This window comes from Blastochloris viridis, from assembly GCF_001402875.1.
Taxonomy (GTDB): Bacteria; Pseudomonadota; Alphaproteobacteria; order Rhizobiales; family Xanthobacteraceae; genus Blastochloris; species Blastochloris viridis.
Genome location: NZ_CP012946.1, coordinates 2571311 through 2627821, shown reverse-complemented (window position 1 = coordinate 2627821; position 56511 = coordinate 2571311). Strand labels below are relative to the sequence as shown.

52 protein-coding genes (1 of these 52 running past the window's edge) are annotated in these 56511 nt (G+C 69.6%); 42 read left to right on the top strand and 10 right to left on the bottom strand.

The window, feature by feature from the left end; translation table 11 throughout:
- A protein-coding gene (locus BVIR_RS11500) for a DNA-packaging protein (protein WP_082417057.1) crosses the window boundary here: on the top strand, nucleotides 1-684 show its 3' portion. It extends 663 nt beyond the left edge of the window; only the last 684 of its 1347 coding nucleotides appear in the window; its start codon lies beyond the left edge, outside the window; its stop codon occupies nucleotides 682-684.
- Between the two features lie 144 nt (nucleotides 685-828).
- The gene (locus BVIR_RS11495; protein ID WP_055037790.1) at nucleotides 829-1974 is read left to right on the top strand and encodes a phage portal protein; all 1146 of its coding nucleotides are present in this window, start codon (nucleotides 829-831) and stop codon (nucleotides 1972-1974) included.
- Nucleotides 1975-2172: 198 nt separating this feature from the next.
- Here the strand turns inward: BVIR_RS11495 and BVIR_RS11490 are convergent, their stop codons facing one another.
- Nucleotides 2173-2478, bottom strand: coding sequence for a hypothetical protein (locus BVIR_RS11490; RefSeq protein WP_055037789.1), 306 nt, complete (start codon nucleotides 2476-2478; stop codon nucleotides 2173-2175).
- A complete protein-coding gene (locus BVIR_RS11485) occupies nucleotides 2453-3580 on the bottom strand; it encodes a radical SAM/SPASM domain-containing protein (RefSeq protein ID WP_169788605.1) in 1128 nt (375 codons plus the stop codon). The genes BVIR_RS11490 and BVIR_RS11485 overlap by 26 nt, the downstream gene beginning before the upstream one ends.
- Nucleotides 3581-3809: 229 nt before the next feature.
- On the opposite strand from BVIR_RS11485, the gene BVIR_RS11480 reads away from it, so the two are divergent.
- The 4 genes from BVIR_RS11480 (at nucleotide 3810) to BVIR_RS11470 (ending at nucleotide 6015) form a co-directional block, all read left to right on the top strand.
- Entirely contained in the window at nucleotides 3810-3992 is a 183-nt protein-coding gene (locus BVIR_RS11480; protein WP_055037787.1) for a hypothetical protein, read from the top strand.
- Nucleotides 3993-4001: 9 nt separating this feature from the next.
- Nucleotides 4002-4124, top strand: a complete 123-nt coding sequence (locus BVIR_RS17330) for a hypothetical protein (RefSeq protein WP_257720201.1) — start codon at nucleotides 4002-4004, stop codon at nucleotides 4122-4124.
- A complete protein-coding gene (locus BVIR_RS11475) occupies nucleotides 4121-4546 on the top strand; it encodes an HK97 family phage prohead protease (protein WP_055037786.1) in 426 nt (141 codons plus the stop codon). Before BVIR_RS17330 ends, BVIR_RS11475 begins: the two co-directional genes overlap by 4 nt.
- Nucleotides 4547-4809: 263 nt before the next feature.
- Nucleotides 4810-6015, top strand: a complete 1206-nt coding sequence (locus tag BVIR_RS11470) for a phage major capsid protein (RefSeq protein ID WP_236823763.1) — start codon at nucleotides 4810-4812, stop codon at nucleotides 6013-6015.
- Nucleotides 6016-6192: 177 nt separating this feature from the next.
- Here BVIR_RS11470 and BVIR_RS11465 read toward each other — a convergent pair whose 3' ends face one another.
- Nucleotides 6193-6930, bottom strand: a complete 738-nt coding sequence (locus tag BVIR_RS11465; protein WP_169788604.1) for a S1 family peptidase — start codon at nucleotides 6928-6930, stop codon at nucleotides 6193-6195.
- Nucleotides 6931-7025: 95 nt separating this feature from the next.
- Here BVIR_RS11465 and BVIR_RS11460 point away from each other — a divergent pair, with 95 nt between their 5' ends.
- From BVIR_RS11460 to BVIR_RS11435, 7 genes are all read left to right on the top strand, one after another.
- Nucleotides 7026-7577: a head-tail connector protein gene (locus BVIR_RS11460; RefSeq protein ID WP_055037783.1), complete on the top strand. Its 552-nt coding sequence runs from the start codon at nucleotides 7026-7028 to the stop codon at nucleotides 7575-7577.
- Entirely contained in the window at nucleotides 7574-7888 is a 315-nt protein-coding gene (locus tag BVIR_RS11455; RefSeq protein ID WP_055037782.1) for a phage head closure protein, read from the top strand. The genes BVIR_RS11460 and BVIR_RS11455 overlap by 4 nt, the downstream gene beginning before the upstream one ends.
- 55 nt (nucleotides 7889-7943) lie before the next feature.
- Nucleotides 7944-8348, top strand: coding sequence for a DUF3168 domain-containing protein (locus BVIR_RS11450; RefSeq protein WP_055037781.1), 405 nt, complete (start codon nucleotides 7944-7946; stop codon nucleotides 8346-8348).
- Nucleotides 8349-8470: 122 nt separating this feature from the next.
- Nucleotides 8471-8878, top strand: coding sequence for a phage major tail protein, TP901-1 family (locus BVIR_RS11445; RefSeq protein WP_055037780.1), 408 nt, complete (start codon nucleotides 8471-8473; stop codon nucleotides 8876-8878).
- Nucleotides 8879-9014: 136 nt separating this feature from the next.
- Nucleotides 9015-9398 carry a gene transfer agent family protein gene (locus tag BVIR_RS11440; RefSeq protein WP_055037779.1) on the top strand — a complete coding sequence of 128 codons (384 nt, stop codon included), beginning with the start codon at nucleotides 9015-9017 and terminating at the stop codon, nucleotides 9396-9398.
- On the top strand, nucleotides 9398-9574 hold the full coding sequence (locus BVIR_RS16475) for a phage tail assembly chaperone (RefSeq protein WP_082417053.1): 177 nt from the start codon (nucleotides 9398-9400) through the stop codon (nucleotides 9572-9574). Before BVIR_RS11440 ends, BVIR_RS16475 begins: the two co-directional genes overlap by 1 nt.
- 5 nt (nucleotides 9575-9579) lie before the next feature.
- Nucleotides 9580-10146 (top strand): phage tail tape measure protein, encoded by a 567-nt coding sequence (locus BVIR_RS11435; protein WP_082417051.1) that lies wholly within the window; start codon nucleotides 9580-9582, stop codon nucleotides 10144-10146.
- A 73-nt stretch (nucleotides 10147-10219) separates the two neighbouring features.
- Here BVIR_RS11435 and BVIR_RS11430 read toward each other — a convergent pair whose 3' ends face one another.
- On the bottom strand, nucleotides 10220-11359 hold the full coding sequence (locus BVIR_RS11430) for a hypothetical protein (RefSeq protein WP_145911988.1): 1140 nt from the start codon (nucleotides 11357-11359) through the stop codon (nucleotides 10220-10222).
- A gap of 99 nt (nucleotides 11360-11458) precedes the next feature.
- Nucleotides 11459-11707 carry an HP1242/YdcH family protein gene (locus tag BVIR_RS11425; protein WP_055037777.1) on the bottom strand — a complete coding sequence of 83 codons (249 nt, stop codon included), beginning with the start codon at nucleotides 11705-11707 and terminating at the stop codon, nucleotides 11459-11461.
- Nucleotides 11708-11804: 97 nt separating this feature from the next.
- Between BVIR_RS11425 and BVIR_RS11420 the strand changes: the two genes are divergently transcribed.
- The 16 genes from BVIR_RS11420 (at nucleotide 11805) to BVIR_RS11345 (ending at nucleotide 31390) form a co-directional block, all read left to right on the top strand.
- The gene (locus BVIR_RS11420; protein WP_055037776.1) at nucleotides 11805-12434 is read left to right on the top strand and encodes a DUF2460 domain-containing protein; all 630 of its coding nucleotides are present in this window, start codon (nucleotides 11805-11807) and stop codon (nucleotides 12432-12434) included.
- A complete protein-coding gene (locus BVIR_RS11415) occupies nucleotides 12431-13321 on the top strand; it encodes a DUF2163 domain-containing protein (RefSeq protein ID WP_055037775.1) in 891 nt (296 codons plus the stop codon). The genes BVIR_RS11420 and BVIR_RS11415 overlap by 4 nt, the downstream gene beginning before the upstream one ends.
- A 69-nt stretch (nucleotides 13322-13390) precedes the next feature.
- Complete coding sequence (locus BVIR_RS11410) at nucleotides 13391-13822, top strand: NlpC/P60 family protein (RefSeq protein ID WP_055037774.1); 432 nt, start codon at nucleotides 13391-13393, stop codon at nucleotides 13820-13822.
- Between the two features lie 3 nt (nucleotides 13823-13825).
- Nucleotides 13826-17725 (top strand): baseplate multidomain protein megatron, encoded by a 3900-nt coding sequence (locus BVIR_RS11405; protein WP_055037773.1) that lies wholly within the window; start codon nucleotides 13826-13828, stop codon nucleotides 17723-17725.
- Nucleotides 17715-19217, top strand: coding sequence for a DUF2793 domain-containing protein (locus tag BVIR_RS11400; RefSeq protein WP_082417049.1), 1503 nt, complete (start codon nucleotides 17715-17717; stop codon nucleotides 19215-19217). The genes BVIR_RS11405 and BVIR_RS11400 overlap by 11 nt, the downstream gene beginning before the upstream one ends.
- A gap of 72 nt (nucleotides 19218-19289) precedes the next feature.
- Nucleotides 19290-20066, top strand: a complete 777-nt coding sequence (locus BVIR_RS11395) for a lysozyme (protein ID WP_055037771.1) — start codon at nucleotides 19290-19292, stop codon at nucleotides 20064-20066.
- Between the two features lie 24 nt (nucleotides 20067-20090).
- Nucleotides 20091-20591 carry a hypothetical protein gene (locus BVIR_RS11390; RefSeq protein WP_055037770.1) on the top strand — a complete coding sequence of 167 codons (501 nt, stop codon included), beginning with the start codon at nucleotides 20091-20093 and terminating at the stop codon, nucleotides 20589-20591.
- 216 nt (nucleotides 20592-20807) lie between these two features.
- Nucleotides 20808-21974: a linear amide C-N hydrolase gene (locus BVIR_RS11385; RefSeq protein ID WP_145911989.1), complete on the top strand. Its 1167-nt coding sequence runs from the start codon at nucleotides 20808-20810 to the stop codon at nucleotides 21972-21974.
- 267 nt (nucleotides 21975-22241) lie between these two features.
- Nucleotides 22242-22913, top strand: coding sequence for a response regulator transcription factor (locus tag BVIR_RS11380; protein ID WP_055037769.1), 672 nt, complete (start codon nucleotides 22242-22244; stop codon nucleotides 22911-22913).
- Nucleotides 22914-23013: 100 nt separating this feature from the next.
- Nucleotides 23014-24432: an ATP-binding protein gene (locus tag BVIR_RS11375; protein WP_236823597.1), complete on the top strand. Its 1419-nt coding sequence runs from the start codon at nucleotides 23014-23016 to the stop codon at nucleotides 24430-24432.
- A 134-nt stretch (nucleotides 24433-24566) separates the two neighbouring features.
- Complete coding sequence (locus tag BVIR_RS11370; RefSeq protein WP_055037768.1) at nucleotides 24567-25040, top strand: RT0821/Lpp0805 family surface protein; 474 nt, start codon at nucleotides 24567-24569, stop codon at nucleotides 25038-25040.
- A 121-nt stretch (nucleotides 25041-25161) separates the two neighbouring features.
- Complete coding sequence (locus BVIR_RS11365) at nucleotides 25162-26577, top strand: hypothetical protein (protein WP_055037767.1); 1416 nt, start codon at nucleotides 25162-25164, stop codon at nucleotides 26575-26577.
- A 134-nt stretch (nucleotides 26578-26711) separates the two neighbouring features.
- Entirely contained in the window at nucleotides 26712-27899 is a 1188-nt protein-coding gene (gene ccmI, locus BVIR_RS11360; protein WP_055037766.1) for a c-type cytochrome biogenesis protein CcmI, read from the top strand.
- Between the two features lie 131 nt (nucleotides 27900-28030).
- On the top strand, nucleotides 28031-28510 hold the full coding sequence (gene ccmE, locus BVIR_RS11355) for a cytochrome c maturation protein CcmE (protein ID WP_055037765.1): 480 nt from the start codon (nucleotides 28031-28033) through the stop codon (nucleotides 28508-28510).
- Between the two features lie 166 nt (nucleotides 28511-28676).
- A complete protein-coding gene (locus tag BVIR_RS11350; RefSeq protein ID WP_055037764.1) occupies nucleotides 28677-30662 on the top strand; it encodes a heme lyase CcmF/NrfE family subunit in 1986 nt (661 codons plus the stop codon).
- 233 nt (nucleotides 30663-30895) lie between these two features.
- Nucleotides 30896-31390 carry a cytochrome c-type biogenesis protein gene (locus BVIR_RS11345; protein ID WP_055037763.1) on the top strand — a complete coding sequence of 165 codons (495 nt, stop codon included), beginning with the start codon at nucleotides 30896-30898 and terminating at the stop codon, nucleotides 31388-31390.
- A 90-nt stretch (nucleotides 31391-31480) separates the two neighbouring features.
- On the opposite strand, the gene BVIR_RS16900 is transcribed toward BVIR_RS11345, so the two are convergent.
- Nucleotides 31481-32083 (bottom strand): hypothetical protein, encoded by a 603-nt coding sequence (locus BVIR_RS16900; protein WP_145911990.1) that lies wholly within the window; start codon nucleotides 32081-32083, stop codon nucleotides 31481-31483.
- A 459-nt stretch (nucleotides 32084-32542) separates the two neighbouring features.
- Here BVIR_RS16900 and BVIR_RS11340 point away from each other — a divergent pair, with 459 nt between their 5' ends.
- The 4 genes from BVIR_RS11340 (at nucleotide 32543) to BVIR_RS11325 (ending at nucleotide 39366) form a co-directional block, all read left to right on the top strand.
- A complete protein-coding gene (locus BVIR_RS11340; RefSeq protein WP_082417045.1) occupies nucleotides 32543-34099 on the top strand; it encodes a Do family serine endopeptidase in 1557 nt (518 codons plus the stop codon).
- A gap of 227 nt (nucleotides 34100-34326) precedes the next feature.
- A complete protein-coding gene (locus tag BVIR_RS11335) occupies nucleotides 34327-35007 on the top strand; it encodes a response regulator transcription factor (protein WP_145911991.1) in 681 nt (226 codons plus the stop codon).
- Entirely contained in the window at nucleotides 34991-36397 is a 1407-nt protein-coding gene (locus BVIR_RS11330) for a sensor histidine kinase (RefSeq protein WP_055037761.1), read from the top strand. The genes BVIR_RS11335 and BVIR_RS11330 overlap by 17 nt, the downstream gene beginning before the upstream one ends.
- On the top strand, nucleotides 36394-39366 hold the full coding sequence (locus BVIR_RS11325) for a bifunctional [glutamine synthetase] adenylyltransferase/[glutamine synthetase]-adenylyl-L-tyrosine phosphorylase (protein WP_055037760.1): 2973 nt from the start codon (nucleotides 36394-36396) through the stop codon (nucleotides 39364-39366). Before BVIR_RS11330 ends, BVIR_RS11325 begins: the two co-directional genes overlap by 4 nt.
- A 128-nt stretch (nucleotides 39367-39494) precedes the next feature.
- On the opposite strand, the gene BVIR_RS11320 is transcribed toward BVIR_RS11325, so the two are convergent.
- Nucleotides 39495-41633: a PAS domain-containing sensor histidine kinase gene (locus tag BVIR_RS11320; protein ID WP_335338120.1), complete on the bottom strand. Its 2139-nt coding sequence runs from the start codon at nucleotides 41631-41633 to the stop codon at nucleotides 39495-39497.
- Nucleotides 41634-42009: 376 nt separating this feature from the next.
- Nucleotides 42010-44649 carry an aminopeptidase N gene (gene pepN, locus BVIR_RS11315; protein ID WP_055037759.1) on the bottom strand — a complete coding sequence of 880 codons (2640 nt, stop codon included), beginning with the start codon at nucleotides 44647-44649 and terminating at the stop codon, nucleotides 42010-42012.
- 138 nt (nucleotides 44650-44787) lie between these two features.
- On the opposite strand from pepN, the gene BVIR_RS11310 reads away from it, so the two are divergent.
- Nucleotides 44788-45798, top strand: coding sequence for a zinc-dependent alcohol dehydrogenase family protein (locus tag BVIR_RS11310; RefSeq protein WP_055037758.1), 1011 nt, complete (start codon nucleotides 44788-44790; stop codon nucleotides 45796-45798).
- Here the strand turns inward: BVIR_RS11310 and BVIR_RS11305 are convergent.
- On the bottom strand, nucleotides 45788-47179 hold the full coding sequence (locus tag BVIR_RS11305) for a cation diffusion facilitator family transporter (RefSeq protein WP_055037757.1): 1392 nt from the start codon (nucleotides 47177-47179) through the stop codon (nucleotides 45788-45790). The genes BVIR_RS11310 and BVIR_RS11305 overlap by 11 nt on opposite strands.
- A gap of 153 nt (nucleotides 47180-47332) precedes the next feature.
- Nucleotides 47333-49465 carry an AMP-binding protein gene (locus tag BVIR_RS11300; protein ID WP_055037756.1) on the bottom strand — a complete coding sequence of 711 codons (2133 nt, stop codon included), beginning with the start codon at nucleotides 49463-49465 and terminating at the stop codon, nucleotides 47333-47335.
- A gap of 385 nt (nucleotides 49466-49850) precedes the next feature.
- On the opposite strand from BVIR_RS11300, the gene BVIR_RS11295 reads away from it, so the two are divergent.
- From BVIR_RS11295 to BVIR_RS11265, 8 genes are all read left to right on the top strand, one after another.
- Nucleotides 49851-50705, top strand: coding sequence for an IclR family transcriptional regulator (locus BVIR_RS11295; protein WP_060832983.1), 855 nt, complete (start codon nucleotides 49851-49853; stop codon nucleotides 50703-50705).
- 362 nt (nucleotides 50706-51067) lie between these two features.
- Nucleotides 51068-52630: an acyl-CoA carboxylase subunit beta gene (locus BVIR_RS11290; RefSeq protein ID WP_055037754.1), complete on the top strand. Its 1563-nt coding sequence runs from the start codon at nucleotides 51068-51070 to the stop codon at nucleotides 52628-52630.
- 19 nt (nucleotides 52631-52649) lie between these two features.
- Complete coding sequence (locus BVIR_RS11285) at nucleotides 52650-52997, top strand: hypothetical protein (RefSeq protein ID WP_055037753.1); 348 nt, start codon at nucleotides 52650-52652, stop codon at nucleotides 52995-52997.
- Nucleotides 52998-53030: 33 nt separating this feature from the next.
- Nucleotides 53031-53417, top strand: a complete 387-nt coding sequence (locus BVIR_RS11280) for a biotin/lipoyl-containing protein (RefSeq protein ID WP_055037752.1) — start codon at nucleotides 53031-53033, stop codon at nucleotides 53415-53417.
- A gap of 24 nt (nucleotides 53418-53441) precedes the next feature.
- Nucleotides 53442-53579, top strand: coding sequence for an OadG-related small transporter subunit (locus BVIR_RS16895; RefSeq protein ID WP_156331042.1), 138 nt, complete (start codon nucleotides 53442-53444; stop codon nucleotides 53577-53579).
- Between the two features lie 13 nt (nucleotides 53580-53592).
- Nucleotides 53593-54825: a sodium ion-translocating decarboxylase subunit beta gene (locus BVIR_RS11275; protein WP_082417041.1), complete on the top strand. Its 1233-nt coding sequence runs from the start codon at nucleotides 53593-53595 to the stop codon at nucleotides 54823-54825.
- A gap of 73 nt (nucleotides 54826-54898) precedes the next feature.
- The gene (locus tag BVIR_RS11270; RefSeq protein WP_058124837.1) at nucleotides 54899-55234 is read left to right on the top strand and encodes a hypothetical protein; all 336 of its coding nucleotides are present in this window, start codon (nucleotides 54899-54901) and stop codon (nucleotides 55232-55234) included.
- 32 nt (nucleotides 55235-55266) lie between these two features.
- Complete coding sequence (locus tag BVIR_RS11265; protein WP_055037750.1) at nucleotides 55267-56478, top strand: sodium ion-translocating decarboxylase subunit beta; 1212 nt, start codon at nucleotides 55267-55269, stop codon at nucleotides 56476-56478.
- Nucleotides 56479-56511: the final 33 nt, after the last annotated feature.

Here is a 56511-nt window from a genome sequence, read left to right as displayed (position 1 = left end):
ATGACCACCGCCGAAAACGCGCTGAACCTGGCGCCGCGCTTCCTCGACACCGTGGTGGCGCGCTATCGCGGCACCCGGCTCGGCCGCCAGGAGCTGCTGGGCGAACTGATCGAGGACCGCCCCGGTACGCTGTTCCCGCGCGATGTCATCGAGCGCGGCCGGGTGGCCGCGGCGCCGCCGCTGCCGCGCGTGGTGGTGGCGGTCGATCCGCCGGCCTCCGCACACCGCGCCTCCGACGCCTGCGGCATCGTCGCCGCCGGCAGGGCCGAGGACGGCCGGCTCTACGTCCTGGCCGACCGCACCGCCCGCGGCCTTCGCCCGGCGCAATGGGCGGCGCGGGCGCTGGCGCTCTATCGCCAGCTTGAGGCCGACGCGCTGGTGGCGGAGGCCAACCAGGGCGGCGAGATGGTGCGCGCCGTGCTCGCCGAAGCCGACCCCGCGGTGCCGGTGCGCCTCGTCCACGCCCGGCGCGGCAAATGGCTGCGCGCCGAGCCGGTCGCCCAGCTCTACGAGCAGGGCAAGGTCGCCCACGTCGGTGCCTTCCCGGAACTGGAGGACGAAATGGCCGACTTCGCCCACGACGGCCTGTCGGACGGCCGATCGCCCGACCGCCTCGATGCCTTGGTGTGGGCGCTCGCCACCCTCACCGAACCCGCCACCCGCCCGCGGGTGCGGCGGATGTGAACGTGGCGTAGGCCGCCATTGGCCTCATCCTTCGAGACGGCGGCTGCGCACCCTGCTCAGGATGAGGCTGTCCGCGCCGCCTTGGCACAATGGATGGCCGCCACGCCGCGTCCCAACGACGAGGATGCCGCGAGAGGATCTAGCATGTCCCTGATCGCCCGCCTGTTTCGCGCGCCCGAGGCCAAGGCCAGCCGGGTGGCGAGCCTGATCGCACTCGACCCTGGCCGGCCGCGCTGGTCGCCGCGCGACTACGCCGCGCTGGCCCGCGAGGGCTACGCCGCAAACCCGGTGGTGCACCGCTGCGTGCGGCTGATCGCCGAAGCCGCCGCGTCGGTGACGTGGCGGATCTATGTCGACGGCCGCGAGGCGCCCGACCACGCCTTGGCGCAGCTGCTCCAGCGGCCCAACCCGCGCCAGAGCGGGCAGGGCTTCCGCGAGGCGCTGCACGCCTTCCAGTTCGTCGCCGGCAACGCCTTCATCGAGGCGGTGGCGGCCATGAGCGCGGTGCGCGAACTGCACCTGCTGCGGCCGGACCGCGTCAAGGTGGTGCCCGGGCCGGACGGCTGGCCGCAAGCGTTCGACTACACCGTCGCCGGCACCACCGTTCGGCTGTCGCAAGGCGATGGCGCCATTCCTCCGGTGCTGCACCTTGCGCTGTTCCACCCGCTCGACGACCATTACGGCCTATCGCCGTCGGAAGCCGCGGCGAAAGCCATCGACCTTCACAACGCGGCGGCGGGCTGGAACAAGGCGCTGCTCGACAACGCCGCGCGCCCCTCCGGCGCGCTGGTGTGCTCGGGCGGCGCCACGCTGTCGGAGAGCCAGTTCGAGCGGCTGAAAGTCGAGCTGGAGAGCGGCTTTTCCGGCGCCGCCAATGCCGGCCGGCCGCTGCTGCTGGAGGGCGGGCTCGCCTGGCAGCCGCTGTCGCTGTCGCCGAAAGACATGGATTTCATGGAAGCCAAGAACGCCGCCGCGCGCGACATCGCGCTCGCCTTCGGCGTGCCGCCGATGCTGCTCGGCATTCCCGGCGACAACACCTATTCCAATTTCGCCGAGGCCAACCGCGCGTTCTGGCGCCAGAGCGTGGTGCCGTTGGTGACGCGCACCGCCGATGCGCTCGCCGCGTGGCTGTCGCCGGGCTTCGCCGACGCGCCGCGCATCACCGTCGATCTCGACGAGGTGCCGGCGCTGGCCGAGGATCGCGAGGCGCTGTGGCGGCGCGTCGGCACGGCCTCGTTCCTCACCGACGACGAAAAGCGCGAGGCGCTGGGCTGGGAGCCGCGCGGCTAGGGCAGCATCCGACCTGACGGCATCAGGTCAGATGCTCCAGGTTTTGTAATTTCGCATTTTTCCTTCGCACGTTCGGCACCCACGTGTGCGAAAATGCTCAAAAGCGGCCGCCGTTGTGATGTCATCAGGCGGCCGCACCAAGCCTTCGAGTATCGCCATCTCTTTCGCGAAAACCGGAATCCGGGGGCCGGCCGCCAGCTATTTCTTGCGCACCGCCTCGAAGCGCTCGGTGAGGCCGCTGCGCTCGGTTGCCGGCAGCACGTCGACGTCTTCCGGCGCCTGGAAGCCGAAGAAGGCGTAACGGTAGATGTTGTAGTAGTCCGGCTTGGCGTGGTCCGGCTTGAGCGTGAGGTTCAGCGTCGCGCCCTGCAGGCGACGGCTCTCCGCCACCGTCCGCAGGTTCGCCCGCAGCCCATCGAGCGACACGTGCTCCTTGAACGCCTTCACCAGGTCTTCGATCTCGCGGATGTCGATGCCTTCATCCGGCCGGTCTTGGTCTGCCATCGCACTGTCCTCCTGTTCGTGGTGCCGGCAGCGGGGTTGCCGCCTGTCGCGCCACATCCTCCTCGATCCGGCGCCGGATGTGGTCGAACAGCCGGTGCCGGCCCTCGCAGAAATAGTCCCGGCCGAGCATGTCGCCGCGCATATAGGCCGCGACCGGACAGCCGCCGTTGCAGATCCGCCGGTGGTGGCAGCCCTCGCACGCTGCGATCCCGAGGTGGCGCCGGTCGAGCAGCCGGGCGTACATCGGCGCGGCGAAGATCGCCGGTGCGTCGTCCTTCAGCACGTTTCCAAGCCGGAACTCGGGGCGGCCGGCCAGTTGGCCGCACGGATAGACCCCGCCGTCGGGGTCGACGCAGATGACGTCGCGCAGGCAGCCGCCGTGATAGTCGCAGCCCCACACCGTGTCGGAAATCATGTTGCCGACGATGAGGTTGAACGGGTCGACGTGGAGAGGCACATCGTCCTCGAACCACAAATCGAACAGCGCGATCATCGCCTGGGCGTAGTCGTCCGGCGTGACGGCGTAGCGCGGCGAGGCGCTGCGATCGCCCGCGATCTGGATGACCGGGTTGATGCGGAAGTTGATGCGCAGCTCGCGCATGGTGCGATAGACCCGCTCGATGTTCGCGGCGATGTCCGGCGTCATCACCACCACGGCGCCGACCGCCTGATTTCGTTCGCGCAGCAGCGACACCGCCTCGAGCACGCGGCGGTAGGAGCCGCGGCCGTTGGCGAACGTACGGTTTTTGTCGTGCAGGTCCGCCGGCCCGTCGATGCTGAGGCTCACGGAGAAACCGCGGTCGGCGAAGAACGCGACGTGCTCCGGCGTCAACAGGGTGCCGTTGGTCTGCACGCAATTGTCGATGAACCAGCCGGGGAACAGCTCGCGCTGCAGCGCGACGGCCTCCTCGAAGAAGCTGAGCGGCATCGCCAGCGGCTCGCCGCCATGCCAGATGAAATGGAGCTGGCGGCGCCAGCCGAGCATGGCGCTGAGCATCGACATCGACGCCTTCAGCACGTCGCGTGTCATGCGAAGGTGGTGGCCGCGGTGCGGAACGTAGCAGTAGCCGCACCGCAGGTTGCATTTATCGGTCGGCTTCATGATGACCGCGAACGGATGATCGGAACACGCGATGCGGTTCGCGATCGCCGCCACATCATTTGGCGATGCTTGGAACGGGGCCGTTCGAGCAACTTCGGCCTGTCGCGCCGCGTCCGCGTTCATGGGAGTTGCTCCATGCTGACACGCAACCAGAAGTTAACATCGATTTTCGGCCTTGGCAACGTTCCCCCCGGGCAGCGGTACTTCCGGGAGACAAACGGAGACATCCATGGACGAGGTCACCCGCAGCGTGATCGCGCGGGGCGATCTCGCGCATCTTGCGTTGTTTCTGTGGGCGAGCGGCGCCTCGGCGCTCGCCGCGTTCGCGCTGCGCGAGCTTGCCGCCGCCAATCGTCGGTTCGACGCCTTCGTGCGCGAGCTGACGCGCTTCAACAACCGGTTCGAGCTGTAGGAATTCGCCATGACCGCGATGTTCGAAGGTCTCGCCGTGCTGCTGCACCGCCGCACGCGTCACGCCGAGGCCGAGGCGGTGTTCCGCCGCTTCGTCATGACGCTGGCGCGGCTGCGCCGGGTGCGCGCATGAGCGACATCATCGAAGGCTACGCCAGCCTGTTCGGCCGCGCCGACCTTGCGCGCGACGTGGTCGAGGCCGGCGCATTCGGCACCGCGCTGCGGCGGCGCGGCGCCGGCAATATCCGCATGCTGTGGCAGCATGATCCGATGCAGCCGATCGGGGTGTGGCTGTCGATCGCCGAGGACGGCTGCGGCCTTTATTGCCGCGGCCGGCTGGTGCCGGACGCCGCCAAATCGGCCGAGGTGGCGGCGCTGCTCAAGGCCGGCGCGCTCGACGGGCTGTCGATCGGCTACCGCACGGTACGCGCCCGGCTCGACCCGGTGACGCGGCTGCGCCGGTTGATCGAGATCGACCTGTGGGAGATCTCGATCGTCACCTTTCCGCTGCTGCCGGAGGCGCGCCTCCGCGCCAAGCATCTCCTGTTTCGGTAGGGCGCAAGAGCGCAGCGTATTGCGCCAATAGCGCATTCACTTGGCGAAATACGCGTTCGCTACGGCCTTTGCCCGCGCCTCGTCATCCCGGACGGCGCGCAGCGCCGAGCCGGGATCGTTTTCAGAACACGACACCCCGTTCTGAACACGGTCCCGGGTCGCACGGCTTCGCCGCTTGCCCGGGACGACGCATCGAACTGTTCAAACCAAAGGACCTTCTCATGACCCTCGCTTCGCCCGAGACCAAGGCCGCGACCCCCGAGATGCAGGTGGCGCACGAGGCCTTGCACGACACCTTCGCCGCCTATCGCGACGCCAATGACGAGCGCCTGTCGGCGCTGGAGCGGCGCGCCTCCGCCGACGTGCTGATCGAGGAGAAGGTGGCGCGCATCGACGCCGCGCTGGAGCGCCAGCGGGCGGTGCTCGACGAACTCGCGGTGAAGGCGCGCCGGCCGCAACTCGGCACCGAGACCGCCGACGCCGGCGACGCGGCGCGCCGCGAGCACAAGGCGGCGTTCGACGCCTATGTCCGCTCCGGCGAGACTTCGGGCTTGAAGCGCCTGGAGCGCAAGGCGCTGTCGGCCGGCTCGGGCGCCGACGGCGGCTACACCGTCACCGCCGAAGTCGAGCGCGAAATCGGCCGGCGGCTCGCCGCCATCTCGCCGATCCGCGCCATTTCCGGCGTGCGCGAAATCTCGCTCGGCACCTACAAGAAGCCGTTCATGACCACCGGCTTTTCCGCCGGCTGGGTGAGCGAGACCGGCGCCCGCGCCCAGACCAATACGCCGACCCTCGATGAGCTCGACTTTCCCGCCGCCGAACTCTACGCCATGCCGGCGGCGACCCCGACGCTGCTGGAGGACTCCGCCGTCGACATCGAGCAGTGGATCGCCGCCGAGGTCGAGACCGCGTTCGCCGAGCAGGAGGGTACTGCGTTCGTCACCGGCGACGGCAACGGCAAGCCCAAGGGCTTCACCGCTTACGAGACCGTTGCCAATTCGGCGTGGGAGTGGGGCAAGCTCGGCGTCATCGCCACCGGCCAGGCCGGCGGATTTCCGGCGACCAGTCCGTCCGACGTGCTGATCGATCTGGTCTATGCGCTGCGCGCCGGCTATCGCCAGAACGGCACCTTCGTGATGAACCGCAAGGCCCAGAGCGCGGTGCGCAAGTTCAAGGATGCCCAGGGCGCCTATCTGTGGCAGCCGCCGGCCTCGGCGGGCGGGCGCGCCACGCTGATGACGTTTCCGGTGGTCGAGGCCGAGGACATGCCGGACATCGCCGCGGGCTCGCTTTCGATCGCGTTCGGCGATTTCCGCCGCGGCTACCTCATCGTCGACCGCCAGGGCGTGCGCATCCTGCGCGATCCCTATTCCGCGAAACCCTACGTTTTGTTCTACACCACCAAGCGCGTCGGCGGCGGCGTGCAGGACTTCGACGCCATCAAGCTCTTGAAGTTCGCCGCGAGCTGAGGCTTGTCGTCGTCCCGGCCCAGCGTCAGCGAGCGCCGGGATCGGCATCCGGAACAGTCCCCTTCCGGAACACGGTCCCGGGTCGCGCGGCCTTCAGCCGCTTGCCCGGGACGACAACCCTCATAGGGCGGAATAGCGTCAGCGTATTCCGCCATGCCCCGGCGCACCTCGGCGCAATCACTCGCCCAGCCGGGCGCCGAGCTTTTGCGCCGCGAGCGGCAGCCAGTCGGCGATGGCGCCCACCGCGGTGATGGCGCTGGCGGCACCGCAATTCTTCGTGCCGTCGCCCGCGCTCCAGGCGATCACGCCGGCCAGCACCGATGCGCCATTCTCGCTCGTCAATGCGGCGCCGCCGGAATCGAGCTCGCACGCGCCAGCCGGCGCGCCGCCGAGCGGCACCAGCTTCGCCTGGGCGGTGACGTAGCGCAGCAGCACCTTCAACGTCACGGTGCGCAGCACGCCGCCGCTGCGCGGGCTGCCTTCTTCCGACAGGCCGAACCCGGCCAGCGTGAATTGCGCGCCGACCGCCGGCAGGCCGGTCGCCGCCGACAGCGCAATCGGCCGGAACTGCGCGGGCAGGGGGCTGCGCGTGCGCACCAGCGCCACGTCGGGCGAGGGTTTTTTCTGCTGGTCGTGCGCGCGGGTCCAGGCGGGGTGGATGGCGACGCCGTCGATCTCCACCACGCTTGGGCCGTTCGCGCCGCGCACCAGCACGGCGTAGCTGCCCGGCCGGTCGACGCAATGCCCGGCGGTCAGCACCAGGTTGCGGCCGACCACGGTTCCTGAGCACGCGCCGTTGGGCGACACCACCTCGATCAGATGGGCCTTCAGCGCGGGGGCGGCCGGCGCGCCGCCGACGATGGCGCCGGCTGGTGTGGCAGCGGCGAACACGAGCGCAGCAATCGCAAACGTCATGGTCGCACAATTCACGGTCGCACGCTTCACGGTCATGCGCTGATTTCGCGCCTAGCGGCGGTGAAGTCAAATGACGCCTTCAAGCAGGACACACCATGCCCCTGTCCCTTCTCACCCCGCCGTCGGCGGAGCCGGTGACCCTTGCCGAAATGAAGACCTATCTCCGGGTCGAGCACGACGACGAGGACGAGCTGATCGGCCGCCTCATCGCCGCGGCACGGCAGGCGTGCGAGAGCGCGACCCGGCGCGCGTTTCTCACCCAGAGCTGGCGCCTCACCCGCGCGCGCTGGCCGCACAGCGGCCAGATCGACGTGCCGCTGGCGCCGCTCGCCGCTGTCACCGCCGCGCGTATCCGGAACGCCGATGGCGCCGAGACCGAGGTCGACCCGGCCCGGTTCAAGGTGGTGGCCGGCGCGGCGCCCGGCCTCATCCTGGCGCGGCGGCCGCTGCCGGCGCCGGCCGGCGGCACCGTCGAGCTTGACCTCGTCGCCGGCTATGGCGACAGCGCAGCGTCGGTGCCGGCCGATCTGGTCGAGGCGGTGCGCCGGCTCGCGGCTCGCCTTTACGACAGCCGCGGCCTCGACGCCGCGGCAATGCCCGCCGACGTCGCGGCGCTGCTCCAGCCTCACCGCGTGGTGGCGCTGTGACCGCCGCCGCCGACCTCAACCACCGCCTCGTCATCGAGGCGCCGGCGGAGACCCCGGACGGCGCCGGCGGCGCGGTGCGGAGCTTTGTCGTCGCCGGCCGGCTGTGGGCTCGGCTGGCGCCGCTGACGATGGACGAGCGCGTCGGCGCCGACCGCAGCCTCGGCGTTCTCACCCACCGCGCCACCGTGCGCGCCCGCTCAGGTCTCACCACCGCGCACCGTCTCAGCCATGGCTCGCGGCGGTTCCGCATCCGGGCGCTGCGCGACAGCGGCCGCTTCCTGGAGCTGCTGCTGGAGGAGGAGCGGGGGTGAGACGACGGCGTCGTGCGCTTCCGCCTGTGCTTGCTACCGAATTCAAGGGTTTGCCATGTCCGCCGCCGTTCCGCTGCGCGCCGCGATCTTCGCCGCGCTGTCGCAAGATGCTGCGCTCGCCGCCATGCTCGGCGGCGCGAAAATCTATGACGAGCCGCCCAAGGCGCTCGACTATCCCTTCGTCACCCTGGGCGAGGCGGAGATGCGCGACGCCTCGACCATGACCGAGCCGGGCGAGGAAACCACGCTCACCCTCAACGTCTATTCGCGCCAGGGCGGCCACCGCGAGGCGCACGCGATGGTGGGCGCGGTGATGGAGGCGCTGGTCGATGCGCCGTTGGCTCTGGCCGGCCATCACCTCGCCAATCTCCGCATCGCCACCGCCGAGGTGCGGCGCGACGGCGACGGCCGCACCTATCGCGGTCGCATCCGCATCCGCGCCGTCACCGAGCCGGCATAGAACGCCCGTCGCCTCAAGCGAGCGAGATCCGGGGCCGGATTCTGGACGGCGCGTTGTTCCAATGACGATCCTGGGTGTCGGCTTCGCCTCGCCCGGAATGACGACATTTGAGGGAGAGTTTGATGCCTGCCCAGAAAGGCAAGGACCTGCTGCTCAAGGTCCACAACGGCACCAATTTCATCACCGTCGCCGGGCTGCGCACCAACCGCTTCGCGCTCAATGCCCAGGCCGTCGACGTCACCCACGCCGATAGCGCCGGCCGCTGGCGCGAGCTGCTGGCGGGCGCCGGCGTGCGCAAGGCCAGCGTGGCCGGCGCCGGCATCTTCAAGGATGCCGCGTCCGACGCGCGGCTGCGCCAGCTCGCCTTCGACGGCGAAATCGCGACGTTCCAGCTCATCGTGCCGGACTTCGGCACCATCGAGGGGCCGTTCCAGGTCACCGCGCTGGAATATGGCGGCCGCTTCGATGGCGAGGTCACCCACGACATCGCGCTGGAATCCGCCGGCGCGCTGAGCTTCAGCGCCCTTTGAGCATGAAGTGTCCTCGTCCTGGGCAGCCTGCGACAGCGGGCGTCTCGAAGGGCGGGGAGGGCATTCGCCCGATCCTGCGAGACGGTGCTCTACGCCGCACTCAGGATCAGGCGCCAGAGAACGAGGCACGCAATCCATGCCCAATCGCTACCGCGGCGAGATCGCCGCCGAACTCTCCGGCGCGCGCCGCCGGCTAGTGCTGACGCTGGGCGCGCTCGCCGAGTTGGAGGACGCGCTCGGTGTCGCCGACCTCGCCGCGCTCGCCGCGCGCTTCGACAGCGGCCGGCTCGGCGCGCGCGAGGTCGCCGCCATTCTCGGCGCCGGCTTGCGCGGCGCCGGCGAAAGCGTGACCGAGGCCGAGGTGCTGGCGCTGACCCATCCCGACGGTGCGCGTGGGCTGGTGCGGCTCGCCGCTGACCTCCTGGTCGCGACGTTCGCGCCGGAGGACGCCGCAAACCCTCCGCCGGCCGGGGTCGCGACCGCGGCTCCGGCGCCGATTGCGGCCGCGCTGCCGGGCTGATGCCGCGGCCGTTGCTGCGCGTCGCGCTCGGCGTGTTGCGCTGGCCGCCGGAGGCGGTGTGGCGCGCGACGCCGCGCGAGATTGCCGCCGCCATCGCCGCGCTGCGGCCCGAGCGCGGGCCGCCGCTCGCGCGCACCCGGCTCGACGAGCTGATGGCCCACCACCCCGACGAGTGACGACGATGCCCGATCATGACACCGCGCGCGACGACCTCGACCTTGAGACGATGCGCGGCGCGACCGATACGCTGGCCGGCGCCCGCGCCGAGATGACCGAGCTGTCGGCCGCGGCGCGCAGCTTCGGCTTCGCCATCACCACGGCGCTCAAGGGCGCCGCAACCGAAGGCAGGGCGTTCGACGACGTGTTGAAGACCCTCGGCCTGCGCCTAGTCAAGGTCGGCGCCGACGCCGCCGGCAAGCTGATCGCCGCCAGCCTCACCGGCTTGACGCAAAGCGACACCGGCACCGCCGGCATCACCGCGTTTGCCAAGGGCGGCGTGGTCGATGCGCCGACGCTGTTTTCGATGTCGGGCGGCCTTGGGCTGATGGGCGAGAGCGGAAGCGAGGCGATCATGCCGCTGGCGCGCGGCGCCGACGGCCGGCTCGGCGTGCGCACCGACGGCAACGCGGCGCCGGTCTCGGTGGTGGTGAACGTTGCGGCGGCGGATGCGGCGAGCTTCCGCCGCTCCGAATCCTACCTCGCCAGCATGCTCGCCCGCGCGGTGGACCGCGGGCGTCGCACCTGGTGAGGGCGGCCGCATACCAACTCCGGCCGTTCAGGCCGGAGTGTTGCATCCGTGTGCGGCGTCAGGCGGTACGGCGTCAGGCGGCGGCCTTCTTCGCCGCGGTGCGCCGGGTCGCCGGCTTGCGCGTGCTGGTCTTCGGCTTGTCGGCGGCCGCCTTCTTCGCGGAAACCTTGGCCGCAACCTTGGCCGAGCCCTTGGCGGCCGGCGCTTTCGCCGCCGCGGCCTTGCGCCCGGCCGGCGCCTTCGCTGCCGCGGCCTTCGTCGTCTTTGGCGCCTTTGCGGTCTTTGCCGTCCTCGTCGTCTTTGTCGTCTTGGCCGCCGCCGCCTTCGCCGCGGCGGGCTTGCGCGCGCTCGCCGTCTTGCGGGTGGTCGCCGCGCGGGTGCCGGCCTTCGCCGCGGGTTTGGCCGCGGCCTTCGCCGTCTTGGTCGCGCGGGTCTTGGTCGCGGTCTTTGCCGCACCGGCTCGCGCCGTCCGCGCCGCCGGCGCCTTCTCCGCCGCGGTCTTGCGGGTCGAGGTCTTGCGTGTTGCCGTCTTGGTGCTCGCGGCCTTGCGGGCAGCCGGTTTGCGCGCCGAAGTCTTCGCGGTCGAGGTCTTCGCGGTCGACGTCTTTGCTGTCGCAGCCTTGCGGGCCGACGTCTTGGCGGCGGCAGTCTTCGAGGCAGCAGTCTTGGCGGTCGACGTCTTGCGGGTCGACGTTCTGGCCGTCGAAGCCGAGGCGGCCGCGGTCTTGCGGCCGGTCGCCGCGCGCGTCGCCGGCGTGCGGGCAGCCGTCTTGGTCGAAGCGGTCTTGGTCGAAGCGGTCTTGGCGGCAGCCGGCTTGCGGCCGGCGGTCTTGCGGCCGGTGGCCGTCGCGTCCGCCTTGGCGGCGGCTTTGGAGCGGGTGGCGCCGGGGGTCTTGGTGGTGGAGGTCTTGGTGGTGGAGGTCTTGGCGGCGGAGGATTTGGCGCCCGCGGCTTTGCGGGTGGCGGCCGTGCGCGTGGTCGTCTTCGCCGCGGCGGATTTCCGCGTCGCTGGCGCCTTCAGAACGGCAGGCTTGCGAGGCGCCCGTTTCTTCCGGAACACCGACGTGAATTCCTCCGCCGGCGTTTCCTCGGCGGCCACGCCGCGCGTGGCCGCCTTTTTCGTCGTCGCCATGATTACGCTTCTCCTATCCACATGGTCCAGCACCATGATTCGGATAATAAAAAGAGTAAAACGTAAATCGTTCCCCAACAATGCAGGTCGGCAACCTTCGCGGAATGTGGTTTCCGTGCGTGAACGGCGCGCACAACGCCCCTCGCGCCGGACCTCGCATTCCGCGCAAAGCGTTGCGTATCAAGCGTTCCGGAGATGAACGAGCTGCGCAAAAATACTGTCTTTGAGGTGCAGTCGCTCCTTCTTCAGCTCCTCCCAGCGTGTGTCGGAGGCCGCGTCTTCGCCGCCCTCGATGCGATGGATCTCGGCGTTGACGATGTCATAGCGCTTGGTGAGCGCAGCAAACTGCGGGTTTTCACTTGCGAGGTGGCGGATCGTTTCCGCGTCCGCAGGGAACTCCTCCTTGAGTTCATGGGGGATGTGGCTCATCGCAGTTTCTCCTCTTTGCGTCGGGTCGAGTTGAAGTCTGCGACCGTGCGCGGACGTTCTGCATTGCGATGGATCATGCCGTTCGGGAGAACAGTCCGTGCCGGCCTTCCATGATATTCTGTTTCCGCTCGACGTGGCGCTCGGCGCCCGCGGCGGCCCGGAGCGCAAGACTGAAGTTGTCTCGCTCAGCTCCGGTCGCGAGGAGCGCAACGCCCGCTGGGCGCATTCGCGCCGGCGCTGGAACGCCGGCTACGGCGTCAAGTCGCTGGCCGCGCTGGCGGGCGTGGTGGCGTTCTTCGAGGAGCGGCGCGGCCGGCTCTACGGCTTCCGCTGGCGCGACCGGCTCGACCATTCCTCCGCTACGCCGGGTGTCGCGGTAACCGCGACCGATCAGGCGCTCGGCGTCGGCGATGGCGCGCGCACGGCGTTCCCGCTGGTCAAGACCTACGGCACCAGTTACGCGCCTTACAGCCGGCCGATCGCCAAGCCGGTCGGCGGCAGCGTGCGCGTCGCCGTCGGCGGCGTCGAGCTTCACGCCGGCGTTGCGGTCGATACCGCGACCGGCGTCGTCACCTTCTCCGCGCCGCCGCCGGTGGGTGCGCTCGTCACTGCCGGCTTTGTGTTCGACGTGCCGGTGCGGTTCGACACCGACCGGCTCGACATCGACCTTTCCGCCTTCGCCGCCGGCGAGATTCCGTCCATTCCGGTGGTGGAGATCCGGCCATGAGAACGCTTCCCGCCGCGCTCGCCGCGGCGCTGCAATCGGGCGCCACCACGCTCGCCCGCTGCTGGATCGTCCGCCGCCGCGACGGCGTCGTGCACGGCTTCACCGAGCACGACGAGGACGTCGTGATCGACGGCGTGGTCTGCCGCTCCGGGTCCGGCATCGACGGCTCGGAGGTAACCAGCCGCCTCGGGTTCGCCGCCGACGCCCACGAACTGGTCGGCGCGCTCGCCGACGACACGCTGACGGACGACGACCTCGCCGCCGGCCGCTTCGACGGTGCGGCGGTCGAGGTGTGGCTGGTCGACTGGAGCGCGCCGGCCGGCCGGCTCAAGCTGCGCGCCGGCGAGTTCGGCGAGGTGACGCGCGCCGGTGCCGCCTTCACCGTCGAGGTGCGCGGGCTGGCCGGCCGGCTCGATGAGGCGCGCGGCCGGCTCTACACTGCGACCTGCGATGCCGACCTCGGCGACGCCCGCTGCGGCGTCGCGCTTGCGGCGCCGGCGTTCCGCGCCGCTGCCGCCGTCGGCGCGGTGACGTCGGCGACGCGGCTCACTGTCCACGGCCTCGCCAGCTTTGCCGACGACTGGTTCACCGGGGGCCGCCTGGTGTGGCAGAGCGGCGCCAATGCCGGCGCCGCGGTTGAGATCAAGGCTCATCGGGTTGATGCCGCCGGCGTCGCATTGGCGCTGTGGCAGCCGCCGGCCCGCCCGGTCGCGGCCGGCGACGGCTTTGTCGTCACCGCCGGTTGCGACAAGCGCTTCGGCACCTGCCGCAGCCGCTTCGGCAACGGCGCCAATTTCCGCGGCTTCCCGCATATCCCCGGCAACGACGTGGTGGTGCGCTACGCCGTGGCCGGCGAGCCGGGCAATGACGGCTCGGCGCTGGCGTAAGGCGCAGGTGGACGACAACGCATCCGCGACCGGTCGTCTCCGGATCGCGCCAAACCAACGGAACACACCATGACCGAACTTCGGACCGCCATCGTCGCCGCGGCGCGGCGCTGGATCGGCACGCCCTATCAACATCAGGCCTCGCTGATCGGGGTCGGCTGCGACTGCCTCGGCCTGGTGCGCGGGGTGTGGCGCGAGGTCCATGGCTTCGAGCCCGAGCCGCTGCCGGCCTATACGCCCGACTGGGCGGAAGCCGCCGGCCGCGAGACGCTGGCCGAGGCGGCGGCGCGCCACCTCGTGCCGGGACCGCTCGATGCGCTGGCGCCCGGCGACGTGGTGCTGTTTCGCTGGCGCGACGGCCTGCCGGCCAAGCACGCCGCCATCGTGGTCGAGCCCGGCCGCATGGTCCACGCCCACGATGGCGCGGCGGTCGCCGAGGTGGCGCTGACGCCGTGGTGGCGGCGCCGTCTCGCCTTCGCATTCGCCTTTCCGGAGCGCTGAGCCATGGCTTCGCTTATCCTGTCCTCGATCGGCGGCGCGGTTGGCGGCGCGTTCGGCGGTCCGGTCGGCGCCATGCTCGGCCGCACCCTCGGCAAGCTCGGCGGCGGGCTGATCGATGATGCGCTGTTCGGCTCCTCGACCGCGCGCAACCGCGAAGGGCCGCGCCTCGACGACCTCGAGGTCATGAGTTCGACCGAGGGTGGCGCCATCCCGCGGCTCTATGGCCGCGCCCGCCTCGCCGGCGAGTTGATATGGGCCACCAACCTGGATGAGGACGTCACCAGCCGGCCGCGCGCCAGCGGCGGCAAGGGCGGCGGCTCCAGTTCCGCCGGCTCCGACACCACCTATGCCTATTACGCCAATTTCGCGCTGGGCCTCACGGAGGGGCCGATCGCCGGCATCGGCCGCGCCTGGGCCGACGGCAAGCCGCTCGACCTGTCGGCGGTCACCTGGCGCATCCATCACGGCACCGAGACCCAGGAGCCCGACCCGCTGATCGTCGCCAAGCAAGGCACTGGCGCCGCGCCGGCCTACCGCGGCCTCGCCTACATGGTGTTCGAGCGCCTGCCGCTCGCCGACTACGGCAACCGCATTCCGCAAATCCAGGTCGAGGTGGTGCGCCCGGTCGGGCGGCTGGAGAAGATGATCCGCGCGGTGACGCTGATCCCCGGCGCCACCGAGTTTGGCTACGATACCAAGGCGGTGTCGCGGGTGCTCGGGCCGGGATCCTATGAGACCGAGAACCGCCACACCGCCAGCGCCGACACCGATTTTCTTGCCTCGCTCGACCGGCTTCAGATGCTGTGTCCGGCGCTCGAGCGCGTCGCGCTGGTGGTGACGTGGTTCGGCACCGACCTTCGGGCTGACCGTTGCCGCATCGAGCCGCGGGTCGACCGCAAGGGCAAGGTGACCACCGGCGCGCAGTGGTCGGTGGCCGGGCGCACCCGCGCCAGCGCCGCCGTGGTATCGACGGTGGACGGCCGCGCCGCGTTCGGCGGCACGCCCGCCGACAGCTCGGTGGTCCGGGCGCTGCGCGAGCTGTCGGGGCGCGGGCTGAAGGTGACGCTGGTGCCGTTCGTGATGATGGACATCCCGGCCGACAACACGCTGGCCGATCCGCGCACCGGCGCGGCGCCGCAGCCGGCCTATCCCTGGCGCGGCCGCATCACCTGCGATCCGGCGCCGGGTCGGCCGGGCTCGCCCGACGGCACCGCCGTGGCGGCAAACCAGGTCGCGACGCTGTTCGGCAGCGCCACCGCGGCGCAGTTTGCGGTGAGCGGCGGCACGGTGCGCTATGGCGGCCCCAACGAATGGACGCTGCGCCGCATGGTGCTGCATTGCGCGGCGCTGGCCAAGGCCGCCGGCGGGGTCGACGCCATCCTGGTCGGCTCGGAGATGGAGGCGCTGACCCGCGTGCGCTCCGGGCCGGGGGTCTATCCGGCGGTGGGCCAGTTCGCTGCGCTCGCCGCGGAGGTGAAAAGCCTGCTTGGGTCGGCGGTGAAGGTGTCGTATGCCGCCAACTGGAGCGAGTACGGCGCCGATGTGCGGGCGGGCGGCGCCGAGGTGCGCTTTCCGCTCGATCCGTTGTGGGCCTCGCCCCACATCGACATGGTGGCGATCGACTGGTACCCGCCGCTGGCCGACTGGCGCGACGGCGTCCACCTCGACACCGCCCGCGCCGCCGCGATCCACGACCGCGACTATCTTGCCGCCAACGTGCGCGGCGGCGAGGCGTTCGACTGGCATTACGCCGACGATGCTGCGCGCCTCGCCCAGGCCCGGACCCCGATCGTCGACGGCGCGTTCGGCAAGCACTGGGTGTTCCGCCAGAAGGACCTCGCCGGCTGGTGGGCGAACCCGCACGTCGAGCGCGTCGGCGGCGCCGAACTCGCCGCCCCCACCGCCTGGGTGCCGATGGCAAAGCCGATCTGGCTCACCGAACTCGGCTGCCCGGCGGTCGACAAGGGGGCCAACCGGCCGAGCTGCTTCCCCGATGCAAAATCGGCCGAAGGCACGCTGCCGCCGTTCTCCAACGGCCGCCGCGACGACCTGATCCAGCGCCGCGTGCTGGAAGTCTCGCTCGCCGCGCTCGACCCGGCGTTCGGCGCTGGCGCCGCCAACCCGCTGTCGCCGGCCGGCCTGCGCATGGTTGATCCCGCCGCCATTCACCTGTGGACCTGGGACGCCCGGCCCCACCCGTGGTTTCCGCGCGCCACCGAGGTGTGGGCGGACGGCGCCAACTGGGAAACCGGCCACTGGCTCACCGGCCGGCTCGGCGCGGCGACGCTGGACGGGCTGGCCGGCGCGATCCTCGGCGACCACGGCATCGCCGCCGACACCAACACGCTGCGCGGCAGCCTCGACGGCTATGTCGTCGACCGGCCGATGTCGGCGCGCGCCGCGCTGGAGCCGCTCGCGCTGGCCTGCGGCTTCGCCGCGCTGGAGGAGGGTGGGGCGCTGGTGGTGCGCCCGCGCGGCGGCGCGCCGGTGGCGACGCTGACCGAGGACGACCTGGTGCTGCCCGATCAGGACGGCGACGTTCTCAAGCTGGTGCGCGGCCAGGACAGCGAGCTGCCGCTGGAGATCACGCTCGGCTACACCGACGCCGAGGCCGACTATCGCCGCGCCGCCGCGCGCTCGCGCCGGCTGGTCGGCACCAGCCGCCGCACCTCCCACGCCGACCTCGCCATCGTCACCTTCGACGCCGACGCCGAACGCCTCGCCGAAGCGTGGTTGCAGGACACCTGGGCCGGTCGCGACACCGCCACCTTTGCGCTGCCGCCGAGCCGGCTCGACCTGATGCCCGGCGACGTGGTGAGCCTCGTTTATCGCGGCCGCGAGCGGCTGATGGAGATCACCTCGATTGTCGACGAGGCGGCGCGGCAGGTCGAGGCGCGCGGCATCGACCCCGATGCGTTCGATATCGCGGTGCGGCCGGGCCGGGTGCGAACGCCCGCCATCGCTCCGGCGATCGGGCCGCCGCTGGTCCAGGTGCTCGACCTGCCGGCGCTGGCCGAGCCCCCGGTGTTGCAGCACGTCGCGGTGTTCGCCGCGCCGTGGCCCGGCGCCATCACGCTGTGGCGCTCGGCCGACGGCCTGAGCTTCGAGCCCGCCGCCCGCGCCGGCGTGCCGGCCATCGTCGGCACCACGCTCGATGATCTGCCGGCCGGGCCGGTGTGGCGGTGGGACCGCGCCAACGCGGTGCGGGTGCGGCTGGCCGCCGGCACGCTGGCTTCGCTGCCGGACACCGCGGTGCTCGACGGCGGCAACGCCGCGGCGCTCCAGCACGCCGATGGCGGCTGGGAGGTGATCCAGTTCGCTGGCGCCGAGCTGGTGGAAACCAACGTCTACCGGCTGTCGCGCCTGCTGCGTGGCCAGCTCGGCACCGAGCGGACCATGGCACCGCTGCCGGCCGGCGCCACCTTCGTGATGATCGACACCGCCCTGGTCGCGCTGGAAAGCGACGTCGCGCGCATCGGCCGGCAGGTGCTGTGGCGGGCCGGGCCGGCGGGCCGCGACCACGCCGATCCGGCGGTGGCCGAGCTCACCGCGACGCCGGGCGCAACCGCGCTCAGGCCGCTGGCGCCGGTGCGCGTCAAGGCACGGCGCGCGGCCGCCGGCATCGTGCTGTCGTGGATCCGCCGCACTCGCGTCGGCGGCGACAGCTTCGACCTTGCCGAGGTGCCGCTCGGCGAGGCGACGGAATCCTACGCCGTCGACATTCTCGACGGCGCCACGGTGAAGCGCACCCTCGCGGCGGCGACGCCGTCCGTCCTTTATCCCGCCGCAGCCGAACTCGCCGATTTCGGCGCGCCGCAGGCCCGCCTGTCGCTCAGCGTCGCGCAGATTTCGGCGGTGTGTGGCCGCGGCTTTCCGGCCGAGGTGACGATCGATGTCCGATAGCCCCAATCTCGCGTTGCCGTTTCTCGCCGCCGGTCAGGCGCAAAAGCATGTCACCATCAACGAGGCGCTGTCGGTGCTCGACGCGCTGGTGCACCTGACGGTGCTCGGCAAGGACGCCACCGCGCCGCCGGCTGCGCCCGCCGATGGTGACCGCTACATCATCGCCGCCGGCGCCAGCGGCGCCTGGGCCGGCCACGACGGCGCCATCGCCGCCTGGCAGGACGGCGCCTGGACCTTCCACGGCCCCAAGGCCGGCATGCGGGCGTGGGTGGCGGACGAGGCCGCGCTTTATGTCTATGCCGGCTCGGCGTGGACCAACCTCACCAATCTGGCCGGCGGGCTGCAGAACCTCGCGCTGCTCGGCGTCGGCACCACCGCCGACGCCACCAATCCGTTCTCGGCCAAGCTCAACAAGGCGCTGTGGGCGGCCAGGACGACCGGCGAGGGCGGCTCGGGCGATCTGCGCTACACCCTCAACAAGGAGGCGGCGGCCAACGTGCTGTCGCTGCTGCTGCAATCAAACTGGTCCGGCCGCGCCGAGATCGGCCTGATCGGCGACGACAACCTCACGCTCAAGGTGAGCCCGAACGGGGCGTCGTGGCTTCACGCCGTCGTGGTCGACAAAACGACCGGCAATGTCGGCGTGAACGGCGCGCCGACCGGCATCGGCCGCCTTGAGACCACCGCGACCAATACGCCGGAATTCAATGCCGCGTTCGTGTGTTCGTCGGACACCGCCGACGCCGCGCGGCTGGTGTTCCGGAAAACGCGCGGCACCAAGGAGGCGCCGACCCAGACCCTCGCGGGCGATCCGGTGATGGCGCTGCTGTCGTCCGGACGGCTCGCCAGCGACGCATTCAGCGGAAATTCCGCGGTTGTCGCCTCCTTTGCCGCCGAGAACTTCAGCGCCTCCGGCATCGGCACCTATGTCGCCATCGGCACGACACCGGTTGGGTCGAGCGCCCGCCGCCTTGCCGCCGTATTCGACACCGACGGCGCGACCCGGCCGGCCACCGACAACGCGTTCACCTGTGGCAATGCCAGCCACCGCTGGTCCCAGGTGTGGGCGGCCAATGGCACGATCCAGACATCGGACCGGCGCGACAAGACCGACATCACGGATACTGCGCTCGGGCTCGATTTCGTCATGTCGCTTCGCCCGGTGTCCTATCGCTGGGCGGTCGGCGGCTTCGACGTGATCGCCGATCCGGCCGCCGTGGCGGATGCTGCCGGCGACCGGCCGACCATCGCTGTCGCGGTGCCAGGCCGGCGCACCCATTACGGACTGATCGCGCAGGAGGTCAGAGCCGCGCTCGACGCCGCCGGCATCGCCGACTTCGGCGGCTGGATCAAGGTCGATCCGTCCGATCCCGACAGCCCGGAGGCGCTGCGCTACGACCAGTTCGTGGCGCCGCTGATCAAGGCGGTGCAGCAGCTGGCGCAGCGGGTCGCCGCGCTCGAAGCGGACCGCGACCAGCGCCGCACGCCCTAGCCCGGCCGCCGCGTCCACGCCCGGAATTTTCGTTGCGCCGCCGCCTTCGGGCGGCGTTGTCATGAGGACATCATGGAACTCTCTCGCGAGATTGGCGAGCCGATCGCCAAGGCGTTCGAGTCGTGCCTTGAGCCGGTCAAGGGACGGCCCGGCTTCTTTCAGACCTATCGCTGCCCGGCCGGCGTCGCCACCATCGGTTGGGGCACCACCTCGGAGAACGGCCACACCGTCAAGATCGGCATGGTGTGGTCCAAGGTCGACTGCGACGCCGCCTTTCGCGCCGACGCCGCGGCGTTCGCCCGCCACGTCGAGCGCCAGCTCGGCGGCGCCAAGGTCACCCAGGCCCAGTTCGATGCGCTGTGGAGCTGGGCCTACAACACCGGCGGCCCGGCGACGTCGTCGGTGTGGCCGGCGGCGCGTGGCGGCGACATCGAGGCGGTGTGCGAGCGGCTCGCCCGCTGGAACAAGGGCGGCGGCAAGGTGCTGCGCGGCCTGGTGCGGCGGCGCAAGGCCGAATGCGCGCTCTATCGCGGCGACATCGACGCTGCGTTCGACCTCGCCGAGGTGCAGCGCGCCGCGTCCGAGCCGATGGCGCAGGCGGTCGACCGCCCGCTGCCGCCCGCCGCCGAGCTGGCCCGTCGCACCCGGACCGAGGCGGCGGTGACCGCCGTCGCCGGTGCGGGCGCCGGCACCGCCGTTGCGGCGCCGCCGGCCGGCACCGGCCCGCACGATGCCGCCGGCACGCCGGCGCTGCTCGGCATCGCGGTGGCGCTCGGCCTCGTCATTGCGGCGGCCGGGCTGGCGTTGTGGCTGCGCAAGGCCCGCGCGGTGATCCGCAACTGGGCGTGAGGATGCGGGATCAGGGAGATTGCGATGAACTGGACGGATCTTGCCGGGCCGCTCGCCAAGGTCGGCGGCTCGCTGCTCGGCGGCCTGGTCGCCGGCCCGGCCGGCGCTGCCATTGGCGGGCGCATCGGCGGCGCGCTCAGCGATGCCCTCGGCGTGCCGGCGACACCGGAGGCGATTGCCAACACCATCGACCGCGATCCGGCCGCTGCCGGCGTGGCGGTGCGGCAGGTCGAGGCCCAGTACGGCCCGGAGCTGGTCGCCTACGCCCACGCTCAGCTCGCGTTTGCCGCCGGGCTCGCCCGAGACGAGAAGGCCGAGGGCTGGACCGGCTATGGCTGGCGGCGCCTCGCCGGCTGGTCGGTGCCGGTGCTGGGGCTGTGGCAGTTGCTGGTCGGCCCGCTCGTCGCCGCGCTGACCGGCCAGCCGGTCACCGCCGACTTCTCCGCCTTCGTCGCCTATGCCGGCATCGTCACCACCTTCCTGATGGGCGGCCACACGCTCAAAGAGGTGATGGGACGCAAATGATACGGTTTGCGGCGAGCCCGCCGGCGTCACCGCAACACCGGCCCGGCAGAGGAACCGCAAAGCCTCGGTGACGTTGTCAGCCGTTCCCGCCTTGATTGCGCTGTCGCGCAGAGGGGTTGTATTTGCCGGAGCAATGCAGCGTGCATCCGTTGATGCGGTTTCCGGCCGACCACGCCGCCGGGCGGCGGTCACACATCAATCGATCAGGAGGTTGTCATGCAATCATCCCAGACGCCCAACGCTGTTCTGGATGATGCGACGCACGCCCACGCCGGACGTCCCCGCGCCGCGCCTGCTCGGCGGGGACGGGCGATAGGCATTCGCAGCGTGGTCGGCACCGTGTCCAGCCTGGTCGCCCTGGCGGTGGCCGGCATCACGCTGGGGCAGCCGGCGCAGGCCTGCACCCGCGCGGTCTATCTTGGGCCGGACAACACCATCATCACCATCCGCAGCATGGACTGGAAGGACGACATCGGCTCGAACCTGTGGATCTTTCCGAGGGGCATGGCACGCGACGGTGCGGCCGGGCCGACGTCCATCCGCTGGACCTCGAAATACGGCAGCCTGGTCGCCACCGCGTTCGATGCCGCGACCGCCGACGGCATGAACGAGAAAGGGCTGGTCGCCAACCTGCTGTATCTGGCCGAGGCCGAGTACGAAAAGCCGGCCGCCGGCAGCAAGCGCCCGCCGATCTCGATCTCGGCCTGGGCGCAATATGTCCTCGACAACTACGCCTCGGTGGCCGAGGCGGTCGAGGCTCTTCGCGCCGAGCCGTTCTACGTGGCCGCGGTGACGACGCCGGACGGCGAGCCGGGTGCGGTGCATCTGGCGATCTCGGACGCCACCGGCGATTCCGCCATCTTCGAATACATCGGCGGCAAGCTGGTCATTCACCACGGCCGCCAGTATCAGGTGATGACGAATTCGCCGGTCTACGACCAGCAGCTCGCGCTTGACACCTACTGGCAGGAGATCGGCGGTGCCGTCATGCTGCCGGGCACCAACCGCGCCGCCGACCGCTTCGTGCGGGCCTCATTCTACATCAACGCCATTCCGAAGACGGCCAACGAGGTGGAAGCGGTAGCCTCCACGTTCTCGGTCATTCGCAATGCGTCGGTCCCGCTCGGCATTTCGACGCCGGCCGAGCCGAACATCGCCTCCACGCTGTGGCGCTCGGTGTCGGACCAGAAGAACAAGCGCTACTATTTCGAATCGTCCCGGAGCCCGAGCTTGTTCTGGATCAATGTGTCGGAGCTGGCCTTCGCTCCCGGAACCCCGACCAAGAAACTCCTGCTGACCGGTGGCGCCATCTATGCCGGAAATGCCGCGGCGCAGTTCCAGCCGGCGGAGCCGTTCAAGTTCCTGCCGGCGTCGGTGAAGTAACCGTCTGTAACGACATCCGGCGGATCAGCCGGAAGCGGAACCGGTGCCGTTCATCCGGCAGCGGATGGCCGGATCTTTCGGACGTCGGCACGTTTCGTTGGTCGGACCGGTGGGTCCGACCAACGGCGTCGGCATCCAAGACCGTTGCGATCAGCCATCGTCACCACGGTTTCGAGGAGGTGACGGCGCGCAGATACGCAGGCAGAAAGCGGCGGCGATCCGGCCTGCGCCCCGATCATGCCGGAATGGCTCTGCTATAGTCGGCCGATGCGTCTGCTCGTCGTCGAAGATGATCCCGATCTCAATCGCCAGCTCGCCAGCGCACTGGAGGAGGCCGGCTACGCCGTCGACCGCGCCGTCGACGGCGAGGAGGGCCATTTCCTCGGCGATACCGAGCCCTACGACGCCGTGGTGCTCGACCTCGGCCTGCCCAAGATGGACGGACTGTCGGTGCTGGAGGCGTGGCGGCGGGCCGGCCGCACCATGCCGGTGCTGATTCTCACCGCGCGCGAGCGCTGGAGCGACAAGGTGCAGGGCTTCGACGCCGGCGCCGACGACTACGTCGCCAAGCCGTTCCATATGGAAGAAGTGCTGGCGCGGCTGCGGGCACTGCTGCGGCGCGCCGCCGGTCACGCCACCAGCGAGTTCACCTGCGGCCCGGTGCGGCTCGACACCCGCGCCAGCCGCGTCACCGTGGCGGGGCTGGCGGTCAAGCTGACCTCGCACGAATATCGCTTGCTGGCCTATCTGATGCACCACCAGGGCCGGGTGGTGTCGCGCACCGAGATCGTCGAGCATCTCTACGAGCAGGATTTCGACCGCGATTCCAACACCATCGAGGTGTTCGTCGGCCGCCTGCGCAAGAAGCTCGGGGTCGACGTCATCCAGACCGTGCGCGGCCTCGGCTATGTGCTCGCCCCGGCCGCCGGCGCCAGCTAAACCATGGCGCGCAAAACCGGTTCATCTTCGTCGCCGGATTGTGCGACAACGCGGCGGGCGGGGCCGGCCGGCAGCGTCGTCGGCGCAGGTGGAATGGGCGGTGGCTGAGAACACGCGGCATCCTCCGCAGCCGGAGGCCGACCGGCGCGCCGGCTCCAGCTCGTCGCTGGCGCTGCGGCTGTTTCTGTCGGCCGCGGTGGTGACGTCGCTGGTGCTGCTGGCCACCGGCATCGGGCTGTCGTCGCTGTATTCCGGGGCGCTGGAGCGGGCGTTCGACCGCCGGCTCGCCATCTACCTCAAGGCGCTGGTGGCCGCCGTCGCCGTGTCCGAATCGGGCGCCGAGGACGGCGACCTCGGCGAGCCGCTGTTCGATCTGCCGCTGTCGGGCTGGTACTGGCAGGTGGTGCGGGTCGACAGCTCCCCGGCCGAGGTGCGCGCCTCGCGCTCGCTGTTCGGCAGCACGCTGCTGCGGCTGGATCAGCGCGCGGTGCCGGAGGACGCCGACGGCATTCGCCACGGCTACGTCGCCGGCCCGGGCGAGCAGCCGCTGCGGCTCGCCGAACGCACCATCGACCTCGGCGAGGACGGCCGGCTGCTGGTCGCCGTCGGCGGCGACGCTCGCGAAATCGTCGAGGAGAGCGCCGGCTTCAACCTTGCGATCGGCACCACCTTCGCCGGCCTCGGCCTGCTGCTGGTGCTGACCACGCTGTTCCAGGTCGGCTATGGGCTGAGGCCGCTGCAGGCGCTGTCGAAGGGCCTGGCGGCGATCCGCGCCGGCACCGCCGACCGGCTGGAGGGCCCGTTCCCGCGCGAGGTCGCGCCGCTGGCGCGCGAGATGAACGCCCTGGTCGCCGCCAACCGCGAGGTGGTCGAGCGCGCCCGCACCCACGTCGGCAATCTCGCCCATGCCCTGAAGACGCCGCTGTCGGTGCTGCTCAACGAGGCCGCCGGCCGCGACGACGCGCTCGCCGCCAAGGTGCGCGAGCAGGTGGCGGTGATGCGCGAGCAGGTCGGCCACCACCTCGACCGCGCCCGCATCGCCGCCGCCGCCGCGCACGTCGCTAGCCTGACCGAGGTCGCGCCGGCGATCGCCGCGCTGGTGCGTACGCTGGAGAAGATCCACGCCGGGCGCGGGCTCACCTTCGCCACCGCGCTCGACCCCGACCTCAAGTTCCGCGGCGAGCGGCACGATCTCGACGAGATGATCGGCAACCTGATCGACAACGCCGCCAAATGGGCGTCGAGCCGGGTCGAGATCGAGGTGCTGGCCGAGCCGGCCGCCCATGCGCTCGATCGCCGCTTCCTGCGGGTGGTGATCGACGACGACGGCCCCGGCCTCACCGCCGACCAGCGCGAGGCGGTGGCCAAGCGCGGCAAGCGGCTGGACGAGACCAAGCCCGGCTCCGGCTTCGGCCTTGCCATCGCGGTGGAGACCGCAACCGAATATGGCGGCCGCCTGGTGCTCGGCGCCGCGCCGATCGGGGGCCTGCGCGCCGAGCTCATCCTGCCGGCGGGGTAGGGCGCCTGGCGTGCCCGCCTCCAAGCCCAGCTTTCGCCGGAATCCCGCCCTACCCGAAGCACAGGCCGCGACTCGCCGGCCGGTTCGCCGTCACGCCCAGGGCCAAGCCCGTCGCCAATTCCGGAGTGTTGCCGATGCATGTCCGCAAGTCTTTCGTCGCGGTCGCGACCGTCCTCGCGCTCGGCGGCTGCACCACCACCGATGATGGGCCCGGTACCAAGACCGTGGTCGGGGCCGGCACCGGCGCGATCATCGGCGGCCTCGCCGGCAGCGCCATCGGACACGGCGACGTCGGCTCGGTGGTGGCGGGTGCCCTGATCGGTGGCCTGATCGGCGGCGTCATTGGCGCCCAGCTCGACGAGCAGGACCGCCAGCGGGCTTATGCTGCGGAGGTCGAGGCGCTCGAACGGGGCCGCTCCGGCGCCCCGGTGTCCTGGCGCAACCCCGACAACGGCCACTACGGCACCGTGGTGCCCGGCCCGTCCTATCAGCGCTCCGGCCGCGACTGCCGCGAGTACACCCATACCATCTATATCGACGGCCGGCCGCAGACCGCGCGCGGCACCGCCTGCCGCGAGCCCGACGGGGCCTGGCGGCCGGTCGGCTGATTCGCCGCCGGCCACCGTTCGAAAATCCGTTAATTTCCGGGGCGGTGGCCGGGCGAATACCGAATTTTAAACGACGCCGCCATAGCTTGCCTCGATCTTTCGAATGGATGGGGGGGCCGGCATGGCGCAGCCGCGCAATGCGATCGACAAGCTGCGGAGCTATCTGGAGAACCTCACGCCCGAAGCCCGTGCGTTGGTCGTCGAAAAGCTCGAGCGCGAAGCCGCTGCCGGCGACGACACCGCGACCATCGTTCTCCAGGAGCTGCGCGGCACCGCGGCCTCGCCGGCCGAGGCGCCGCAGCCCCGCATCACCAGCCCCCAGCAGCTGTTCTTTCTGCCGGTCGAGCCGTTCCTGGCCGACGAGGTTTCGCCGACCAAGATTCGCGGCGTCATTCCGCGCGCCTGCCTGGAGCCGATCTGGACCTGGCTGAGCCGCGATGTGCTGCCGGCCGACATCAAGGCGTTCACCGTTGCGGTCGCGACCACGCTGCAGCCGGGCGATGAGGCCTCGGCACTGCGCATCGCCAAGAGCTTCCAGGACCACACCATCATCCGCATCCGCGCCGCGCTGACCGCGGCGGCGCGCGACGAGGTGGCGGCCCGCAAGCTGTCCGCGCAGCTCGGCTCCCAGCGCGAGGTCGAGGAGTTGCGCGACGTGCTGGCGATCCTGTGCGCCCGCGACGCGCTGGGGGCCATCGGTGGCCGCCTGCCGACCTCCATCAAGAACCTGTCCGATCAGAACCTGGACGCGGCGCGGGCGGTGTTCAACGGCTCGATGGCGCGCCACCCCGACGTGCTGCCCTACGCGCTGGCGCTGCTGATGAGGCGGCTGGCCCAGCCCTGGCAGATCGTCCGCGTCGCCATCAAGGCGGCCGAGACCGACGTTGCCGCCAAGATCGCCGAAACGCCGTTCGCGGCCGCGGTCGAGCTAGCCTTCGCCGATCTCGACCGCAAGGTGGCGCTGCTGAAGGCGCTGATGAAGCGGCGCGACTTTTCCGCGCTGGCGCCGGTGGTCAAGGATATCCACGACGACGCCCGCGGGTTCCGCACCGAGCTCGACCTGCGCGGCGATTCCGCCTGGAGCCGCCGGCTGGCGGCGATCCGCAAGGACATCGCCGCGCTGCTGTCGACGGAAATCGCCGCCTGCAGCACCGACATCCGCCGCCTGCTCAAGATGCGTACCCGCAAGGAGGCGGCGTCGGAACCGGCGGTTTCCGCCGCCGACGTCGCGACCGCGGAGGAGGCGATCGACCTTCTCCTGCTGTGCCGCACCTATGCCGGCGAGATCGCCCTCAACGAGGCGACCCAGCGCGCCACCTCCGAACTGAACGCGCTGCTGGACACCGGCACCGCCACGCTGATCGATGGCCTTCGCGTCGCCAGCGACGTCGAGAAGCCGTTCCGGCGCTCGCAGCTCGACGCGGCAATTCAGCTCTCCGGCCGGGTGTTCGGTCCCGGCTACGCACAAACGCTGACCAGGGCGGTCGATCTCGCTGCGCAGGGAAGGCAGGCCGAGCCGGCCGGCGAGCGCCGATAGGCCGCCCGATCTTGACGTCGACGCATTCCTCCCTTTGATGCTCCGCAAGGACCGGCCGGCTCCGGCTGCGTAGGGTCCCGGAAAAATTCCGGCGTGCCGCGTCGCAACCGACAGGTCGAGTTGCGGAGGGAAGAATGGTGTTCTGGGTCACGTTGGCGTCGATGACTGCTCTGGCAGCGCTGGCGGTCTTGCTGCCGCTGGTTCGTCGACGGACGGCCGCAGCCGCGCCCGATCTGGCCATCTACCGGGATCAACTCGCTGAGGTTGAACGCGATTTGGCCGGCGGCCAGATCACCGCCGCCGAGGCCGGCGCCGCCCGCGTCGAGGTCAAGCGCCGGCTGCTGGCCGCTGCTGATCGCCTTGCCGCCTCTGCGCCGGGTGCCGCGCGCGCGCGGGGCTGGGCGGTCGCCGCCGCCGGCCTGGTGGTGGTGCCGATGCTGGCGGTCGGTACCTATCTTGTGATCGGCGTGCCGGATCTGCCCGACCAGCCGATCGCGGCGCGCCGCGACGCGCCCTCCAATCACCAGGACTTCGCCGTGCTGATCGAGCAGGTCGAGGCGCGCCTGGCGGAGAACCCGGACGACGGCCGCGGCTGGGAAGTGCTGGCGCCGGTTTACATGCGCTCGGGCCGCTACGCCGATGCGGTGCGGGCCAACCAGAACGCGATGCGACTGCTGGGCGAGAGCGCCGACCGGCTGGCCGGTCTCGGCGAGTCGATGTTCGCTGCGGCCGGCGACGTCGTCACCCCGGAAGCGCGCGCGATCTTCGAGCGGGTCGCAGCGATGGACGCCAGGCAGCCCAAGGCGCGCTACTTCCTTGGCGTTGCCGACCACCAGGAGGGCAAGCGTGAATCGGCCGCCGCGCGGTGGCGGATGCAGCTTGCCGACACCGCGCCGGATTCGCCCTGGCGCGAGGTGCTGGAACAATCGCTCGCAGAAATCGCGGCCGAGGCCGCCAAGTCCGAGGCGGGCAAGTCCGAGGCGGGCAAGTCCTCCGAGGCGAGTAACCTCGACGCGGGCAAGCCCGAGGCCGCAAATGTGCTGCCGGGGCCGCGGGTCGAGAACATGCAGCCGGCCGCCGAGCCTTCGGCGGAGGCGCAGACCGCCATGGTTCGCGCCATGGTCGAGATGCTGGCGCAGAAGCTGCAAAACGACCGCGGCGACGTTGAAGGCTGGATGCGGCTGATGCGCGGCCACATGACGCTCGGCGAGGCCGACAAGGCCCGCGCCGCGCTGGCTGACGCCCGGACGGCGCTGCAGGCTGAACCGGACAAGCTGAGAAATGTCGAGACCTTCGCCAAGGGGCTCGGCCTGGGCGGCTGAGGCCCTGGCCGGCCGGCTTGCCGTTTTTCGACGAGGGTCTGGTTCGGCCGGATATCCGGATCAAAAGAGATCCTGATCCCGCGGTCGCCCGGATCCGGTATGAGACCGGGATCATCGGAAGGGTAGCGGACATGACCCGCAAGCAACGTCGCCTCGCTCTGATCGGCTCGGGACTCGCCGTGCTGGCAGTCGCCACCGGCCTGGTGCTGGTCGCGCTCAACGATTCCATCGTGTTCTTCAACTCGCCGACCGACGTGGTCGAGAAGGGCGTGGCGCCCGGCGAGCGCATCCGCCTCGGCGGCCTGGTGGCGAACGGCACCATCGAGCGCGGCGAACAGCTCAAGGTGCGGTTCAAGGTGACCGATGGCAACAAGGCCATTCCCGTCGCCTATACCGGCATCCTGCCCGACCTGTTCCGCGAGGGGCAGGGGGTCGTCACCGAGGGCAGCCTCGGCCCCGACGGCGTGTTCCTCGCTGACACCGTGCTCGCCAAGCACGACGAGAACTACATGCCGCGCGAAGTCACCGACGCGCTGAAGAAGCAGGGCCACTGGCAGGGCGAGGGGCCGGCACCGGGGGCGGCAGCCAGCACGCCCTCGACGCCGCGGTAGAGCATGATGCGCAAACGTGGACACCGGTTTTGCGGGAGCATCATGCGGGGGCAGCTTCATGATGCGCAAAGGCGGGCCCCGATTTTGCGAGAGCACCGTGCTCAAACGAAGGCTTAATGCGCGCCGGCGATTTCAGTGAAACACATCGCGCGGTAGGGACACGCTCATGATCGCCGAACTCGGCCATTACGCTCTTATCTTGGCGCTGGCCTTAGCGCTGGTGCAGTCGGTGCTGCCGGTGTGGGGCTCGCGTACCGGCGACGACGCCCTGATGGGCACCGCCGCGCCGGTGGCGCTGGCGCAAGCGCTGTTCGTCTCGCTGTCGTTTGCGGCGCTGACCTGGGCTTACGTGACCAGCGACTTCTCGGTCGCCAACGTCTACGAGAACTCGCACTCGGCCAAGCCGCTGATCTACAAGATCAGCGGCGTGTGGGGGAACCACGAGGGCTCGATGATGCTCTGGGTTCTCATCCTCGCCCTGTTCGGCGGGCTGGTGGCGGTGTTCGGCAAGAACCTGCCGCAGTCGCTGAAGGCCAACGTGCTGGCGGTGCAGGCGTGGGTGGCGCTGGCGTTCCTGCTGTTCATCCTGCTCACCTCCAACCCGTTCCTGCGCCTGGACCCGGCGCCGATCGAGGGCCGCGACCTCAACCCGATCCTGCAGGACGTCGGCCTCGCCATCCATCCGCCGCTGCTCTATTTCGGCTATGTCGGCTTCTCGATCTGCTTTGCCTTCGCGGTGGCGGCGCTGATCGACGGCCGGCTCGACGCCGCCTGGGCGCGCTGGGTGCGGCCGTGGGCGCTGACCGCCTGGATCTTCCTCACCCTCGGCATCGCGATGGGCTCGTACTGGGCCTATTACGAGCTGGGCTGGGGCGGCTGGTGGTTCTGGGACCCGGTCGAGAACGCCTCGTTCATGCCGTGGCTGATCGGCACCGCGCTGATCCACTCCGCGGTGGTGATGGAGAAGCGCGAGGCGCTGAAGGTTTGGACGGTGCTGCTCGCCATCCTCGCCTTCTCGCTGTCGCTGCTCGGCACCTTCCTGGTTCGCTCGGGCGTGCTCACCTCGGTGCACTCGTTCGCCACCGATCCGGCGCGCGGCGTGTTCATCCTCGCCATCCTGGTGCTGTTCATCGGCGGCTCGCTGTCGCTCTATGCCTGGCGGGCGCCGACCCTGAAGCAGGGCGGGCTGTTTGCGCCGGTGTCGCGCGAGGGCGCGTTGGTGCTCAACAACCTGTTCCTGTCGGCGGCGTGCGCGGCGGTGCTGGTCGGCACGCTTTATCCGCTGGCGCTGGAATCGATCACCGGCGAGAAGATTTCGGTCGGCGCACCGTTCTTCAACTCCACCTTCGTGCCGCTGATGATCCCGCTGCTGATCGCGATGCCGTTCGGGCCGCTGCTGGCCTGGAAGCGCGGCGATCTGCTCGGTGTCGTCCAGCGCCTGCTGGTGGCGATCGCGGCGGCGGTGTTCACCACCGGCATCCTGCTGGCGCTGGTGACGGGCGGCTCGGTGCTGGCGCCGCTCGCGGTCGGGCTTGCGGTGTTCATCATCGTCGGCGCGCTGGCCGACCTTGCCGAGCGCGCCGCGCTGTGGCGGGTGCCGCTCAAGGTGAGCTTCGCCCGCGCCCGCGGCCTGCCGCGCTCGGCCTGGGGCACCGCTTTTGCCCATATCGGCATGGGCCTCGTCATCCTCGGCATCGTCGGCGACAGCGCCTGGAAGAGCGAGGTGGTGCAGCGCGTCAAGATCGGCGAGAGCGTCAGCATCTCCGACTATACCCTGACGCTGGAGTCGCTGTTCCCGCGCAACGGCCCCAATTATCAGGAGGGCGTCGCGCGCTTCACCGTGTCGCGCAACGGCAAGACCATCGGCACCGTCGAGCCGTCGCGGCGCATCTTCCTGGCGCGGCGGATGCCGACCACCGAGGCGGCGCTGCTCACCCACGGCTTCTCGCAACTCTACATCGCGCCGGGCGAGACCTTCACCGAGAACTCGATCGACGTGCGGATCTACGACAAGCCGCTGGTGCTGTGGATCTGGCTCGGCTGTCTGGTGATGGTGGCCGGTGGCGGGCTGTCGCTGTCGGACCGGCGCTACCGGATCGGCGCGCCGCGCACCGCCAAGATGCGCAGCGCCACGCTGCAGCCGGCCGAGTGAGTGCCGCTATCCCTCTCCCGGTGCGGGAGAGGGCGTCCGAAGCCCTCGGGTCCGGCCTTCTTCGGCCGGCCCAAGGGACAGGCTCCGCGAGGGCGGGCGAGGGGCAAACCCGTGACCCGCCCGGCCCGGATGTCGCTTCGCCCAAACGTCGCCGCCCTCTCCCGCAACGGGGAAGGGACAACAGCCCGGTTCTGCCGATGACGGAGCCGTCATCTGGAGGTCGATTGAACGTCATGATCCAGGCATTCAGCATCGTCTTACGCAAGCACTGGTTCCGCGGCGCGATCGTGGCGCTGGCGTTGGCGGCGCCGCTGCCCGCGCTCGCGGTGCAGCCCTCCGAGGTGCTGTCCGATCCGGCGCAGGAGGCGCGGGCGCGCGAGCTCTCCAAGGAGCTGCGCTGCATGGTCTGCCAGAATCAGTCGATCGACGATTCCGACGCTGGCCTCGCCAAGGACCTGCGCGTGCTGGTGCGCGAGCGCATCCAGGCCGGCGACAACGACCAGCAGGTGTTCGACTTCCTGGTGGCGCGCTACGGCGACTTCGTGCGGCTGCGGCCGCCGTGGGAATTGTCGACCGTCCTGCTGTGGCTGAGCCCGCTCGCCATCCTCGTCGGCGGCGGCATCGGCATCGTCGTCGCAGCCCGTCGCCGCCGCACCGCTGCTACCGCCACCGCGGCGCTGAGCGCGGATGAGGAAAAGCGCGTCGCCGACCTGCTGCGCTCGGAGTGACGCGAACTCGGGGCGATCAGGCCGGATTTCGTGGCGCCGTCGCCGAAAAATACTCTCCTGATGACAACTTTTCAGGTCGCTATGTTTAATTTATCGGGGCGGCAGTCCATAACCCAACAGTAATTGATCCAATTGACGCGGTGTCAGCGGCGGCTGGCCGCTCTTGGCATCCGTATCTCGAAATTCGATGCACCGCAGGACGAACGTCGCGTAGACGTCATCTGCCTCTGTGCACGAGTTCGGGATAGGGAAGCGTCGGCGACCGACACACTTTCTGACCGCAGCCGTGGCGCGGGAGTCGTAAATAAAAAAAGCGTTTGGATTATGAAAATGTAAGTATTTTGAGGTGAACGACCGCCGCTCGCGTTTCGTAAGTCTTTTCATGAGAAGTGTAAATCGCTGATGGACAGCGAGTACGCGGGATAGATTTTCTTTGTCAACGAATTCAATGTCAGAAATTTCTTTAAGCCAAGCGTCGAGAGGTGATGCCTTGATCTCCGGTGCGATGGTCTGATGTAGATCTTTGCCTGCGATGATGGCATCTCCAGCGCCGCGCTCGATTGCGGCGGAGTAGGCGCGTCCTATCAACCATAATTTGCCGGAAATTACATCGTTATCGGTGTGTTGAGGTCTTTCGCGACACATGCGGTAGAGAACCTCATTGCCCCAGCCCCAAGGAAAAATTTCATCCATACTTTAGCCCTACAACAAAATTCAGTGAAAAAGACAAATCCGCGGATCGCGATCTCGCCGTTCACCCGGAAGCCCTTGGTTGCCCCACGCAATGGGCCCGGTGCGGCAAAGAGAGGTTGAAGGCGCCTCCTGGGATGCAATCGAACAGTGGGGTGCCGCCGAGCAGTGGTCAAGTCTCGGCGTGCAGCGTTCAGCTGTAGTCACTCCGGCGGATCCAGCCGGCTGTTGGGTTCGTGACTTTCGAGCTGATAAAATATTCTGAATCAAAGTGTTAGCGGTACCGAAACTCTTGAATTTTGACGGCGCAGGTCCGCCACCAGGGCCGGCCGCAATGACGTTAGGATAGGGTCGCGGCCGCGGAATTACCAAACTTTCATCGACGCTCCAGCCCGCGGTAAGGTGGAGAACGTCACTCTCCGGCTCAACAGGGCGGCAATGCCCGTTTCGGAGAGATCTCAGATGTCCCCCATCGTTCAGACTCCGCCGTCGTCTGGGTCGCGCTCGCCGCGCCGGAACCGGTTGCTCGCCGGCGTCGCCGTGCTCGCGCTGCTGGGCGTCGGCACGTTCAGCCTGTCGCCGTTGCTGGTCCGCGACGTTGCCCAGGCCCAGTCGACCCAGTCCCAGACTGCCCAGCTCCAGGCCACGCCGAACCGCCTCACCGCATCCTCGTTCAGCTTCGCCGACGTGGTCGAGCGGGTGCGGCCAGCGGTGGTCAGCGTCCGCGTCAAGACCGAGACCGTCGCCGAGCCGATGCAGTTCGGCGGCGAGGACGATGAGGCCGCGCCGATGCCTCCCGGCGGCATGGAGCGCTTCTTCCGCGAGTTTGGTGAGCGCTTCGGCCGCGGCGGTCCGCACGGCTTCGGCCCGCGCCAGCCGCACCGCTTCGGCCAGTCGCAGGGCTCCGGCTTCTTCATCTCCGCCGATGGCTACATCGTCACCAACAACCACGTGGTGGATCGCGCCGCCAGCGTCGAGGTGGTGACGGACGATGGCCGCACCCTCAACGCCAAGGTGGTCGGCACCGACCAGCGCACCGACCTCGCGCTGCTCAAGGTCGACGGCGGCTCCTATCCGTTCGTGACGCTGGGCGAAAAGGCTCCGCGGATCGGCGATTGGGTGGTGGCGGTCGGCAATCCGTTCGGCCTCGGCGGCACCGTGACCGCCGGCATCATCTCGGCGCGCGGCCGTGACATCGGCTCGGGACCCTATGACGACTTCGTCCAGATCGACGCGCCGGTGAACCGCGGCAATTCCGGCGGCCCGACCTTCAACCTCGATGGCGAGGTGATCGGCGTCAACACCGCGATCTTCTCGCCGTCCGGCGGCAGCGTCGGCATCGCCTTCGCCATTCCGGCCGAGACGGTTCGGACGGTGGTCACCAGCCTGCGCGAGCACGGCACGGTGACCCGCGGCTGGATCGGCGTGCAGATTCAGCCGGTTACCGCCGAGATCGCCGACGGCCTCGGTCTGAGCAAGGCCGAGGGTGCGCTGGTGGCCGATCCGCAGCCCAACGGTCCCGCCGCCAAGGCCGGCATCAAGGCCGGCGACGTCATCACCCAGGTCAACGGCAAGCCGGTGCGCGACGCCCGCGAGCTCGCCCGCCGCATCGCCGCCGAGAAGCCCGGCGAGGCGATCAAGCTCACCGTCGTCTCCGACCGCAAGGAACGCACTGTCGAGTTGAAGCCCGGCCAGTTTCCGGACGACCAGCAGGCCCCGAAGCGCTTCGGTCAGGTGCCATCTGACCGAAGCGTTCCCCACCTCGGGCTGACGCTGGCACCCACGCCCGACGGTTCCGGTGTCGCGGTCCGCGACATCGAGCCGGGCGGCCCCGCCGCCGCCGCCGGGCTGCGCCAGGGCGACCAGATCCTCGACGTCAACGGCCGCAGCGTCGGCAGCATTGGCGATGTTCGCGAGGCGGTGCAGGCGGCGACCGACGCCAAGAAGCGCAGCGTGCTGATGCGCGTCAAGAACGGCGAGTCCAGCCGCTTCGTCGCGCTCAAGGTCGGGCAGGGCTGACGCCCGCCTGGCTCATCCATTCGGACCTGCGGTCGCTTTCGTCGCCCCTGCTGCCGCAGGACCGACGGGCGGGAGGCCACGCCTCCCGCCCCGCCTTTTGTCCCATCTTCAGTGCTGCACTCGCCCCTGGGTGCGATTTCGGAGAGGATGCCATGTCTGATACCCGAGTCGCCGCTGCCCGAGTCGCGCCTGCTCGAGTCGCCGGCTCGACCTCCACGGATCCGGCCATGCGCATTCTGGTGATCGAGGACGACGCGGCCGCGGCCGAATACGTCGTCAAGGCCTTCAACGAATCCGGCCATCTCGCCGACCACGCCGGTGATGGCGAGGAGGGCCTGCACATGGCCCGCGAAGGCGACTACGACGTGCTGGTGGTCGACCGCATGCTGCCCAAGCGCGACGGACTGTCGGTGATCGAGACCCTGCGCGCCGAGGACCGTCATACCCCGGTGCTGATCCTGTCGGCGCTCGGCCAGGTCGACGACCGCGTCCGCGGCCTCCGGGCCGGCGGCGACGACTATTTGCCCAAGCCCTACGCCTTTTCCGAGCTGCTCGCCCGCGTCGAAGCGCTGGGCCGCCGCCGCACCCCGGCCGCCGCCGCCACCGTGCTGAAGGTCGGCGATCTTGAACTCGACCGCCTCGCCCGCCGCGTCATCCGCGCCGGCACCGAGATCGCGCTGCAGCCGCGCGAGTTCCGGCTGCTCGAATACCTGATGACCCACGCCGGCCAGGTGGTGACCCGCACCATGCTGCTGGAGAACGTGTGGGACTATCATTTCGACCCGCAGACCAACGTCATCGACGTCCACGTCTCGCGGCTGCGCTCGAAGATCGACAAGGGCTTCGCCAAGCCCCTGCTGCACACCATGCGCGGGGCGGGATACGTGATCCGTGACAGCGCTCGGTAAGCTGTTCCGCACCACGGCCTTCAAGCTGATGGCCGTGTATCTGGCGGTGTTCCTGGCGTTTGCGGCCTCGCTGGTGGCCTATCTCGGCTGGCACACCCAGAACCTCGTGTTCAGCCAGATCCAGGAAACGCTGGATACCGAGATCGCGGCGCTGTCGGAGATTTATTCCCGCGGCGGCATCAGGCGGCTGGCGGCGGTGATCGACTGGCGTTCGCGCCAGCCCGGCTCCAACATCTACCTTCTCACCACCTTCCAGGGCGAGACGCTGGCCGGCAACATCGCCGAATTGCCGGGCAAGCACCTCGCGGCCTCCGGCTGGGAGCAGATCCGCTACCGGCGGATGGACGAGGCCGACGGCCGCGAGCTGCGGGCGATGGCGCGGGCCTTCCTGCTGCCGGGCGGTTTTCGCATGGTGATCGGGCGCGACCTCGAGGAGCGTGAGCGTATCCATGGCGTGATGGCGCCGCCGATGCGGTGGGCGATCGTGATCGTGGTGGTGCTCGGCATTGCTGGCGGCGTGTTCGTCACCAGCCGCGTGCTGCGGCGGGTCGACGCCATCGGCACCTCGGCCGAGGCGATCATGGCCGGCAACCTGTCCGAACGCCTGCCGGTCGCCGGAACCGGCGACGAGTTCGACCGCCTCGGCTCATCGCTCAACGCCATGCTGGAGCGCATCGAAGGGCTGATGCGCGGCCTGAAGGAAGTGTCAGACAACATCGCCCACGATCTCAAGACGCCGCTGACCCGGCTGCGCAACCGCGCCGAGGAGGCGCTGCGCACCGCCCGCACCGAGGACGACTGGCGCGGCGCGCTGGAGGACACCATCGCCGAGGCCGACGGCCTGATCGCCACCTTCAACGCGCTGCTGATGATCGCGCGCTCCGAGGCCGGCCGGTTCGACGGCGAGATGACCGAACTCGACGCCGCCGAGGTGGTGCAGACCGTCGGCGAACTCTACGACCCGGTCGCCGAGGAGAGGGGCGCCACCCTGACGGTCGACGTCGCGGCGCCGGTGCCGCTGCGCGGCAACCGCGAGCTGATCGGTCAGGCGCTCGCCAATCTGGTCGACAACGCGCTGAAATACGGCGTGCCGGCGGGCACCGACCCGGCCTCGCCGCCGTCGATCACCCTGGCCGCCCGCACCGTGCCGGGCGGGGTCGAGCTGTCGGTCGCCGACCGCGGCCCCGGCATTGCCGCCGAAGACCGCGCGCGGGCGGTCGAACGATTCGTTCGGCTCGAATCCAGCCGCTCCCGACCCGGCTCCGGGCTCGGTTTGTCGCTGGCATCCGCGGTTGCCCGCCTGCATGGCGGTAGCTTGGCACTTTCGGACAACAATCCTGGCCTGAAAGTGGTGATCACATTGCCTCGGGGTGCTAGAGATGCGGCATGACGTATCCTGCCGCCCCCCGACCGGCCATCGCCTGCCCGGCGCACGCGGCGTCGGCCCTCGCCGTTCGCCTGACCGCCGCCCCGCTGGTCGGCGACCCTGCCGCATCCGAGCCGCGCCTCGACGATCTCCTCAAGCACGATGACGTTGCCGCACTGGTGGATGCCTACCCGCTGGCGCGGCGCGTCCTCGCCGGCATCGCCGGCGGCTCGCCCTTCCTCTACGACCTTGCCGCCACCGACCCGGCCCGGCTTGTGCGGCTGTTCACGTCGGCGCCCGAGGAGCGGCTGGCGGCGCTGATCGAGGAGACCCGCGCCGCGGTGGTGGCCTCGCCCGATGACGCCGGGGCGATGCGCGCGCTGCGGCTGATGAAGCAGGAGGCGGCGCTGCTGATCGCGCTCGCCGACATCGGCGGGGTGTGGGATCTGGCCCGCGTCACCGGCGCGCTGACCGAGATCGCCGACGTCGCGGTGCAGGCGGCGCTGCGCCGGCTGCTGCTGGCGGCGGCCAGCGAGGGCAAGCTCGTGCCGCCCGATCCTGCAGAACCCGAGCGCGGCTCCGGCTATTTCGTGCTGGCGATGGGCAAGATGGGCGCCGGCGAGCTCAATTACTCGTCGGACATCGATCTGGTGGTGTTCTACGATCGCGAGCGCGCCCCGCTTCGCCCCGGCGTCGAGGTTGGACCGCTGTTCGTGCGCATCACCCGCGGCCTGGTCAAGCTGCTGCAGGAGCGCACCGCTGACGGCTACGTGTTCCGCGTTGACCTGCGGCTGCGGCCTGATCCGGCCTCCACTCAGGTGGCGATGACCACCATCGCCGGTCTTCACTATTATGAGCGCGAGGGGCAGACCTGGGAACGCTCGGCCTACATCAAGGCCCGACCGTGCGCGGGCGATTATGCCACCGCCGCCGCCTTCCTGGACGAGCTGGTGCCGTTCATCTGGCGCCGCTTCCTCGACTACGCCGCAATCTCCGACGTCCACGCGATGAAGCGGCAGATCCACGCCTATCGCGGCCACGACGACATCGCGGTCGAGGGCCACAACGTCAAGCTCGGCCGCGGCGGCATTCGCGAGATCGAGTTCTTCGCCCAGACCCAGCAGCTCATCGTCGGCGGACGCAACGCCCACCTGCGCCTGCGCCAGACCCTGGCGGCGCTGGCGGCGCTGGCCGAAGGCGGCTGGATCGCGCCGGCGGCGCGCGACGAGCTGACCGCAGCCTACGAATTTCTGCGCGCGGTCGAGCACCGGCTGCAGATGGTGGCGGACGAGCAGACCCAGTCGCTGCCGGAGGAGACCCACGCCCTCGACGCCTTCGCGCGCTTCTTCGGGCATGACGGCCGCGACGCCTTCGCCGACGCTATCCTGCCGCATCTGCGCACCGTGCAGCGCCATTATGCCGGGTTGTTCGAGGATGCTCCCCCGGTGGCGCAGGTCGAGGGCGCCTTCCGCTTTCCCGACGATCGCGACGACAAGGAGACGCTCGACACCCTCAAGGGGCTCGGATTCAGAGATCCGCTGGCGGCCAGCTTCATCGTGCGCGAATGGCTCGCCGGCCGGCCGCGCGCGCTGCGCAGCGAGGCGTCGCGGGCGCTGCTGGCCGATCTGGTGCCGGCGCTGCTGGATGGCTTCGCCTCGAGCGGCAATGCCGACGTGGCGCTGACGACGTTCGACCGGTTCGTGTCCGGGCTCGGCGGCGCGTTGCGCCTGCTCACGCTGCTGCGCCGCAATCCGGATCTGGTGCGCCTGCTCGCCTCGGTGATGGGCACCGCGCCGCGCATCGCCGAGATGCTGGCCCGCCGCCCGCAGGTGCTCGACGCGCTGCTCGACCCCGCCTTCTTCGGCCCGCTGCCGGATCGCGACACCCAGGAGCAGCGCTTCGCCGCCACCTTGGCCGACGCAGCGAGCGACGAGGATTTCCTCGATCGCATCCGCCTGCTCGGCCAGGAGCAGAAGATCCTGATCGCGATGCGCGTGCTGTCCGGCACGCTGACCGCGACGCAGGCCGGCGCCGCCTATGCCCGCCTCGCGGTGGCGTTGGTGCGCTTCCTGCACGCCCACGTGCTCGACCGCTTCGTCGCCCAGCACGGCCGCGTGCCGGGCATGGCGACCGCGGTGCTGGCGCTCGGCAAGCTCGGCGGCCGCGAGATGACCGCCGGCTCCGACCTCGATTTGATCGTGCTCTACGAGTTCGACAAGGAGCACCCGGAGTCGGACGGTCCGCGCCCGCTCTACGGCGCACAGTATTTCGCCCGGCTGACGCAGCGGCTGATCAACGCGCTCACCGTGCAGACCAATGTCGGCAAGCTCTACGACGTCGACATGCGGCTGCGGCCGTCCGGCCGTTCCGGCCCGCTGGCGGCCTCGCTTGACAGCTTCCGCAGCTACCAGCTCACCGAAGCCTGGACCTGGGAGCACATGGCGCTGACGCGGGCGCGGGTGATCTCGGCGCCGCCCGATTTCGCCGCGCGGGTGGAGGAGAGCATTCGCGAGGTGCTGGCGCAGCCGCGCGATCCGGACGCGATCGCCGGCGACGTGGTGGAAATGCGCCGCGCCATCGCCGAGGAAAAGGGCGAGGGCGAGGCGTGGGACCTCAAGCACGCTGCCGGCGGGCTGGTCGACCTCGAGTTCATCGCCCAGTACCTGCAACTGGTCTACGGCGCCGACCAGCCCGAGCTGTTCGACACCAACACCGGCCGCGTGTTCGACGGCGCGCTGCGCCTCGGGCTGATCCCGGTCGAGGACGCCGAGACGCTGCGCGGCGCGGTGCGGCTCTATCAGAACCTGACGCAGGTGCTGCGGCTGTGCCTGTCGGCGCCGTTCGACCCCAACACCGCCGGGGCCAACCTGCTGGCGCTGCTGACGCGGGCGGGTGACGTGCCCGATTTCGCGACGCTGGACGCCCACCTGCGCGAGACGCAGGCCAAAGTCCGCACCGTGTTCGACCGCCTGCTCGGCAACCAGCCCGGCTGAGCGCCGAGCGCCTTACGCTGCGGCCTGTCAGCTTGGCCTTCCAACGCCTGACGTTCGCCTCATGGTTCGAGACGGCTGCTTCGCCTCGCCATGAGGCCGACCAACGTCAGTCGTCAGGGCCGCAGGTATTACGCCGCGGCCTTTTGACCCTGGTGCAGCGGCAGGCGTACCATCACCTTGGTGCCGTTGCCTTCGCTCGAGCGGATCTTGATCGCGCCGCTGTGCAGCTCGATCAGTGACATCGCGATAGCGAGGCCGAGGCCGGAACCCTTGTGGTTCTTGGTGAACTGGCTCTGCACCTGCTCGAACGGCCGGCCGAGCTTGGCGATCGACGCCCGCGGGATGCCGATGCCGGTATCCTTGATCACCAGCACCACAAAACTGCCGCCGGCGCGCGCCCGCACCGAAATGCGGCCGCCTTCCGGCGTGAACTTCACGGCGTTGGACAGCAGGTTGAGCAGGATCTGCTTCATGGCGCGGCGGTCGGCGTGCAGCACCAGCCCGGAGGTGAGGTCGGCCGACACCGACAGCCGCTTGTCGACCGCGCGCATGGCGATCGCTCGCAGCGTCTCGGTGATGACGTCGTCGAGCCGCATCGGCTCGGGGTGGACCATCATCCGCCCCGCCTCGATCTTCGACATGTCGAGGATGTCGTTGATGACGTCGAGCAAATGCTGGCCGCTGGCGCGGATGTCCTGGCAGTACTCGTAATATTTCGCGTCGAGCTCGCCGAACATGCCGTTCTCCATGATCTCGGAGAAGCCGATGATGGCGTTGAGCGGCGTGCGCAGCTCGTGGCTCATATTGGCGAGGAATTCGGACTTGGCGCGGTTGGCCTCCTCGGCGCGGGTCTTCTCGCGGGCGTACTTGCCGGCGAGGTCGGCGAGCTGCTGGGTCTGCTGTTCCAGCTTCTGCTGCGATTTGCGCAGATCGGCGACCGTCGCCATCAGCCGCCGCTCGCTGTCGAGCAGCCGGTCCTCGTGGCGCTTGCGCGCGGTCATGTCGGTGCCGACCGAGACGAAGCCGCCGTCCTTGGTGATGCGCTCGGCGAACTGGAACCAGCGCCCGTCCTCCAGCTCGGCCTCGAACGTGCGGCAGCCGGCCTCGTCCGATCCGCTATCCTGGGTGCGGGTGATGGCGTCGCGGCTCGCTGCCATCACCACGTGCAGCGCGGTGCCGGGCTGGACATGGCTGTTCGGCAGCCCGTGCAGCCTTTGATACTGCGAATTGCACAGCACCAGCCGCTTGTCGGCGTCCCACAGCGCGAACGCGGCGGAGATGGCGTCGATGGCGTCGCGCAGCCGGGCGTCGGCGGTCTTGGTGGCGTCGACCAGTTGCTTCTGCTCGGTGACGTCGACGGCGATGCCGACCAGCCGCACCTCGGCGTCGCTGGCGCCGCGCACCGCCTGGCAGCGGAACCGCAGCCACAGCCATTGGCCTGAGACGTGGCGCATCCGGAACATGCGGTCGATGGTGCCTTCGTCCGCGCTCACCAGCTGGGTCGCGATGTCGTAGAGATCGCCGTCATCGGGGTGGACCAGCTTGTTGATGTCGCCGAACTCCAGCATGGCGTCGCGCGGCGACAGCCCGAGCAGTTCGTACATCGAGTTTGACCAGAACACCCGGCCGCGCGCGATGTCCCAATCCCACAGTCCGCAGCGGCCGCGGTTGAGCGCGGTGTCGACGCGCTGGCGCGCGATGTCGTAGATGGCGTCGGCCTCGCGTGCCCGCGACGACTGCCAATGGAAGGCAAAGCCGAGGATCAGCAGGATGCAGCCGGTGGTCGAGAACAGCGTCACCAGCAGCGCGGTGTCGGAGCGCCAGCTGATCAGCACGTCGTCGATGGTCTGGATCACCGCGACCTGGCCGTAGGACCCGTTCAGCGTCCGCACCGTGGCGATGGCGTCGGCGCCGTTGGTCAGCACCACCTGCAGCACGCCGGCGCGCTCGGCGAACGTCGTCAGCGGCTGGCCGGTGCCGAGCACCTCCGCCAGGGTGTGGCCGTGGCCGCTGCGCGGGTCGGGCCAGGCGGCGACGATGTTGCCGGAGTGGTCGCTGACCAGCACGGCGCGGCCGGGCATGGCCGCCGCCTTGGGCAGCGACAGCGCGAGCGCCGCGGTTGCGCTGGTGGCGGACGCCGCCGTGAGCAGCTCGTCGGTGACTGCGTGAACCAGCAGCTCGATGTCGGTCTTGGCGTTGGCGACGGCGCGCGCGCGGCCGTCGTTGATCTGCATCAGCGCGCCGATGCCGACGGTGAGCAGGAACACCAAAATGAGAATTGGAACCGCTCGCTGAAGGAACGGTTCAGCCCTCAGCAACCGCTGGTAAGCGGGGCGGGCGAGTGACTGTGCAATACCGCTGACGTGCGGATGACGCACAGACGCGTTGGCTGCCCGGGCGCGAGCCATCGCCGGCCTCCGTCGGATAAGTCCCATCGATTTGACCTGGAGGGACTGCCGCATCTCTCCGAATCACCCCGATTGGAATCGAATCGGGGGTACCTTGTCCAGAGATTCGAGGAGTCAAGAACGGTTCCCAGTACGCCGGGCTTCAACCTGTCCGATTAAAGATGCGAATGCGACCGTCGGCGGGTGTCGAGGTAGGTTGCGCCGACGGTCGGTGCATCCGGACCGGGGTACGGCCTCAGCCGAGCGAGCGCTCGACGATGTCCCGCACGTCCGACGACAGTGGGTCGGACGCGGCGATTCGACGCAGCACCGCCTCGGCCGCCGCGCGCCGGGTCGGCTCCAGCGCCCGCCAGCTCTTGAACGCCGACAACAGTCGCGCGGCGAGCTGGGGGTTTCTGGAATCGGTTGCCAGCACCACCTCGGCGACCAGTTCGAAGCCGGCACCGTCGGAGCGGTTGAACTGGGTCTGGTTGGCGATCGCGAACGTGCCGACCAGCGCGCGCACCCGGTTGGGGTTGGCGGCGGAGAACGCCGGATGGCTCATCAGGTCGCGCACGCGCTCGAGCGTGCCCGGCTCGGCGATGGAGGCCTGCAACCCGAACCATTTGTCGATGACGAGGTGATCGCCGGCGTAGCGCTCGTAAAACCGCGCCAGCGCCGCCTCGCGGCTGTCGGCACCGTTCAGCGTCAGCACCGACAGCGCGGCGAACCGCTCGGTCATGTTGTCGGCGGTCTCGACTTGGCGCAATGCCGCCGCCAGCGCCGGTGGCGTGCCGGTGGTGGCGATGAGGTCGAGGCAGGCATTGCGCAGCGCCCGGCGCCCGGCACCAGTGGCATCGGGCGTGTAGGGCGCGGTGGTCGCCGCCTCGTGCAGCGGCCGCCACAGCCGCTCCGACAGCGCCCGCGCCAGCGCGGCGCGCAGATCGCGCCGCGCTGCGAAGATGAGGTCGGGGTCGACGTCCGAGCCGATCTCGCGGGCGATGTCGGCTTCCGACGGCATCATCAGCACCTGGGCCGCGAACGCCGGGTCGCGCTCGGCGTCGTCGAGGGTGCGTCCGAGCGCGTCGATCAGCGCGTCGGCGCTGGCCGGCTTGCGCCGGTCGCGACGCGCCGCCACCGCGTCGAGCAGGTGCCGCATCGCCAGCACCTGAGCCGACTGCCAGCGATTGAATGGGTCGCGGTCGTGCCGGATCAGGAAAAGAAGGTCGTCTTCGGTCAGATTGGCGGTCAGCTTGATTGGCGCCGAGAAGCCGCGGTTCAGCGAAGGCACCGGGCGGGCCGGCACGTTGCGGAACACGAACGCCTGGTGGGCGCGGTCGACCTCGATCACGCCGTCGCTGCGGCCGCCGCCGTCGATCTCCAGCGGCAGATCGGCGCCGTTGGGGCCGACCAGGCCGATCTTGAGCGGGATCACCGCGGGCTGCTTGACCGCCTGGCCGGGGGTCGCCGGCACCAGCTGCGCCACCTCCAGCCGATAGCAGCGCGTGCGGGTGTCATAGGCGCCGGTGATGGTGACCTCCGGCGTGCCGGCCTGGGCGTACCACAGCGCGAACTGCGTCAGGTCGCGGCCCGAGGCGTCGGCGAAGCAGGCGAGGAAATCCTCGATCGTTGCCGCCTGGCCGTCGTGGCGGGCGAAATAAAGGTCCATGCCGGTGCGAAACTGCTCGGAGCCGAGCAGGGTTTTCAGCATCCGGATGACCTCGGCGCCCTTCTCATAGACGGTCGAGGTGTAGAAGTTGTTGATTTCGTAATAGGAATCCGGCCGGACCGGGTGCGCCAGCGGCCCGCCGTCCTCGGCGAACTGGTGGCTCTTCAGCAGCCGGACGTCGGCGATGCGCTTCACCGGGCGCGAGCGCTGGTCGGAGGAGAATTCCTGATCGCGGAAAACGGTGAGGCCTTCCTTCAGGCAGAGCTGGAACCAGTCGCGGCAGGTGATGCGGTTTCCGGTCCAGTTGTGGAAGTATTCGTGGGCGATGATCGCCTCGATATTGGCGTAGTCGGTGTCGGTCGCGGTGTCGGGCGAGGCAAGAACGTATTTGTCGTTGAAGATATTGAGGCCCTTGTTCTCCATCGCGCCCATGTTGAAGTCGGACACGGCGACGATATTGAACACGTCGAGATCGTATTCGCGGCCGAACGCGGTCTCGTCCCAGCGCATGGCGCGTTTCAGCGCGTCCATGGCGTAGCTGCAGCGGCCCTCGTTGCCGGGCTCGACATAGATGGCAAGCTCGACCGTCCGCCCCGAGGCGGTGACGAAGCGGTCGCGCACCGCGGCGAGGCTGCCGCCGACCAGGGCGAACAAATAGCACGGCTTGGGGAAGGGATCGCGCCACACTGCGAAGTGGCGCGAGGTGCCGGGAACGTCGCCGGCCTCGACCAGATTGCCGTTGGCGAGCAGCACCGGCGCCTCGGCGCGCTCGGCCTCGATGCGGGTGGTGTAGACCGCCAGCACGTCGGGGCGGTCGGGAAAATAGGTGATGCGGCGGAAGCCCTCGGCCTCGCACTGGGTGCAATAGGTGCCGCGCGAGCGGTAGAGCCCCATCAACTGGGTGTTGGCGGAGGGATCGATCCGGGTCGAGATGGTCAGCACCAGCGGCCGCGGCGGCGGCACCGGAATGGTCAGCGCGTTTGGCGTGACCTCGAAGGCGTTGGGTCCGAGCGGCCAGTCGTCCAGGGCGAGGCCGGTCAGGGTCAGGCCGTCGCCGTCGAGCACGATCGGCGCGTCGAGCCGTCCGGCCGGGTTGGGCCTGAGCGACAGCTTGGCCGTGACCCGCGTGTCCGTCGGATGCAGGCGGAAATCGAGTTCGACCTGATCAACCAGCCAGTCGGGGGGGCGATAATCCGTCAAGCGGACGGGACGGGCGTCAGTTCGCATCGTGACTCTCGGTATCTGGAAGCTCGGGTGTAAACTGTTCGCCGACCATGCGAAAGCCGCTCGAACTGCGCGGGCGGCATGGCCGCGCCGCGAGGGCGGTGCGGCGGGCGAGGGCGGAGCGGCACGGGAGGCGGGGACATGCATGCCATGGTGCTCAAACGTCCCGGCGATGGCTTGGTGCCGCACGAGCGGCCGACGCCGCAGCCGGCCCCCGGCGAGGTGCTGGTCGAGGTCGCCGCCTGCGGCGTCTGCCGCACCGACCTTCATATCGTCGACGGCGAGCTGCCCGATCCGGCGCTGCCGCTGGTGCCGGGCCACGAGGTGGTCGGGCGGGTGGCGGCGCTGGGCGCCGGCGTCGGCGGCCTGGCGCTCGGCGCCAAGGTCGGCGTGCCGTGGCTCGGCTTCACCTGCGGCGTCTGCCCCTACTGCGCCTCCGGCCGCGAGAACCTGTGCGACCGGCCGCTTTTCACCGGCTATACCCGCGATGGCGGCTACGCCAGCCACGCCGTCGCCGACGCCCGCTACGTCGTGCCGCTGCCGGAGGCGGAGGACGACGCCCACTTGGCACCGTGGCTGTGCGCCGGGCTGATCGGCTGGCGCGCCTACCGCATGGCGACGGCGGGAATGGCGGGGGAGGGGGCGGCGGAGACGAGGACCCTCGGGCTCTACGGCTTCGGTGCGGCCGCCCACATCCTGGCCCAGATCGCGCACTGGCAGGGCCGGCGGGTGTTCGCCTTCACCCGGCCGGGTGACAGGGCGGCGCAGGACTTCGCCCGCCGGCTCGGCGCGTCATGGGCGGGCGGCTCCGACGAGGCGCCGCCCGAGCCGCTCGACGCCGCCATCATCTTCGCCCCGGTCGGGGCGCTGGTGCCGGCGGCGCTGAAGGCGGTCAAGAAGGGTGGCCGGGTGGTGTGCGGCGGCATCCACATGAGCGACGTGCCGAGCTTCCCCTATCGCCTGCTATGGCAGGAGCGACAGCTGGTTTCGGTCGCCAACCTCACCCGCGAGGACGCCCGCTCGTTCCTGGAAGTCGCCCCGCGCGCCGGCCTGACCACCGCCATCGTGCGCTATCCGCTGGCGCAGGCCAACCAGGCGCTGGCCGACCTGCGCGAGGGCCGCCTCGAGGGCGCGGCGGTGCTCATTCCATAACGGCATTTTGTTCGGGCAATAGCTGCCGCCGCGGTTCGGCGTGGCCGATCACCCGGATCACGTCGGGGGCCGCGGCCTTGAGGCGGCGCTCCAGCAGGTCGACCGCCTCATGCACCGCGGCGATGCCGGCCTTGCCGTCCGCCCGGCAATGAAAGTTGACGATCAGCCCGTCGGGGCCACGGCGCAGCCGGACATTGTGGATGTCGGACAATAGCGGGTCGTCGACCGACAGCGACCGCAGCGTCGCCGCGATCGACTTGCTGTCGGCTTCGCTGCCGGACAGCGGCTGCGCCTGTAGCGGCTCGATGTGGGTCTCGACCTCGACACCGGGGCCAAGCTTCTCGCGGATGGCGTGTTCGAGCGCGGTGGCGACCTCGTGGGCGCTGGCCAGCGTCATGGCGCCGTCGACCTCGAGGTCGAACGCGATGGCCAGCCGCTCGGGCAGCTGGTGGATGGTGACGTGGTGGATGGCGAGGCCGCGGTTGCCGGCGATGACGTGGATGCGCTCCTGGATGGTCTCCTCGTCGAGCGCGACGCCCTTGGTCGTCACCGTGACGTCGGCTTCGCCGAGCAGCTTGGCGACGGTGGCCTGGATCGCCGCCTTGGTCTCGCCGATCCGCTCCATGGTGTGGGTGCGCGGCACCGACACCGCGGCTTCGACGAAGTGCTGGGGGCCGACCTGCCGGGTACGCACCCGGTCGATGCCGACCACGCCGTCGATATCGCGCAGCGCGGCGGTGACGCGCTCGGCCGCGCCGCTCGGGGCGGTGTCGAGCAGGGTGTCGATGGTATGCCGGGCGAGCCGGACGGCGAGCACCGAGATCAGCACCGCCACCGCGATCGCCGCCACCGCGTCGCCCCAGCCGTAGCCGGCATAGGACAGCGCGATGCCGATCAGCACCGGGATCGAGCCGAAGAAGTCGGAGGCGAAATGCAGCGCATCGCCGGCCAGCGCCTGGCTGCCGGTCTTGATCGCCACCCGCCGCAGCGCCAGCGCCCGCCAGCCATTCACCACCATCTCGACGCCGAGCACGACGAACGGAATGACCGAGACCGTCATCGGCGCGGCGGGGGTGTAGAGCCGCTGCACCGCCTCGACGGCGATGCCGCCGGCGACCAGGAACAGCAGCGCGCTCTGCACCAGCGCCGCCAGACTTTCGACCTTGCCGTGGCCGTATTGGTGGTTCTCGTCGGGCGGCCGGTCGGCGATGCGCACCGCAAACCAGGTGACGACGGTGGCGCCGAGGTCGATCAGGCTGTGGAGGGCGTCGCCGATCAAGGCGAGGCTGCCGATCATCACGCCGGCGCCGAACTTGGCGGCGGCGAGCGTTCCGCTCGCGACGATCGAAACGGAGGTGACGATTTCTTTTTCGCTGGCCATCGGGGGATGCTCTGGCGGGGCGGAATGCAACGTCCGGAGACCGCATCGCGATCCCGGCACCAATCTCGCCGAAAACTCCGGGTCGGAAAGAGCCTTTCGGTGACCGGCCGCGAAATCCGGCCGCGCGGCCGGATTTCGCGTCAGGCCCTCCGTTTAGGCCGACATGCGCGCGCAGGCCAGCCTGCGGGCGGCGACGTGGTCGGTCTTGCCGGAGCCGAGCAGCGGCACCTGGTCGATGACGATGACGTCGCTCGGCACCATCAGATCGCTGGCGCCGCGGTTGCGGCCGTAGGCGGCGACGTCGCCGCGGCGCGCCGCAATGCGGGTGGTCAGCAGCACGACGCGCTCGCCGCGCCGCGGGTCGGGCACCGCCACCACGGCGTGGCTGTCCTCCGGCCACAGCTCGGCAACCATCGCCTCGACCGCGTTGAGCGAGATCATCTCCCCGGCGATCTTGGCAAAACGCTTCACCCGGCCGCGGATGGCGACGTAGCCGTCGGCGTCGATCTCCACCACGTCGCCGGAATCGTGCCAGCCGTCGTGGGGCGGCTCCAGCACGCCCGGCCGGTCGCTGCTGAGATAGCCGAGCATCATGTTCGGCCCCTTCAGCCACAGCCGGCCGCCGCCCTCCAGCCCCGGCACCGGCTCCATCCGGATCTCGATCAAGGGCAGCAGCGGCCCCACCGTGCCGTCGCGGTTGAACATCGGCGTGTTCACCGCCACCACCGGCGCCATCTCGGTCATGCCGTAGCCTTCGAGCAATTGCAGGCCGAAGCGCTCGCGGTAGACCCGCCGCGTATCAGCCCGCACCGGCTCGGCGCCGGACACGATCAGCCGCACCGAACTGAACGCCTCGGGCGAGGCGTTGCGGGCGTAGCCGGCGAGGAAGGTGTCGGTGGCGAAGAAGATGGTCGCCTTGGTTGCGACCAGTTGCTCGGGCACCTGCTTGTAGTGCAGCGGCGAGGGGTAGAAGTGCAGCTTCACCCCCGCCACCAGCGGCAGCACCATGCCGGCGGTGAGCCCGAGCGAGTGGAACACCGGCAGCACGCTGAGCAGCTTGTCTTCGGGACCGAACGCGATGCGCGAGGCGACCTGGGCGCTGTTGTTGAGAATGTTGCGATGCGACAGCACGACGCCCTTGGGCGAGCCCTCCGAGCCCGAGGTGAACACCACGGTGGCGGGATCGTCCGGCTTGCCGCGCGGGCGCCAGAACAGGTAGCTCAGCACCCCGCGCAGCTTCTGCAGCCGGCCGACCTTGGCGCGGATGTCCTCCAGCCAGATGATGGTGGTTTCGGTTTGTAGCGCCGCGATCAGAGGTTGCAGCTGCGCCCGCTCGACGAACGCCCGCGAGCTTAGCACCAGCCGGACCTGGGCTGAGCGGCAGGCGATGATGATGTTGGCGGCGCCGGCGGTATAATTGAGCATTGCCGGCACTCGGCCGACCGACTGCAGCGCGAAGTAGGTGACAGCGGTGCCGGCCGCGTTCGGCAGCAGCACGCCGACCGTCTCGCCCGGCCACAGCCGCCGCGCCAGCAGGCGGCCGAGCACCAGCGCGCCGATCTGCAGCGTGCGGTAGCTGAAGGCGGCGCCCATCGAGTCGCTCAGCGCCGGGTGGCCGGAGCCGTAGCGGTCCGCCGCCCCCCGTAGCGCGCCGAACAGCGTGCGGTTGGTGTCGGCGGTGCGGAAGCGGAGGTCGGACAGCGCGAGGTAGAGCGCCCGACCGGCAGCGATCCGGCGCGTCTTGCCGAGGGTGTTGCCGAGGTCGAGCCGCCGCGGCGCCTCGACCGTGACCGTCACCTTCGGCAGCCAGCGCCGGCGCATCGCGGTCTCGGCGTGCAGCGTGGCGGGCGAACGCTCGAGCCCGCCGAGCCGCATCAGCACCACCTCGGCGCCGATTCGATCGGCCAGCACTGCGATGTCCTGAACCGCCTGAAGCTCGTCGCCCTCGATCACCGCGCCGTTCGGCGCGTAGACAACGACGGTATGCCGGTCCGCGGCCAAACGCCGCAGTTTTACCGCCTCGCGATTGTCGGTCGGCGCCAGCACGGCGATGCCGCGGGGCAGCATCCAGCGCAGGTACCATTTGGCCGCCGCTGCCGCCGGCAATACGTGCAGGGCATCGCGGCCGAGCAGGACGTAGCCGATCAGCGGGTCGAGCCAGCTGTCATGGGCGATCACATAAAGGCGCGGCTGCGCGGCAGTAGACGTGAGATGATCCCGCCCAACAATCTTGAGTCGGAACACAGCGCGCAGCAGCAGTCGCATCACGAAACGAAACACAACCATCGGCCGACCCTCGAACCCCGATACCGCAAATGCCGGCAGGATCTTCGGCCTCGCGATGACGGCGGGGTGAGGCAACACCTGCTCGCACGGTTCGAGTTTAGAAGACTGCGACGGCACGATGCGATATCAGGGAAAGTCGATATCCGGGGAAAATTCGTCGCTGCAGCGCAACCGTCGTGAGTTGCGCTGCAAAGGACCAGACGATTGGCGCTCCGGCCTGCACAAATTTCTCGTGACAACGGCTGCCGGGCGAAAAATTCCGCTCTTGCGCAATTCCTCCAAAATCATGCGGTTTCCTTGACTCTACAAGGGTGCCAGTCGATTCTTCGCCGGGCACGGAAAGGACTTTGGTCCTTGCTTGAAGGGTCTGGGGTCGGAGGAATTCATGACGGAGGGCGTTGCAGCGATGCCTGACGAGAGGCGGACCATCCAGTCCGTCGAACGTGCGCTCGACATCCTGGAAGTGCTGGCCACCGGCGCCGACGAGATGCGGCTGAACGAGATCGCCCGCGCGACTCATCTCAACACCTCGACCTGCCACCACCTGATCTCGACCCTGCTCGATCGCGGCTATGTCGGCCAGAATCCGCGCGGCCGGACCTATTTTCTCGGCAACAAGACGCTGGAGCTGTCGCGCTCGCGAGCGGCAATGATTGATCTGGTCCAGATTGCCATGCCGACGCTGCGGTCGCTGAACCAGGGCACCGGCGAGACCGTCCATCTCGACGTGCTGCGCGGCCACGACCTGACCACGGTGGCCAAGCTCGATTCCCAGCACGCGGTTCGCGTGGTCACCGACAATGCCACCAAGGCCGGCGCTGCCCACGCCGCCGCCACCGGCAAGGCGATCCTGGCGTGGCTGCCGGAAACCGAGCTGAACCGCATCCTGGCCGACAAGGGGCTCCAGGCCTTCACCGACGTCACCATCCGTTCCAAGGATGAATTGGTCGAGAATCTGGGCCTCGTCCGCCGTCAGGGCTTTGCGATCGACCGCGAGGAGCACCAGCCCGGCGTCGTCGGCGTAGCCGCGGCGATTCGCAATCATTCAGGCGCCGTGATCGGCGCGCTGAGCTGCTCGATGCCGACCATGCGCGCCGACCGCGACCAGCTTGCGCGGGTCTGCGACCAGGTGACGGCGGCGGCCGCCGCCTTGTCGCTTCGGCTCGGCGACGCCGGGGCCGATGCCGGCGATCGGCCGGCGCCACGGCCGCTGCCGGCCTGCCGGCCATCGGCCGCCTGAGACCGGCGCGCCGGAACGCCAAACCGGCCGGCTCCGGGGCTGCGGCGATTTACCGTCAGCGTCGCGTCAATCGGACGGGTTATTGCTGCTTTTGGCATCGCCCGGCTTTCAAACTGCGCCGCCGGTATCTACCCTGCTCCCGACGCCCGGTTCGACATCCCAAGATTCCAATTCCACGACGGCCCAAACTCCACCGTCCGACTGTTGCGAGCCGAACGAACGAGCCCGGCTCGCGATCCAAGGGCGACGAACCAAGGTCGAGACTGCCAGGCCCGAGGCTCGGGCGTCACGATGAGGTGGACAGGCGGGCGCCACACTGAAATCCTGTTTTGCCGAAGCTTGGTTCCGGAACGGATTCGATCATGCCGCTTGATGAGAAATTGCGTGCCACGCTCCTGAAGCGTCGCGAACAGCTTCTGGCCGCGGGCGGCGAGAAGAAAATCCAGGAGCGGCATGGCAAAGGACTGCTGACGGCGCGCGAGCGCCTCGCCGCCTTCTTCCAGGAGGACACCTTCCAGGAATACGGCGCCCACATCCGCCACGGCTCGCAAGCCTTCGACCTGGCCGACAAGGACATTCCCGCTGACGGCGTGGTCGTCGGCACCGGCCATGTCGACGGCCGCCAGGTCGCCGCCTTCAGCCAGGACTTCATGTCGGTCGGCGGCACGCTGGGCAAGATGCACGCCCAAAAGATCGTGTGGGCGCAGGACTACGCCCTCAAGAACGGCACGCCGCTGGTCGGCTTCAAGGATTCCGGCGGCGCCCGCATCCAGGAGGGTGTCGACGCGCTGTCCGGCTATGGCGAGGTGTTCTACCGCAACGTCGAGCTGTCGGGCGTGGTGCCGCAGATCGCCATCATCGCCGGGCCTTGCGCCGGCGGCGCCGCCTATTCGCCGGCGCTGATGGACTTCATCATCATGACGCGCACCAACGCGCAGATGTTCATCACCGGCCCGCAGGTGATCAAATCGGTGTCCGGCCGCGATGTCAGCATGGACGACGTCGGCGGAGCCGACATGCACGCCTCCGTCAGCGGCAACGTCCACCTGCTCGCCGAGGACGACCGCCATGCCATCGAGATCGCCCGCCAGTTGCTGTCCTATCTGCCCAGCAACAACACCGACGATCCGCCCCACGCGCCGCGGCCGGAAATCGACTTCGGCCCGGATGATGGCATCGACGCGCTGGTCAGGTCCGACGCCTCCGAGCCGATGGACATGCACGCCATCGTCCGGCGCGTGCTCGACAATGGCGTGCTGCTCGAAATCCACGCCAGCTTCGCCAGGAACCTGATCGTCGGCTTCGGTCGCATCGAGGGCGTCGTGGTCGGCGTGCTCGCCAACAATTCGATGGAGAAGGCCGGCTGCCTCGACATCGACTCTTCCGACAAGGGCGCCCGCTTCATCCGCTTCTGCAACGCCTTCAACGTGCCGCTGGTCACCGTCGTCGACGTGCCGGGCTTCCTGCCCGGCATCGACCAGGAGCGCAGCGGCATCATCCGCCACGGCGCCAAGATGCTGTTCGCCTATGCCGCCGCCACCGTTCCCAAGGTCACCGTGGTTGCCCGCAAGGCCTATGGCGGCTCCTACCTCGCCATGTGCAGCCAGGAGATGGGCGCCGACGTGGTGTTCGCCTGGCCCACCGCCGAGATTGCGGTGATGGGTGCGGAAGGTGCCGTCAACATCCTCTACAGCCGCGATCTCAAGGCGATCGAGGACCCGGAGCTGAAGAAGGCCAAGCGCCGCGAGTTCGTCGAGCACTACCGCGCTGAGTTCGCCTCGCCCTATCTTGCCGCGTCCAAGGGCTACATCACCGACATCATCGAGCCGGAGATGACGCGGGCGATGGTGTCGCTGGCGCTGCGCAAGCTGCTCTCCAAACGCGAGTTGCGCCCGGCCAAAAAGCACGGTCTGATCCCGCTGTGACGTTCTCGGTGGTCCGGCAATGATGGAAGACGCCTACGCCCTGGCCCTGTCCGATCCGGCCGTGCTGCTGCAGCTGACGGCGCTGCTGCTGGTGCTGCTGACGGTGGTGGTGGCCGCGCTGACTGCCATCGTCACGGTCACCGTCATGCTCGGGCGCAGGGCCGCGGCGGAGGTCGCCGCCCTGCCGCCGGCGGCGCCATCGGTGCCGCGCACGATTCCCGGCTCGATCGTGGCGGCGATCTCGGCGGCGGCCTACGCCATCGTCGGCTCGCACCGCCTGATCTATATCGGCGAGTGGCCGCACGACTCCGCCTGGGCCACCGAGATCCGCCAGCGTCAACACGCTTCACATACGCCTCACGCCTGACCGGTCCGTGCTCGCGCCTTCAAGGAAACGATCATGATCAGACATCTTCGCATCACCGTCGACGGCAAGGCCTACGACGTTCTCGTCGAGGAGGTGACCGGGGAACAGCCCGCCGCGCCGTACGCTCCGCCGTCCGCGCCGGTGGCGATGGCCGGCCCGGTGGTGTCGGCCGGGCCGGCGCCCGCGCCGGCGGCATTTTCCGGCGCGGGCGAGGCCCAGCGCGCGCCGCTGGCCGGCGTGGTGGTGTCGGTCGCGGTCAAGCCAGGCGACACCGTGGTGGCCGATCAGGAAATCTGCGTGCTCGAGGCGATGAAGATGAAGACCTCGATCTTCGCCTTCAAGGGCGGCACCGTGACCGAGGTGCTGGTCAACGCCGGCGATGCCGTCGACAGCGGCCAGCCGCTGGTGACGATTTCCTGAACGGCGCCAGCGGTCGGGGGCAGCATGGACAAATGGTCGTTCGGGTTGGTGATGATGGTCGGCGGCGTCGCCGGCACCTTCCTCATGCTGGCGGTGCTGGTCGGCTCCATCAGCCTGTTGAAGCGGATCTTCCCCGTATCCACCGATGACGGGTCACGGTGAGCGGGGAGGGGTGATGCTCGGCGCCATTCTCGACGGCCTCGCGGGGCTGACCGTCGGTGTCCAGGCGCTGCTGACGCTGGCCGGCCTGAAGAACCTCGCGATGATGGCGGTTGGCGCCACGCTGATCTATCTCGGCGCGAAGCGGAATGTCGAGCCGCTGCTGCTGGTGCCGATCGGCTTCGGCTGCCTGTTGGTCAATATTCCCTACAGCGAGTTGATGCAGCAGGGCCTGGAGCCCGCCACCCGCCAGACCCTGCAGCTGCTCGACCTCGTGCCGGACGCCGCCAAGGAGATGGCGCAGACCGAGACCGGCTTTCTGCGCACGCTCTTTCAGTTCGGCGTCGCCAACGAGCTGTTCCCGCTGTTGATCTTCATCGGCATCGGCGCGATGACCGATTTCACCCCGCTGCTCGCCAATCCGAAGATCCTGCTGCTTGGCGCGGCCGGCCAGTGCGGCGTGTTCGTCACGCTGCTGCTGGCCTTAGCGGTCGGCTTCTCCGAGTTGCAGGCGATGAGCATCGCCATCATCGGCGCTTGCGACGGGCCGACCGCGATCTATGTCGCCTCGCGCTACGCGCCCGAGCTGCTTGGCCCGGTGTCGGTGGCGGCCTATTCCTACATGGCGCTGGTGCCGATCATCCAGCCGCCGATCATGCGGGCGCTGACCACCGACAGGGAGCGCCGCATCCGCATGCCGGAGCTGAAGAACTCGGTGTCGCCGGCGGCGCGGCTGGTGTTTCCGATCGTCGCCACCGTCATCACCGGCCTGATCGCACCCAAGGGCCTGCCGCTGATGGGCGCGATCATGCTCGGCAATTTCCTGCGCGAGTGCGGCGTGGTCAGCCGTCTGGTCAAGGCGTCGCAGAACGAGATCCTCTCCATCACCACGCTGTTTCTCGGCCTTGCCATCGGCGCCACCATGGCGGCCGAGAATTTCCTGCGCCTGTCGACGCTCGCCATCTTCGGGCTGGGCTTTTTCGCCATCTGCCTCGATACCGTGGCGGGCGTCACCTTCGGCAAGCTGATGTGCCTGTTTTCGGGCGGGCGCATCAACCCGCTGCTCGGCGCCGCCGGCATTTCGGCTTATCCGATGGCGGCGCGGGTGGTGCAGGTCGAGGGCCAGAAGCACGACCGCCAGAACCACCTGCTGATGCACGCGATGGGCGCCAATACCGGCGGCCAGATCGGCTCGGTGGCGGCAGCGGCGGTGATGCTGGCGCTGGTTCATTCACTCGCCGGGAATTGACGGGTTCTGCCGCCGGCGACACCCTTTCTGCTGCGTGCCGGATGAGGCCGGCGCCGCCAACCCGGAGGCTTGTATGGGCGAGGGCATGGGCGAGGCGACGTTTCTCGCGCTCCAGACCGTGGGGGTCGCGTTCGTGCTGATGGCCGCCATCAGCGCGCTGTGCGCCGGCATCATCAGCGCCATCGTCGCCGTGCTGGCCCGCAGCCAGCGCAAGAAGGTCGCGCCGCCGCCGGATTTCGCCATGCCGGTGCAGGACGACCGCGCCGCGGTGGTGGCGGCCATCACCGCCGCGGTGCACGTCATGCTGCCGCGCCACCGCATCATCCATCTCGGCGCCGCCCAATCCGGCCAGGACTGGGCACGCGAGTCGCGCACCCGCCACCACGCCTCGCACGCCCCCCGCCGCTGACGCGCCCGTTACCCCGCCAAGGAGCCGCTGCCATGCTCGACATCTCGGTCCTCGACCTGTTCCAGGGCATTGCGACGCTCGCCGCGGCCGAGCCGCACATCCTGGTCGGACGGGTGTTCCTGATCTTCCTCGGCATCACGCTGGTCTATCTCGGCCACAAGGGCGTGCTCGAAGCCTTGCTGATGGTGCCGATGGGCCTTGGCATGGCGACGGTCAATGCCGGCGTGATGTTTCTCCAGGACGGCAAGACCGGCACGCTGTTTCTCGATCCGCTGGCGAGCGGCACCGACGCCGTCGTCAACATCCTGCAGATCGATTGGCTGCAGCCGATCTACACCTTGATGTTCTCGAACGGCCTGATCGCCTGCCTCGTCTTCCTCGGCATCGGCACGCTGCTCGATGTCGGCTACGTGATGCAGCGGCCGTTCCGCAGCATGTTTTTGGCGGTGTGCGCCGAACTCGGCACCCTGGTCACGCTGCCGATCGGCGTCATGCTCGGGCTGCCGCTCAACCAGGCCGCGGCGACCGCCACCATCGGCGGCGCCGACGGGCCGATGGTGCTGTTCGCCTCGCTGATCCTGGCGCCGGAGATCTTCGTCGCCATCACCGTGGTCGGCTATCTCTATCTCGGCCTCACCTATGGCGGCTATCCTTACATCGTGCGGGCGCTGGTGCCGGCGCGGCTGCGCGCCATCCAGATGCCGACCGAGAATTTGCGGCCGATCTCCAGCAGCGAGAAGATGGTGTTCGCCGTTCTCGCCTGCGTGCTGTTCTCGCTGCTGTTCCCGGTGGCGGCGCCGCTGTTTCTCAGCCTGTTCCTCGGCGTCATCATTCGCGAGAGCGGGCTGACCTATTTCTACGACCTGTTCTCCAACCAGGTGCTGTACGGCGCCACCTTCTTCCTCGGCCTTGTGCTGGGCGTGCTGTGCGAGGCGAACACCATCCTCGACCCCAAGGTGCTGATCCTGCTCATTCTCGGCATCCTGGCGCTGACGTTCTCCGCGATCGGCGGCCTGCTTGGCGGCTACGTGCTCTATTGGCTCACCGGCGGCAAATACAATCCGGTGATCGGCATTGCCGCGGTGTCGTGCGTGCCGACCACCGCCAAGGTGGCGCAGAAGATCGTCAGCCACGACAATCCCAACGCCATCATCCTGCCGCACGCGCTGGGCGCCAACATCAGCGGCGTCATCACCAGCGCGGTGTTCGCCGGCATCCTGATCAGCCTGCTCAGGGGGACGTGACGCTGGCGCCGCGACGCGCCTGACCTCTGGCCT

Bases quoted from the DNA above. Each gene is read 5' to 3' on its own strand.
- BVIR_RS11495 (WP_055037790.1), top strand. From the start codon at position 829: ATGTCCCTGATCGCCCGCCTGTTTCGCGCGCCCGAGGCCAAGGCCAGC.
- BVIR_RS11490 (WP_055037789.1), bottom strand. From the start codon at position 2,478: ATGGCAGACCAAGACCGGCCGGATGAAGGCATCGACATCCGCGAGATC.
- BVIR_RS11485 (WP_169788605.1), bottom strand. From the start codon at position 3,580: ATGAAGCCGACCGATAAATGCAACCTGCGGTGCGGCTACTGCTACGTT.
- BVIR_RS11480 (WP_055037787.1), top strand. From the start codon at position 3,810: ATGGACGAGGTCACCCGCAGCGTGATCGCGCGGGGCGATCTCGCGCAT.
- BVIR_RS17330 (WP_257720201.1), top strand. From the start codon at position 4,002: ATGACCGCGATGTTCGAAGGTCTCGCCGTGCTGCTGCACCGCCGCACG.
- BVIR_RS11475 (WP_055037786.1), top strand. From the start codon at position 4,121: ATGAGCGACATCATCGAAGGCTACGCCAGCCTGTTCGGCCGCGCCGAC.
- BVIR_RS11470 (WP_236823763.1), top strand. From the start codon at position 4,810: ATGCAGGTGGCGCACGAGGCCTTGCACGACACCTTCGCCGCCTATCGC.
- BVIR_RS11465 (WP_169788604.1), bottom strand. From the start codon at position 6,930: ATGACGTTTGCGATTGCTGCGCTCGTGTTCGCCGCTGCCACACCAGCC.
- BVIR_RS11460 (WP_055037783.1), top strand. From the start codon at position 7,026: ATGCCCCTGTCCCTTCTCACCCCGCCGTCGGCGGAGCCGGTGACCCTT.
- BVIR_RS11450 (WP_055037781.1), top strand. From the start codon at position 7,944: ATGTCCGCCGCCGTTCCGCTGCGCGCCGCGATCTTCGCCGCGCTGTCG.
- BVIR_RS11445 (WP_055037780.1), top strand. From the start codon at position 8,471: ATGCCTGCCCAGAAAGGCAAGGACCTGCTGCTCAAGGTCCACAACGGC.
- BVIR_RS11440 (WP_055037779.1), top strand. From the start codon at position 9,015: ATGCCCAATCGCTACCGCGGCGAGATCGCCGCCGAACTCTCCGGCGCG.
- BVIR_RS16475 (WP_082417053.1), top strand. From the start codon at position 9,398: ATGCCGCGGCCGTTGCTGCGCGTCGCGCTCGGCGTGTTGCGCTGGCCG.
- BVIR_RS11435 (WP_082417051.1), top strand. From the start codon at position 9,580: ATGCCCGATCATGACACCGCGCGCGACGACCTCGACCTTGAGACGATG.
- BVIR_RS11425 (WP_055037777.1), bottom strand. From the start codon at position 11,707: ATGAGCCACATCCCCCATGAACTCAAGGAGGAGTTCCCTGCGGACGCG.
- BVIR_RS11415 (WP_055037775.1), top strand. From the start codon at position 12,431: ATGAGAACGCTTCCCGCCGCGCTCGCCGCGGCGCTGCAATCGGGCGCC.
- BVIR_RS11410 (WP_055037774.1), top strand. From the start codon at position 13,391: ATGACCGAACTTCGGACCGCCATCGTCGCCGCGGCGCGGCGCTGGATC.
- BVIR_RS11405 (WP_055037773.1), top strand. From the start codon at position 13,826: ATGGCTTCGCTTATCCTGTCCTCGATCGGCGGCGCGGTTGGCGGCGCG.
- BVIR_RS11400 (WP_082417049.1), top strand. From the start codon at position 17,715: ATGTCCGATAGCCCCAATCTCGCGTTGCCGTTTCTCGCCGCCGGTCAG.
- BVIR_RS11395 (WP_055037771.1), top strand. From the start codon at position 19,290: ATGGAACTCTCTCGCGAGATTGGCGAGCCGATCGCCAAGGCGTTCGAG.
- BVIR_RS11390 (WP_055037770.1), top strand. From the start codon at position 20,091: ATGAACTGGACGGATCTTGCCGGGCCGCTCGCCAAGGTCGGCGGCTCG.
- BVIR_RS11385 (WP_145911989.1), top strand. From the start codon at position 20,808: ATGCAATCATCCCAGACGCCCAACGCTGTTCTGGATGATGCGACGCAC.
- BVIR_RS11380 (WP_055037769.1), top strand. From the start codon at position 22,242: ATGCGTCTGCTCGTCGTCGAAGATGATCCCGATCTCAATCGCCAGCTC.
- BVIR_RS11370 (WP_055037768.1), top strand. From the start codon at position 24,567: ATGCATGTCCGCAAGTCTTTCGTCGCGGTCGCGACCGTCCTCGCGCTC.
- BVIR_RS11365 (WP_055037767.1), top strand. From the start codon at position 25,162: ATGGCGCAGCCGCGCAATGCGATCGACAAGCTGCGGAGCTATCTGGAG.
- ccmI (WP_055037766.1), top strand. From the start codon at position 26,712: ATGGTGTTCTGGGTCACGTTGGCGTCGATGACTGCTCTGGCAGCGCTG.
- ccmE (WP_055037765.1), top strand. From the start codon at position 28,031: ATGACCCGCAAGCAACGTCGCCTCGCTCTGATCGGCTCGGGACTCGCC.
- BVIR_RS11350 (WP_055037764.1), top strand. From the start codon at position 28,677: ATGATCGCCGAACTCGGCCATTACGCTCTTATCTTGGCGCTGGCCTTA.
- BVIR_RS11345 (WP_055037763.1), top strand. From the start codon at position 30,896: ATGATCCAGGCATTCAGCATCGTCTTACGCAAGCACTGGTTCCGCGGC.
- BVIR_RS16900 (WP_145911990.1), bottom strand. From the start codon at position 32,083: ATGGATGAAATTTTTCCTTGGGGCTGGGGCAATGAGGTTCTCTACCGC.
- BVIR_RS11340 (WP_082417045.1), top strand. From the start codon at position 32,543: ATGTCCCCCATCGTTCAGACTCCGCCGTCGTCTGGGTCGCGCTCGCCG.
- BVIR_RS11335 (WP_145911991.1), top strand. From the start codon at position 34,327: ATGCGCATTCTGGTGATCGAGGACGACGCGGCCGCGGCCGAATACGTC.
- BVIR_RS11325 (WP_055037760.1), top strand. From the start codon at position 36,394: ATGACGTATCCTGCCGCCCCCCGACCGGCCATCGCCTGCCCGGCGCAC.
- pepN (WP_055037759.1), bottom strand. From the start codon at position 44,649: ATGCGAACTGACGCCCGTCCCGTCCGCTTGACGGATTATCGCCCCCCC.
- BVIR_RS11310 (WP_055037758.1), top strand. From the start codon at position 44,788: ATGCATGCCATGGTGCTCAAACGTCCCGGCGATGGCTTGGTGCCGCAC.
- BVIR_RS11305 (WP_055037757.1), bottom strand. From the start codon at position 47,179: ATGGCCAGCGAAAAAGAAATCGTCACCTCCGTTTCGATCGTCGCGAGC.
- BVIR_RS11300 (WP_055037756.1), bottom strand. From the start codon at position 49,465: ATGGTTGTGTTTCGTTTCGTGATGCGACTGCTGCTGCGCGCTGTGTTC.
- BVIR_RS11295 (WP_060832983.1), top strand. From the start codon at position 49,851: ATGACGGAGGGCGTTGCAGCGATGCCTGACGAGAGGCGGACCATCCAG.
- BVIR_RS11290 (WP_055037754.1), top strand. From the start codon at position 51,068: ATGCCGCTTGATGAGAAATTGCGTGCCACGCTCCTGAAGCGTCGCGAA.
- BVIR_RS11285 (WP_055037753.1), top strand. From the start codon at position 52,650: ATGATGGAAGACGCCTACGCCCTGGCCCTGTCCGATCCGGCCGTGCTG.
- BVIR_RS11280 (WP_055037752.1), top strand. From the start codon at position 53,031: ATGATCAGACATCTTCGCATCACCGTCGACGGCAAGGCCTACGACGTT.
- BVIR_RS16895 (WP_156331042.1), top strand. From the start codon at position 53,442: ATGGACAAATGGTCGTTCGGGTTGGTGATGATGGTCGGCGGCGTCGCC.
- BVIR_RS11275 (WP_082417041.1), top strand. From the start codon at position 53,593: ATGCTCGGCGCCATTCTCGACGGCCTCGCGGGGCTGACCGTCGGTGTC.
- BVIR_RS11270 (WP_058124837.1), top strand. From the start codon at position 54,899: ATGGGCGAGGGCATGGGCGAGGCGACGTTTCTCGCGCTCCAGACCGTG.
- BVIR_RS11265 (WP_055037750.1), top strand. From the start codon at position 55,267: ATGCTCGACATCTCGGTCCTCGACCTGTTCCAGGGCATTGCGACGCTC.